56 protein-coding genes and 1 pseudogene (2 of these 57 only partly in view) are annotated in these 54,934 nt (G+C 71.2%); 25 read left to right on the forward strand and 32 right to left on the reverse strand.

The window, feature by feature from the left end; translation table 11 throughout:
* From ACZ7NC_RS30015 to ACZ7NC_RS30030, 4 genes are all read right to left on the reverse strand, one after another.
* A protein-coding gene (locus ACZ7NC_RS30015; protein ID WP_471492626.1) for a DEAD/DEAH box helicase crosses the window boundary here: on the reverse strand, positions 1-1,798 show its 5' portion. 1,025 nt of this gene lie to the left of the window's left edge; only the first 1,798 of its 2,823 coding nucleotides appear in the window; its start codon is at positions 1,796-1,798; its stop codon lies beyond the left edge, outside the window.
* A gap of 110 nt (positions 1,799-1,908) precedes the next feature.
* Positions 1,909-2,487 (reverse strand): sugar kinase, encoded by a 579-nt coding sequence (locus tag ACZ7NC_RS30020; RefSeq protein ID WP_471492627.1) that lies wholly within the window; start codon positions 2,485-2,487, stop codon positions 1,909-1,911.
* Positions 2,484-3,632, reverse strand: coding sequence for an ROK family glucokinase (locus tag ACZ7NC_RS30025; RefSeq protein WP_471492687.1), 1,149 nt, complete (start codon positions 3,630-3,632; stop codon positions 2,484-2,486). The genes ACZ7NC_RS30020 and ACZ7NC_RS30025 overlap by 4 nt, the downstream gene beginning before the upstream one ends.
* A gap of 213 nt (positions 3,633-3,845) precedes the next feature.
* Positions 3,846-4,583, reverse strand: coding sequence for a GntR family transcriptional regulator (locus tag ACZ7NC_RS30030; protein WP_471492688.1), 738 nt, complete (start codon positions 4,581-4,583; stop codon positions 3,846-3,848).
* 129 nt (positions 4,584-4,712) lie between these two features.
* Between ACZ7NC_RS30030 and ACZ7NC_RS30035 the strand changes: the two genes are divergently transcribed.
* Positions 4,713-5,735: a Gfo/Idh/MocA family protein gene (locus tag ACZ7NC_RS30035; RefSeq protein ID WP_471492628.1), complete on the forward strand. Its 1,023-nt coding sequence runs from the start codon at positions 4,713-4,715 to the stop codon at positions 5,733-5,735.
* Positions 5,736-5,769: 34 nt separating this feature from the next.
* Here the strand turns inward: ACZ7NC_RS30035 and ACZ7NC_RS30040 are convergent.
* From ACZ7NC_RS30040 to ACZ7NC_RS30060, 5 genes and pseudogenes are all read right to left on the reverse strand, one after another.
* Positions 5,770-6,072 (reverse strand): annotated as a pseudogene (locus ACZ7NC_RS30040) (cytochrome P450); the annotation flags it as partial.
* On the reverse strand, positions 6,051-6,314 hold the full coding sequence (locus ACZ7NC_RS30045) for a cytochrome P450 (RefSeq protein WP_471492629.1): 264 nt from the start codon (positions 6,312-6,314) through the stop codon (positions 6,051-6,053). The gene ACZ7NC_RS30045 and the pseudogene ACZ7NC_RS30040, both read right to left, overlap by 22 nt.
* Positions 6,315-6,340: 26 nt before the next feature.
* Positions 6,341-7,519, reverse strand: a complete 1,179-nt coding sequence (locus ACZ7NC_RS30050) for a cytochrome P450 family protein (RefSeq protein ID WP_471492630.1) — start codon at positions 7,517-7,519, stop codon at positions 6,341-6,343.
* Between the two features lie 44 nt (positions 7,520-7,563).
* On the reverse strand, positions 7,564-8,244 hold the full coding sequence (locus ACZ7NC_RS30055; protein ID WP_471492631.1) for a response regulator transcription factor: 681 nt from the start codon (positions 8,242-8,244) through the stop codon (positions 7,564-7,566).
* Positions 8,245-8,326: 82 nt separating this feature from the next.
* The gene (locus ACZ7NC_RS30060; RefSeq protein ID WP_471492632.1) at positions 8,327-9,571 is read right to left on the reverse strand and encodes a sensor histidine kinase; all 1,245 of its coding nucleotides are present in this window, start codon (positions 9,569-9,571) and stop codon (positions 8,327-8,329) included.
* 179 nt (positions 9,572-9,750) lie between these two features.
* Between ACZ7NC_RS30060 and ACZ7NC_RS30065 the strand changes: the two genes are divergently transcribed.
* Positions 9,751-9,951, forward strand: a complete 201-nt coding sequence (locus tag ACZ7NC_RS30065) for a hypothetical protein (RefSeq protein WP_471492633.1) — start codon at positions 9,751-9,753, stop codon at positions 9,949-9,951.
* Positions 9,952-10,011: 60 nt separating this feature from the next.
* Here ACZ7NC_RS30065 and ACZ7NC_RS30070 read toward each other — a convergent pair whose 3' ends face one another.
* The 3 genes from ACZ7NC_RS30070 to ACZ7NC_RS30080 all read right to left on the reverse strand — a co-directional run bounded on the left by ACZ7NC_RS30070 (position 10,012) and on the right by ACZ7NC_RS30080 (position 12,074).
* Positions 10,012-10,398: a guanyl-specific ribonuclease gene (locus ACZ7NC_RS30070; RefSeq protein WP_471492634.1), complete on the reverse strand. Its 387-nt coding sequence runs from the start codon at positions 10,396-10,398 to the stop codon at positions 10,012-10,014.
* Positions 10,399-10,551: 153 nt separating this feature from the next.
* Entirely contained in the window at positions 10,552-11,178 is a 627-nt protein-coding gene (locus tag ACZ7NC_RS30075; RefSeq protein WP_471492635.1) for a dihydrofolate reductase family protein, read from the reverse strand.
* An 89-nt stretch (positions 11,179-11,267) separates the two neighbouring features.
* On the reverse strand, positions 11,268-12,074 hold the full coding sequence (locus tag ACZ7NC_RS30080; protein ID WP_471492636.1) for an AIM24 family protein: 807 nt from the start codon (positions 12,072-12,074) through the stop codon (positions 11,268-11,270).
* Positions 12,075-12,196: 122 nt separating this feature from the next.
* Between ACZ7NC_RS30080 and ACZ7NC_RS30085 the strand changes: the two genes are divergently transcribed.
* Positions 12,197-12,964 (forward strand): 3-oxoacyl-ACP reductase family protein, encoded by a 768-nt coding sequence (locus ACZ7NC_RS30085; RefSeq protein ID WP_471492637.1) that lies wholly within the window; start codon positions 12,197-12,199, stop codon positions 12,962-12,964.
* A 57-nt stretch (positions 12,965-13,021) separates the two neighbouring features.
* Here the strand turns inward: ACZ7NC_RS30085 and alc are convergent, their stop codons facing one another.
* Both alc and allB read right to left on the reverse strand, forming a co-directional pair.
* Positions 13,022-14,161 (reverse strand): allantoicase, encoded by a 1,140-nt coding sequence (alc, locus tag ACZ7NC_RS30090; protein WP_471492689.1) that lies wholly within the window; start codon positions 14,159-14,161, stop codon positions 13,022-13,024.
* Between the two features lie 29 nt (positions 14,162-14,190).
* Complete coding sequence (gene allB, locus ACZ7NC_RS30095) at positions 14,191-15,528, reverse strand: allantoinase AllB (RefSeq protein ID WP_471492638.1); 1,338 nt, start codon at positions 15,526-15,528, stop codon at positions 14,191-14,193.
* Between the two features lie 250 nt (positions 15,529-15,778).
* Here allB and ACZ7NC_RS30100 point away from each other — a divergent pair, with 250 nt between their 5' ends.
* The gene (locus tag ACZ7NC_RS30100; protein WP_471492639.1) at positions 15,779-16,576 is read left to right on the forward strand and encodes an IclR family transcriptional regulator; all 798 of its coding nucleotides are present in this window, start codon (positions 15,779-15,781) and stop codon (positions 16,574-16,576) included.
* Between the two features lie 32 nt (positions 16,577-16,608).
* Here ACZ7NC_RS30100 and ACZ7NC_RS30105 read toward each other — a convergent pair whose 3' ends face one another.
* Positions 16,609-16,896 (reverse strand): DUF5955 family protein, encoded by a 288-nt coding sequence (locus ACZ7NC_RS30105; RefSeq protein WP_471492640.1) that lies wholly within the window; start codon positions 16,894-16,896, stop codon positions 16,609-16,611.
* Positions 16,897-17,110: 214 nt separating this feature from the next.
* Here ACZ7NC_RS30105 and ACZ7NC_RS30110 point away from each other — a divergent pair, with 214 nt between their 5' ends.
* Complete coding sequence (locus ACZ7NC_RS30110; RefSeq protein WP_471492641.1) at positions 17,111-17,713, forward strand: nucleotidyltransferase family protein; 603 nt, start codon at positions 17,111-17,113, stop codon at positions 17,711-17,713.
* 209 nt (positions 17,714-17,922) lie between these two features.
* Positions 17,923-19,545, forward strand: coding sequence for a malate synthase A (gene aceB, locus ACZ7NC_RS30115; protein ID WP_471492642.1), 1,623 nt, complete (start codon positions 17,923-17,925; stop codon positions 19,543-19,545).
* Position 19,546: 1 nt separating this feature from the next.
* Here the strand turns inward: aceB and ACZ7NC_RS30120 are convergent, their stop codons facing one another.
* The 3 genes from ACZ7NC_RS30120 to ACZ7NC_RS30130 form a co-directional block, all read right to left on the reverse strand.
* The gene (locus ACZ7NC_RS30120) at positions 19,547-19,828 is read right to left on the reverse strand and encodes an Rdx family protein (RefSeq protein WP_471492643.1); all 282 of its coding nucleotides are present in this window, start codon (positions 19,826-19,828) and stop codon (positions 19,547-19,549) included.
* Entirely contained in the window at positions 19,825-20,739 is a 915-nt protein-coding gene (locus tag ACZ7NC_RS30125) for a HipA family kinase (protein WP_471492644.1), read from the reverse strand. Before ACZ7NC_RS30125 ends, ACZ7NC_RS30120 begins: the two co-directional genes overlap by 4 nt.
* Before the next feature lie 120 nt (positions 20,740-20,859).
* Entirely contained in the window at positions 20,860-21,219 is a 360-nt protein-coding gene (locus tag ACZ7NC_RS30130; RefSeq protein ID WP_471492645.1) for a low affinity iron permease family protein, read from the reverse strand.
* Positions 21,220-21,371: 152 nt separating this feature from the next.
* Between ACZ7NC_RS30130 and ACZ7NC_RS30135 the strand changes: the two genes are divergently transcribed.
* Positions 21,372-22,049 (forward strand): DUF429 domain-containing protein, encoded by a 678-nt coding sequence (locus tag ACZ7NC_RS30135; RefSeq protein WP_471492646.1) that lies wholly within the window; start codon positions 21,372-21,374, stop codon positions 22,047-22,049.
* 967 nt (positions 22,050-23,016) lie between these two features.
* Here ACZ7NC_RS30135 and ACZ7NC_RS30140 read toward each other — a convergent pair.
* A complete protein-coding gene (locus tag ACZ7NC_RS30140) occupies positions 23,017-24,519 on the reverse strand; it encodes an IucA/IucC family protein (RefSeq protein ID WP_471492647.1) in 1,503 nt (500 codons plus the stop codon).
* A gap of 94 nt (positions 24,520-24,613) precedes the next feature.
* On the opposite strand from ACZ7NC_RS30140, the gene ACZ7NC_RS30145 reads away from it, so the two are divergent.
* Genes ACZ7NC_RS30145 through ACZ7NC_RS30155 form a run of 3 tightly spaced genes read left to right on the forward strand, consistent with a single transcriptional unit; the run spans position 24,614 to position 28,243 of the window.
* Positions 24,614-26,128 carry an IucA/IucC family protein gene (locus ACZ7NC_RS30145; protein WP_471492648.1) on the forward strand — a complete coding sequence of 505 codons (1,515 nt, stop codon included), beginning with the start codon at positions 24,614-24,616 and terminating at the stop codon, positions 26,126-26,128.
* Between the two features lie 43 nt (positions 26,129-26,171).
* Positions 26,172-27,440: a VWA domain-containing protein gene (locus ACZ7NC_RS30150; RefSeq protein WP_471492649.1), complete on the forward strand. Its 1,269-nt coding sequence runs from the start codon at positions 26,172-26,174 to the stop codon at positions 27,438-27,440.
* The gene (locus ACZ7NC_RS30155; RefSeq protein WP_471492650.1) at positions 27,440-28,243 is read left to right on the forward strand and encodes a hypothetical protein; all 804 of its coding nucleotides are present in this window, start codon (positions 27,440-27,442) and stop codon (positions 28,241-28,243) included. Before ACZ7NC_RS30150 ends, ACZ7NC_RS30155 begins: the two co-directional genes overlap by 1 nt.
* A 61-nt stretch (positions 28,244-28,304) precedes the next feature.
* Here ACZ7NC_RS30155 and ACZ7NC_RS30160 read toward each other — a convergent pair whose 3' ends face one another.
* Positions 28,305-28,931, reverse strand: coding sequence for a winged helix-turn-helix transcriptional regulator (locus tag ACZ7NC_RS30160; RefSeq protein WP_471492651.1), 627 nt, complete (start codon positions 28,929-28,931; stop codon positions 28,305-28,307).
* A gap of 86 nt (positions 28,932-29,017) precedes the next feature.
* Between ACZ7NC_RS30160 and ACZ7NC_RS30165 the strand changes: the two genes are divergently transcribed.
* The 5 genes from ACZ7NC_RS30165 (at position 29,018) to ACZ7NC_RS30185 (ending at position 32,556) form a co-directional block, all read left to right on the forward strand.
* Positions 29,018-30,229 (forward strand): pyridoxal phosphate-dependent aminotransferase, encoded by a 1,212-nt coding sequence (locus tag ACZ7NC_RS30165; RefSeq protein WP_471492652.1) that lies wholly within the window; start codon positions 29,018-29,020, stop codon positions 30,227-30,229.
* Between the two features lie 25 nt (positions 30,230-30,254).
* Positions 30,255-30,788 (forward strand): hypothetical protein, encoded by a 534-nt coding sequence (locus tag ACZ7NC_RS30170; RefSeq protein WP_471492653.1) that lies wholly within the window; start codon positions 30,255-30,257, stop codon positions 30,786-30,788.
* Positions 30,789-30,791: 3 nt separating this feature from the next.
* Complete coding sequence (locus tag ACZ7NC_RS30175; protein ID WP_471492654.1) at positions 30,792-31,391, forward strand: histidine phosphatase family protein; 600 nt, start codon at positions 30,792-30,794, stop codon at positions 31,389-31,391.
* A 61-nt stretch (positions 31,392-31,452) separates the two neighbouring features.
* Complete coding sequence (locus tag ACZ7NC_RS30180) at positions 31,453-32,082, forward strand: hypothetical protein (protein ID WP_471492655.1); 630 nt, start codon at positions 31,453-31,455, stop codon at positions 32,080-32,082.
* A gap of 51 nt (positions 32,083-32,133) precedes the next feature.
* Positions 32,134-32,556 (forward strand): acyl-CoA thioesterase, encoded by a 423-nt coding sequence (locus ACZ7NC_RS30185; protein ID WP_471492656.1) that lies wholly within the window; start codon positions 32,134-32,136, stop codon positions 32,554-32,556.
* 90 nt (positions 32,557-32,646) lie between these two features.
* Here ACZ7NC_RS30185 and ACZ7NC_RS30190 read toward each other — a convergent pair whose 3' ends face one another.
* A complete protein-coding gene (locus tag ACZ7NC_RS30190) occupies positions 32,647-33,501 on the reverse strand; it encodes an NAD(P)H-binding protein (protein ID WP_471492657.1) in 855 nt (284 codons plus the stop codon).
* A 108-nt stretch (positions 33,502-33,609) separates the two neighbouring features.
* On the opposite strand from ACZ7NC_RS30190, the gene ACZ7NC_RS30195 reads away from it, so the two are divergent.
* Together ACZ7NC_RS30195 and ACZ7NC_RS30200 are read left to right on the forward strand one after the other, a co-directional pair.
* Complete coding sequence (locus tag ACZ7NC_RS30195) at positions 33,610-34,395, forward strand: AraC family transcriptional regulator (protein ID WP_471492658.1); 786 nt, start codon at positions 33,610-33,612, stop codon at positions 34,393-34,395.
* A gap of 96 nt (positions 34,396-34,491) precedes the next feature.
* On the forward strand, positions 34,492-35,097 hold the full coding sequence (locus ACZ7NC_RS30200) for a 3'-5' exonuclease (RefSeq protein ID WP_471492659.1): 606 nt from the start codon (positions 34,492-34,494) through the stop codon (positions 35,095-35,097).
* A gap of 14 nt (positions 35,098-35,111) precedes the next feature.
* On the opposite strand, the gene ACZ7NC_RS30205 is transcribed toward ACZ7NC_RS30200, so the two are convergent.
* The 7 genes from ACZ7NC_RS30205 to ACZ7NC_RS30235 all read right to left on the reverse strand — a co-directional run bounded on the left by ACZ7NC_RS30205 (position 35,112) and on the right by ACZ7NC_RS30235 (position 40,855).
* Positions 35,112-36,479: a nucleobase:cation symporter-2 family protein gene (locus tag ACZ7NC_RS30205; protein ID WP_471492660.1), complete on the reverse strand. Its 1,368-nt coding sequence runs from the start codon at positions 36,477-36,479 to the stop codon at positions 35,112-35,114.
* Between the two features lie 245 nt (positions 36,480-36,724).
* On the reverse strand, positions 36,725-38,101 hold the full coding sequence (locus ACZ7NC_RS30210; RefSeq protein WP_471492661.1) for an 8-oxoguanine deaminase: 1,377 nt from the start codon (positions 38,099-38,101) through the stop codon (positions 36,725-36,727).
* A gap of 136 nt (positions 38,102-38,237) precedes the next feature.
* Complete coding sequence (pucL, locus tag ACZ7NC_RS30215) at positions 38,238-39,161, reverse strand: factor-independent urate hydroxylase (RefSeq protein ID WP_471492662.1); 924 nt, start codon at positions 39,159-39,161, stop codon at positions 38,238-38,240.
* Positions 39,162-39,166: 5 nt separating this feature from the next.
* On the reverse strand, positions 39,167-39,559 hold the full coding sequence (gene uraH, locus ACZ7NC_RS30220; protein ID WP_471492663.1) for a hydroxyisourate hydrolase: 393 nt from the start codon (positions 39,557-39,559) through the stop codon (positions 39,167-39,169).
* 15 nt (positions 39,560-39,574) lie between these two features.
* Entirely contained in the window at positions 39,575-40,084 is a 510-nt protein-coding gene (gene uraD, locus ACZ7NC_RS30225; protein WP_471492664.1) for a 2-oxo-4-hydroxy-4-carboxy-5-ureidoimidazoline decarboxylase, read from the reverse strand.
* Between the two features lie 154 nt (positions 40,085-40,238).
* Positions 40,239-40,607 carry a helix-turn-helix domain-containing protein gene (locus ACZ7NC_RS30230; protein WP_471492665.1) on the reverse strand — a complete coding sequence of 123 codons (369 nt, stop codon included), beginning with the start codon at positions 40,605-40,607 and terminating at the stop codon, positions 40,239-40,241.
* A complete protein-coding gene (locus ACZ7NC_RS30235; RefSeq protein WP_471492666.1) occupies positions 40,604-40,855 on the reverse strand; it encodes a YkoF family thiamine-binding protein in 252 nt (83 codons plus the stop codon). The genes ACZ7NC_RS30230 and ACZ7NC_RS30235 overlap by 4 nt, the downstream gene beginning before the upstream one ends.
* 137 nt (positions 40,856-40,992) lie before the next feature.
* Here ACZ7NC_RS30235 and ACZ7NC_RS30240 point away from each other — a divergent pair, with 137 nt between their 5' ends.
* From ACZ7NC_RS30240 to ACZ7NC_RS30250, 3 genes are all read left to right on the forward strand, one after another.
* Complete coding sequence (locus ACZ7NC_RS30240) at positions 40,993-41,832, forward strand: TIM barrel protein (protein WP_471492667.1); 840 nt, start codon at positions 40,993-40,995, stop codon at positions 41,830-41,832.
* 30 nt (positions 41,833-41,862) lie between these two features.
* The gene (locus ACZ7NC_RS30245; protein ID WP_471492668.1) at positions 41,863-42,777 is read left to right on the forward strand and encodes a 2-hydroxy-3-oxopropionate reductase; all 915 of its coding nucleotides are present in this window, start codon (positions 41,863-41,865) and stop codon (positions 42,775-42,777) included.
* Positions 42,778-42,975: 198 nt separating this feature from the next.
* Complete coding sequence (locus ACZ7NC_RS30250) at positions 42,976-44,433, forward strand: catalase (protein WP_471492669.1); 1,458 nt, start codon at positions 42,976-42,978, stop codon at positions 44,431-44,433.
* Positions 44,434-44,734: 301 nt separating this feature from the next.
* On the opposite strand, the gene ACZ7NC_RS30255 is transcribed toward ACZ7NC_RS30250, so the two are convergent.
* Entirely contained in the window at positions 44,735-45,997 is a 1,263-nt protein-coding gene (locus ACZ7NC_RS30255) for a Shedu anti-phage system protein SduA domain-containing protein (protein ID WP_471492670.1), read from the reverse strand.
* A 74-nt stretch (positions 45,998-46,071) separates the two neighbouring features.
* Here ACZ7NC_RS30255 and ACZ7NC_RS30260 point away from each other — a divergent pair, with 74 nt between their 5' ends.
* Positions 46,072-46,308, forward strand: a complete 237-nt coding sequence (locus tag ACZ7NC_RS30260; RefSeq protein ID WP_471492671.1) for a hypothetical protein — start codon at positions 46,072-46,074, stop codon at positions 46,306-46,308.
* A 227-nt stretch (positions 46,309-46,535) separates the two neighbouring features.
* Here ACZ7NC_RS30260 and gcl read toward each other — a convergent pair whose 3' ends face one another.
* On the reverse strand, positions 46,536-48,320 hold the full coding sequence (gcl, locus tag ACZ7NC_RS30265) for a glyoxylate carboligase (protein ID WP_471492672.1): 1,785 nt from the start codon (positions 48,318-48,320) through the stop codon (positions 46,536-46,538).
* A 158-nt stretch (positions 48,321-48,478) separates the two neighbouring features.
* Here gcl and ACZ7NC_RS30270 point away from each other — a divergent pair, with 158 nt between their 5' ends.
* Together ACZ7NC_RS30270 and ACZ7NC_RS30275 are read left to right on the forward strand one after the other, a co-directional pair.
* Positions 48,479-49,174 carry a hypothetical protein gene (locus tag ACZ7NC_RS30270; protein ID WP_471492673.1) on the forward strand — a complete coding sequence of 232 codons (696 nt, stop codon included), beginning with the start codon at positions 48,479-48,481 and terminating at the stop codon, positions 49,172-49,174.
* Positions 49,175-49,214: 40 nt separating this feature from the next.
* On the forward strand, positions 49,215-49,718 hold the full coding sequence (locus tag ACZ7NC_RS30275; RefSeq protein WP_471492674.1) for a GNAT family N-acetyltransferase: 504 nt from the start codon (positions 49,215-49,217) through the stop codon (positions 49,716-49,718).
* 264 nt (positions 49,719-49,982) lie between these two features.
* Here ACZ7NC_RS30275 and ACZ7NC_RS30280 read toward each other — a convergent pair whose 3' ends face one another.
* The gene (locus ACZ7NC_RS30280) at positions 49,983-51,569 is read right to left on the reverse strand and encodes an AMP-binding protein (RefSeq protein WP_471492675.1); all 1,587 of its coding nucleotides are present in this window, start codon (positions 51,567-51,569) and stop codon (positions 49,983-49,985) included.
* On the reverse strand, positions 51,566-53,242 hold the full coding sequence (locus tag ACZ7NC_RS30285; protein WP_471492676.1) for an AMP-binding protein: 1,677 nt from the start codon (positions 53,240-53,242) through the stop codon (positions 51,566-51,568). The genes ACZ7NC_RS30280 and ACZ7NC_RS30285 overlap by 4 nt, the downstream gene beginning before the upstream one ends.
* Before the next feature lie 218 nt (positions 53,243-53,460).
* Here ACZ7NC_RS30285 and ACZ7NC_RS30290 point away from each other — a divergent pair, with 218 nt between their 5' ends.
* On the forward strand, positions 53,461-54,291 hold the full coding sequence (locus ACZ7NC_RS30290; RefSeq protein WP_471492677.1) for a response regulator transcription factor: 831 nt from the start codon (positions 53,461-53,463) through the stop codon (positions 54,289-54,291).
* A 210-nt stretch (positions 54,292-54,501) separates the two neighbouring features.
* Positions 54,502-54,934 carry the start of an AAA family ATPase gene (locus ACZ7NC_RS30295; protein WP_471492678.1) on the forward strand. The gene runs 2,396 nt beyond the window's last position, so only the first 433 of its 2,829 coding nucleotides appear in the window; the start codon lies at positions 54,502-54,504; its stop codon lies beyond the right edge, outside the window.

The following is a 54,934-nucleotide window of genomic DNA, read 5'->3' on the forward strand; positions in this document are numbered from 1 at the left end:
GGTTCTTGACGTGCTGTGCCTCGTCGGCGACGACCATGCCCCAGGTGTGCTGGGCGAGGGTCGGTGCCGTCGAGCGCATGGTGCCGTACGTGGTCAGGACGAAACCGCCGTCCAGGTCGTCCAGGGTGCGCTCCGGGCCGTGGAAGCGGCGGACGGGGACGCCGGGTGCGAAACGGGTGATCTCCCGCTGCCAGTTGCCGAGCAGCGACGCCGGGCAGACCACCAGGGTCGGGGCCGTCCGGGCGCGCTTCAGGTGCAGTGCGATGACCGTGATCGTCTTGCCCAGTCCCATGTCGTCGGCCAGGCAGCCGCCGAGGCCCAGGGACGTCATGAGTTCCAGCCAGCCCAGGCCCCGGAGTTGGTAGTCCCGCAGGGTCGCCCGCAGTCCCGGCGGCGGCTCCGCCGGTCGTACGCCCGCCGTCAGGCGGTCCCGCAGCGCGGCCAGGGCGCCGACCGGTACCGCCTCGACCGGCTCGCCGTCGACCTCCGCGCTGCCGGTGAGCGCGACGGACAGGGCGTCGACCGGGTCGAGCAGGCCCAGTTCGCGCTTGCGGGCCTTGCGGACGAGGGCCGGGTCGACCAGCACCCAGCTGTCGCGCAGCCGGACGACCGGGCGGTGCGCCTCGGCGAGCGCGTCCATCTCGGCCTCGGTGAGCGGGTCGCCGCCGATCGCCAACTGCCAGCGGAACTGGAGCAGTTCCTCACTCTCGAAGAAGCCCGTGCCGTCGGTCGCCGAGCCCGGCGCGGGGCGTACGACCGCCGCCGCGCTGAGGTCCTGCGCCAGGTCCCGGGGCCAGTGCACCGCCACCCCGGCCGCCGCGAGCCGGGTCGCGGCCACCCCGAGCAGGTCGCCCAACTCCTCGTCGGACAGCGCCAGTACATCGGGGACGTCCTGCTCGGCGAGCCGGTCGAGCGGCGCCCACACCCGGGCCGCGCGCCGCACCGCCAGCGCCGCGTCCACCCGCGCGCGTGGCCCGAACGCCGCGTCCGCCTCGCCCGACCACAGGGCGGCCGCGTCGGCCACCAGGGTGGGGTCGGCGAGGCTGTGCACCTGGACGATCGCCGCGCCCGCGCTGCGGACGCCCTCGTCGCGGTCGTCGAAGAGGTCGTACGCCGCCAGGTCCAGCCGGAGCGAGATCCGCACGCCCGCGTCCATGCCGGCGGCGACCTCGGCCGCCCAGTCGTGGGCGCCGGGCAGGTGCTGGGCCTCGCGCGCCGCGAAGGGCTTTCCCGAGGCGTGCGGGGCGGCGGGCGTGCGGGGCAGGGTGTCGGCGACCGCGTCCAGGAAGGCACGCATCAGCGCCTCCGGCTCGGGCAGCCGGAGCGGGCCCGAGCCGGGCAGCGGGACGGCGTGGCCCTCGTAGGGCAGGGCCGCGGCGACCGCGCGCAGGTGCGCGATGTCGTCCGGGTCGAGGGGGCCGGCCCGCCAGGCGTCGTGGCCGGTGGGGGTCAGACCGGGCAGCAGCCGGCCGCGCGCGGTGAGCCGCAGGGCGTGCAGCGCGGCCGCGCCCCAGCAGGCGGTGGCGGGATGGGCGGCCGGGTCCCGCCGGGCCCGCACGAGCAGGGGCAGCGCCGCACCGAGCGGCAGGGACAGGGCGGGGGCGGTCCTGCGGCGGACGCCGGCTCCATGGGGTCGTACGACAGTGAGCTCGGTGTCCTCGGCGGGCAGCGGTCCGCCCTCCGGGTCCCAGAAGGCCACCCGCCCCTCACGCGGGAGGGGCGCGGGCAGGAAGACAGCCGCGAGCCGGACGGGGACGGCCTCCCCCGCACGCTCGACCACCGCGGCCCTGTCGCTCATACGTCCTGTCACCTCCCGCCCTCGAGTCGGATCAACCGTCTTCGACTCTACGGGCGGGGTCTGACAATCGGCCCCGGCGGCCGGTGCGGGGCCGGCCCCTCACGGGCTGATCAAGGGACCGTGCGCGAGACGACGTACACGAACGGATGGTCCGGATCGGACATGTTCACGACGACGTCCTTGGTGGGCGCCGGGTTCTTCTGCTTGTGGACGAAGCCGTACCACGGGCCCGGGCCGGTGAAGTCCCAGCCGGTGACCTTCCGGTCGCGGGCGTTGATGGTGATGTCGTCCTGCTCCAGGTCGTCCCGGTCGGCGCCCATGGCCTTGAGATAGGCGTCCAGGTTGTCGCTGTTCGTCTCGAACTGGACGTAGAGACGGCTGGTCTTCCAGTTGTTGGTCTCGTAGTACGCGACCTTGTACGACGGCACCGGGATCGGGATCTGGTAGATGCGCCGCTGGACCCTCGACGGCCAGCCCTCGCTCAGGCCGGTCGCCGAGTACTTCTCCTCCTTGTCCTTGCCGCTGTCGCGGCTCTGGTTGGCGGAGATGACGAGATAGCCTGCGGGGACGCCGATGAGCAGCACGATGATGAGCAGGGTGAGCGTCCTGCGCCGGATCATGTGGCGACGGTCCTCGGCCGGCTGCGGCTCGTGCGGAGAGTCGGCCTGATGGGGTACGGACATGGTCACGCGGACCCCTGCGATGCTCGACGGGCCTCGGCGAACCGCGCGTAGCGTTCGTACCGCTCCACCCGGCGCCGGTTGGCGCGGCGGAAGCGGCGGGCGACCAGACGGGCCAGGTCGGCGGCGCCGACCATGCCGGCCTCGGGGCCGAGCTGCGCGCGCGTGATGCGGGCCTCGGGGCGGTAGCCGCGGCCGGTGAGATGGCGCTTGAAGGCGTCCCGCGCGGGGCCGATCAGCAGGTCGTCGGCGGCCGACACACCGCCGCCGATCACAAAGCAGGACGGGTCAAGGGCGGCCGCGAGGTTGGCGATGCCGACGCCGAGCCACTGGCCGATGTCCTGGAGCAGTTCGATGCACATCGCGTCGCCGTCGCGCGCCAGCTCGGTGATCATCGGGCCGGTGATGTCGCCGATCTGTCCCTTGACGTGCTCGATGATCCCGTACGCCACCGGGGAGTCGGCGACGGCCAGCTCCTTGGCCTCCCGCACCAGCGCGTTGCCGGAGCTGTACTGCTCCCAGCAGCCGCGGTTGCCGCACGGGCAGCGGTGACCGCCGGGCACGACCTGCATATGGCCGAACTCGCCGGCGACGCCGTACTTGCCGCGCTTGACCTGACCGTCCTCCAGGATCGCGCCGCCGATGCCGGTGCCCAGCGTGATCATGACGAGGTGGTCCTCGCCGCGGCCGGCGCCGAAGCGCCACTCGGCCCAGGCGGCCGTGTTGGCGTCGTTGTCGACCAGGACGGGCACGGCGAGGCGGCCCGCGATGCGGTCGCGCAGGGGCTCGTTGCGCCAGGACAGGTGGGGTGCGAACAGGACGCGGTTGCGGTCGGCGTCGACCCAGCCGGCCGCGCCGATGCCGACGGCGTGGACGTCGTGGCGGTCGGACAGGTCCAGGACCAGCTCGACGATCGTGTCCTCGACGACCCTGGGGCTCTTGGACTTGTCCGGGGTCTCCGTGCGGAGCTTCTCCAGGATGTTGCCGTCGGCGTCCACGACGCCCGCCATCACCTTGGTGCCGCCGATGTCGATGCCCACGGTGGGGACACGGGGCGCCGACAGGTGTGAGCGGCGCTCTCTGGGGCCCACCGTCCGGAGAACGGGGGCTCGGCGGGAGCCGATCGGGGCGGTGAAGTCGCGGTAGGTGCTCATCAGGGACGATTCTGCCTCACCGCCGAGACGGGTGCCGTACAGGGAAACAATGGGGTGGTTCATGACGTACGCCGTCTGCGGGCGGTTTGCGGCTGGTCGCGCGGTTCCCCGCGCGCCTTGCGGGGCGTTGCGGTGAAGGGACGTTGCATTGTCCTGACATTGCAACGTACCGAGCGGTCTATTTCGCCTGGCCAGGGGTGTGCGGGCGGGCGTTCATGACCGTACGAGCAGCTGGAACTCGAACGAGTACCGCGACGGGCGATAGGTGTGCGTGCCGTACTCCACCGCCCGGCCCGTGTCGTCGAACGTCACGCGCTGCATCGTGAGCAGGGGGGCACCCTCCTCCTCGGCGAGGCGTTCGGCCTCGGCGGCGGTGGCGGCGCGGGCGCCGATGGTCTGGCGGGCGCTGTGCAGGGTGATGCCGGCGGAGCGCATCAGCCGGTAGAGGCCGGTGGCCTCCAGCTGCGCGGTGTCGAGGCCGAGCAGCCCTGGCGGCAGGAAGTTGCACAGGTACGCCATCGGCTCGCCGTGCGCGAGGCGCAGCCGCTCGATCCGGTGCACGTCGCTGTCCTCGGCGACCCCGAGCGCGGCCGCGACCTCGGCGGACGCCGGGACGAGGGTGTTGACGATCACTCTGGTCGCCGGGCGCTGGCCGGCCGACTCCAGGTCGTCGTAGAGGCTGCTGAGTTCCAGCGGGCGTTTGACCTGGCTGTGCACGACCTGTGTCCCGACGCCCCGGCGGCGCACCAGCAGGCCCTTGTCGACCAGGGACTGGATCGCCTGGCGGACCGTCGGCCGGGACAGGCCCAGGCGGGCGGCGAGTTCGATCTCGTTGCCCAGCAGGCTGCCGGGCGTGAGCGCTCCGTGCTCGATCGCGGCCTCGAGCTGTTGGGACAGCTGGAAGTACAAGGGCACCGGACTGCTCCGGTCCACGCTGAGCTCGAGTTCCACGGTCGGGTCCACTTCTGGTTTCGGCACGGGCCGACTGTAGCTCTACGCGTTGTTGACGGGAAGTCGTGTAGTTTGATTGTCCGGACATTTACATTGACATCGTAGGCACTGAACCCGCACTTTGTTTCCATGCGCATCGGTGTCATCGGTACGGGCCGCATCGGCACGATCCACGCGAACACGCTCAGCCGCCACCGCGAGGTCGGCTCGCTGATCCTCACGGACGCGGACGCCACACGCGCCCAGGAGCTGGCACACCGGCTGGGCGAGACGGCGGCGCCCGGGGTGGACGAGATCTTCAGGTGGGGTGTGGACGCGGTGGTGATCACCACCGCGACCTCGGCCCACGCCGAACTGATCGGCCGGGCGGCACGGTCCGGGCTCCCGGTCTTCTGCGAGAAGCCCATAGCCCTCGATCTGCCGGGCACCTTGCACGCGATCGGGGAGGTGGAGACCGCCGGGACGATTCTCCAGATGGGGTTCCAGCGGCGTTTCGACGCGGGCTACGTGGGCGCGCGTGAGGCGGTGCGGTCCGGTCGGCTCGGGCGGCTGCACACCGTGCGGGCGCTGAGCAGCGACCAGGCACCTCCGCCGGTCGCCTGGCTGCCACTGTCCGGCGGGCTGTTCCGGGACACCCTGATCCACGACTTCGACGCGCTGCGCTGGGTGACCGGGCGCGAGGTCGTCGACGTGTACGCGGCCGGGTCGGACGCCGGGCCCGCGATGTTCCGTGAGGCGGGCGACGTGGACACCGCGGCGGTGGTGCTCACGCTGGACGACGGCACGCTCGCCACCGCCACGGCGACCCGGCTGAACGGCGCCGGATACGACGTGCGCATGGAGCTGGCCGGGGAGCTGGACCAGATCGTGGTCGGCCTGGACGACCGCACGCCGATCGCGTCCACCGAGCCGACCGGGCCGCCCGCGGCGGACAAGCCGTGGGGCGGGTTCCTGGAGCGCTTCGCGCCCGCGTACGAGGCGGAGCTGAACGCGTTCGTGGAGGTCGTGCGCGGCGAGCGGGCCAACCCCTGCGACGGGCGGGAGGCCCTGCAGGCGCTGCGGATCTCGGAGGCCTGCGAGCTGTCGAGACGTGAACGAAGACCAGTCGCACTGGGCGAGCTTCCCGGCGGGCCCCGGGCCGCGGCGCTCTGAACGGGGCACACCCGGGACGTCGGCACTCCTGCGGCTACCAGCGCACCGGCAGGCTCCGCATCCCCCGTATCAGCATCCCCGGCAACCACTCCCCCGGCGGCCCGTCCAGCGCCAGACCCGGCGCGCGCTCCAGCAGGGACCGCAGCGCCGTACGGGCCTCCAAGCGCGCCAAGGGAGCACCCAGGCAGTAGTGGATACCGTGACCGAACGCGAGATGACCCCGGCTGTCCCGGCGGATGTCGAAGGCGCCGGGAGCGGCATAGCGGCCGGCGTCCCGGTTGACCGCCGAAGGGCGCATACGCGGCACTCCTGCGGCTACCAGCGCACCGGCAGGCTCCGCATCCCCCGTATCAGCATCCCCGGCAACCACTCCCCCGGCGGCCCGTCCAACGCCAGACCCGGCGCACGCTCCAACAAGGAACGCAGCGCCGTACGGGCCTCCAGACGAGCCAAGGGAGCACCCAGGCAGTAGTGGATACCGTGACCGAACGCGAGATGACCCCGGCTGTCCCGGCGGATGTCGAAGGCGCCGGGAGCGGCATAGCGGCCGGCGTCCCGGTTGACCGCCGAAGGGCGCATACGCGGGACCGTCGGCACTCCTGCGGCTACCAGCGCACCGGCAGGCTCCGCATGCCCCGTATCAGCATCCCCGGCAACCACTCCCCCGGCGGCCCGTCCAGCGCCAGACCCGGCGCGCGCTCCAGCAGGGAACGCAGCGCCGTACGAGCCTCCAAGCGCGCCAAGGGAGCACCCAGGCAGTAATGGATACCGTGACCGAACGCGAGATGACCCCGGCTGTCCCGGCGGATGTCGAAGGCGTCGGGAGCGGCATAGCGGCCGGCGTCCCGGTTGGCCGCCGTGAGGCCGACCATCACCGCCTCGCCCTGCTCGATGTGGGTGCCTGCGATCCGCAAGGGCTCGGCGGCATACCGGAACGTCGCCGTCTCCACCGGCCCCTCGTGGCGCAGCATCTCCTCGACGGCGCCGTCCAGGAGGGTCATGTTCGCGCGCAGGGCGGCGAGTTGATCCGGGTGGGTGAGCAGGGCGTGGACGCCGCTGGTGATGAGGTTGACCGTCGTCTCGTGGCCGGCGATCAGCAGGATGAAGGCCATGCCCCGCAGTTCGTCCGGGGAGAGCCGGTCGCCGTCCTCGGCCGTGGTGCGGATCAGGTCGCTCAGCAGGTCGCCGGTGGGCCCGGCGCACCTCTTGTCCTCGATCAGGTCGGTGAAGTACGCGCCGAGGCGGGTGAAGGCGTCGACCTCATTGCCCGGACCGGTCGGCGCGATCGCCTCCGTCGACGTCCTGCGAAACTCCGAGCGGTCCATCTCGGGTACTCCGAGCAGCTCGCAGATGACGGTGAGCGGCAGGGGGTAGGCGAGCGACTCCACGAGGTCGGCGCGGCCCCGCGGCAGCATGGCGTCGAGCAGCTCGTCGGTGATCTGCTGGATCCTCGGCCGCAGCTCTTCCACGCGGCGCATGGTGAAAGCGCGCGAGATGAGTCCGCGCAGTCGGGTGTGCTGGGGCGGATCGGTGGCCAGCAGGTTTTTCCCGATCATCGCCTCCTCCAGCGACTTCAGGCCGATCTTGGCGCCGTCCTTGGAGAGCCGCTGATCGGCGAGCGCCGCGCGTGCCTCCTCATGCCCGACGACGAGCCAGACCTCGGACTGCCAGTCGGGCAGCAGAACCCGGTGGACCGGACCCTGCTCGCGCAGGCGCGCGTACACAGGATGCGGGTTCACCCGGAACCCGTCTCCGAACTCCCCCAAATCGATCACTTCGGCCATGACACTCCCCCTCCCGCCACACCGACAACGCACGGGCGTCCCGACTAGTGCCCGCCGTCGTCGAGTTCCTCCAGGAGCCCCGCGTCGTACGCCAACAGGGCGATCTGTACACGGTTGTTGAGGTCGAGCTTGGCCAGGACGCGGGAGACGTGGGTCTTGACGGTGGCGACGCTCATGAAGAGCGTCGCGGCGATCTCGGCGTTGGACAGACCTCGGCCCACCCCGACGGCCACCTCGCGTTCCCGGTCGTTGAGGTCGGCGAGCCGCTCACGCGCGCGCGTGCGGCGGGTGTCGGCGGCGGCACCGGCCGCGTGGTCCATCAACTGGCGTGTGACGGTGGGCGACAGGACCGGGTCACCGGCCGCGACCCGGCGCACGGCGGCGACGATCTCGGCGGGCGGGGTGTCCTTGAGCACGAACCCGGCGGCGCCCGCGCGCAGCGCGCGCAGCACCTGGTCGTCGGCGTGAAAGGTGGTCAGCAGCACGACCTGCGGGGCGTCCTTCCTGCCGCGCAGCCGCTCCGTGGCGGTGAGGCCGTCCACGGACGGCATCCGGATGTCCATCAGGACCACGTCCGGCCGGGTGCGGTCGACCACTGCCTCGACCTCGGCGCCGTCGGCCGCCTCGCCGACGATCTCGATGTCGTCGGCGCCGCCCAGCATGAAGGACAGGCCCGCCCTGACCAACGGGTCGTCGTCGACGAGGAGGAGTCTGATCGCAGTCATGGGGCTTACGTAATCACGGTTGTACGGCGTTCAGGTGCCGGATCGTGTGGAGTGCCCGGCAGGCGGAGCGCGGCGGCCGGCGTCATCCCCACGGCAGCCGGCCCCGCACCTCGAACCCGCCGTCGCCCGTTGCCCCGTGTTCCAGCAGACCGCCCGTCAGCGTCGCCCGCTCGGTCAGGCCGATCAGGCCCTGCCCGGAGCCGGGTACGTGCGGGACGGGGCCCTCGGGGGCGGGGTTGCGGACCGCCACGGACAGGCCCTCGCCCGGCGCTCCGGTCACGGTGACGGTCACTTCCGTGCCGGGGGCGTGCTTGCGGGCGTTGGTCAGGCCCTCCTGGGCGATGCGGTAGGCGGTGCGGCCTACGGAGGCGGGCACGGAGGCGGGGTCGGTGACGCGTTGGTCGAGGGTGACCTTCATGCCGGCCTCGCGGGACTCGGCGACCAGTGCCTCCAGCGCCGCGAGGGTCGGCTGCGGGCGGCCGGTGTCGTCGGGCTCGTCGGCCCGCAGCACGCCGATGATCTCCCGCAGGTCCTGGAGGGCCTCGTGGGCGCTCTCCCGGATCACGCCGGCCGCCCGCTGAACCTCCTCGCGGGGCGCGTCGGGCCGGAACTCCAGGGCGCCCGCGTGCACGCTGAGCAGAGTCAGCCGGTGGGCGAGGACGTCGTGCATCTCGCGGGCGATGGCCTCCCGGGCCAGCCGCTGCGCCTGCTCGGCCCGCAGCCGTGCCTCGTTCTCGGCACGCCGGGCGCTGTCGCGCAGGCTGAGCATGAGCTGCCGCTTGGACCGTGCGAGCATGCCCCAGCCGACCACGGCGACGGTCAGCAGCGAGGCCAGGACGACCGACCAGCCGTACGACATGTCGGGCTCGGGGCGCCACAGGTAGTACACCGGGTTCAGCACCGCGTACGTCCCGGCCACCCAGGCGACGTACCGGAAGGGCCGGTGCACGGCGAGGGTGAACAGGGCGACCAGGCTCGCGCCGCCCGCGGTGCTCGACACGAGGGCCACCGGGACCATCACGACGGCGAACCCGACCGGCCAGCGGCGGCGCAGCCACACCGCGGCGCAGGCGAGCGCGCCCAGCACCTGGTCGAAGGCGGCGTAGGCCTCGGGAAGGTTCTCCTGCTCCATCGTGTCCGCGGCCAGCAGACCGATGATCACGGCCAGCAGGAAGCAGGAGAAGTCGACCGCCCAGTCGCGCGCGGTGCGCCGGGGTCGCCCGGAGCGGTCCGGGTCGAGGTCGAACTCCTTGATCAGGGCCGAGGGCAGCAGCCAGCGTCGCCCGGCGAACGCCTGCGGCGCGTACACCTGCTTGTCACCACTCACGGTCGACAAATCTACGCAGCGCGGGCTCCCGGCGCGCCTCTTCGGGCGGGCTCAGCGACCAAAGTCGCGCCGACGGCGACTTCGGTCGCGGCGGGCCGCCCGGAACGTGGACTTCCGTCGGCCATGGCTCGCCCCGCGGCCTGTTGGCGTGGGGGGTACCGCGGGGCGAGAGTCATGGCATGAAGCAGTTGCTGGAGATCCTCGGATTCATCGCCCTGGTGCAGGGCGTCGCCGGTCTGGTGCACGAGTTCACCGATTGGGACTGGGGTCTCGTACAGCGGATCGGTTTCCTCGACGGCTTCGAGATCTACGCGAGCGTCGCCCTGCTCGCGCTGGCGGTCGCGCTGTTCGCCGCCGCCGAGAGCCGGAAGTCCGGCTGAACGCGGACCGGACTCCCGGCTGGTCGCACCGTTCCTCGGCGTCGACCGTGGTCGGCGGGTTCAGCAGCCGTAGTTGATCAGGTCGAACGACTCGTAGTGGTCGGCCGTGTAGTAGTCCTCCTGGCTCCTCTCACCGGTGACGATCCGGCGAGCTCCGCGCGTGGAGGAACCAGGCGTCTTGACCGTGTACTCGTGGTAGTACCCGGACGACTGGCTCGGCAGGACGCCCTCACGGTTCTGGAAGACGGTGCCGTCCTGCTCATAGGGGTAGGGACCGCCCTGCTCGATGAGTTCGAGCGTGTCGTACGCCTGGGAGGGCAGGCCGCTGTAGCAGATGCTGCCCACCGCGGCCGCGGCCGGAGTGGCGGTGACGGTGCCGCCGACGAGAAGGGCGGACAGGACTGCGGCTGCCGCGCCGATGCGGGTGATTCGTGGGGGGAATCTCATGGCTTCATGATGACGCGCGTAGACAGTGGCATGTCAATGTCAAGACGAGAGAATTTCCCTTCAAGTCCGATGAGTTTTCGGGAAGTTAACGTTGCGTCCCGGCGTTCTCACCCGATCTCCATCAGGTCGGCCGAGAACGCCGCGGACGGACTCTCACGCGCCCTCGGGGAGCCCGAACGTGCCGTACTCCGGACGGCCCGCGAGGTCATAGGAGTTGATGGCGACGCCGCGACTCGTGCTGCGACCGCCGGTGAGCGTGAACCGGGTGGGCGGGGCCCCCTCCGTGAAGAGGCGGTGACCCGCGCCGAGCACGACCGGGAAGGTCAGCAGGTGCAGGGTGTCGACGAGGCCGAGGGCCAGCAGTGACCTGACCAGGGCGCCACTGCCGTGCACCTGGAGCTCGCCGTCGGTGCGCTCCTTGAGGGCGGTGACCTCCTTGGCGAGATCGCCGCCGAGCACGGTGGTGCCGGCCCACCGGGGGTCGGTCAGGGTGGCGGAGGGGACGTACTTCGGCAGTGCGTTGAGCCTGGAGGCGACCGGGTCGGCGGGATCGGTCACCTTGGGCCAGAACGAGGCGAAGATGTCGTACGTACGGCGTCCGAGGAGGAAGGCGGCCGGGCGTGCGAAGACCTCGTTGATGAACTGGCCGAAGTCGTCGTCGGCGTACGGAAAGACCCAGCCGCCCTGCTCGAAGCCGCCGCGGGTGTCCTCCTCCTTGCCGCCGGGCGCCTGGTAGACACCGTCGAGCGTGACGAAGAGGGTGGAAACGAGCTTGCCCATGAGGAGTGCCTCTTTTCCGGGGTGGGGTCTGCTGTCATCACCTCAGACCCCACCGGCACCCGCAACTCATCGGTGGGCCGGGTGCCGCCTCATCCCGCGTTCGTCGAGAACAGACCGCCCGTCGGGCCCTGCTTGTCGCCGCCCTGGGCCTTCTTCAGCGCGTTGGCGAGGCTCTCGATCGTGAGGGACTGCAGGATGACGCGGCCGCTGCCCTCCAGGGTGGCCAGGGACAGGCCCTCGCCGCCGAAGACGGCGTTCATCATGCCCTGGCGGTTGAGGCCGCCCACGCGCTGGACGCCGTACCGGATGCCCTCCTCGAAGGCGACGACGCAGCCGGTGTCGACCTCGATACGGCCGCCGAAGTCGGCCGGGTCGAGGTCGATGAAGTTGCCCGCGCCGGCGATGATCAGCGTGCCGCGCCCGGTGAACTTCTCCAGGACGAAGCCCTCGCCGCCCTTCATGCCGGTCCGGCCGCCCTGGAAGGCGATGCCGAAGTCGACGGTGGACTCGGCGGCGACGAAGGCGTCCTTCTCGGCGAACCACGCGCGCGTGCCGTCGAGCTCCAGCGCCCGCATCTCACCGGGCAGCACGCCCGCGAAGCCGACGGTGCCCTCGCCGCCCTGGGCGGTGAAGTATTGGAACGCCATCGACTCGCCCGCGAGGACGCGCTGGCCGACCTGCATGGCGGTGCCCATGGCCTGGCGCAGCATGCCGCCCATGCCGCCGCCCGGTGGCTGCTGACCGCCGCCGGAGGGGCCGGTCAGCCGCGTCTCCATGGCGACGTTCGTGGTCTTGAACAGGAACTTTCCCGCCTCGCAGTACACCGTCCGACCGGGCTGGAGGCTGACGACCGCCATCTGCATGGCGTTGCCGACGATCTCTTGCTGAAGGGTCACATGAGGTGAACGACAGATCCGGAGCAAAGAGTTCCGCTTGCTCCGCCACCTAGGTGTCCGTTCACCAGCTAGGTGTCCGTTCGCCGCCAGCGCTTCCTCCCGCGCGGCGCTGGGATGGATCCATGACAACCACTTACGAACCCACGACAGGCACTCACGGAACCCTGCACGGCAAGGTCGCCCTGGTCACCGGCGGCAGCCGCGGCATCGGCGCGGCCACGGCGGTGCGGCTCGCGCGGGAGGGCGCGGACGTCGCCGTGACGTACGTGAACGGCAAGGAGGCGGCCGAGGAGGTCGTACGGGCCGTCGAGGCGCTGGGGCGGCGGGCCGTGGCCCTGCGGGCGGACTCCGGTGACGCGGACGAGGCCGAGGGCGCGGTGGAGCGTACGGCGGACGCGCTCGGCGGTTTGGACGTGCTGGTCAACAACGCCGGAATCGGCGTGCTGGGGCCGCTGGAGGGCCTCGCGCTCGCCGACGTGGACCGGGTCCTCGCCGTGAACGTCCGGGGCGTCTTCCTGGCCTCCCGGGCGGCGGCCGTGCGCATGGGCACCGGCGGCAGGATCATCACGATCGGCAGCTGCATGGCCCAGCGCGTGCCGGGCCCCGGCGGGACGCTCTACGCGACCAGCAAGTCGGCCCTGATCGGCCTGACGAAGGCCCTGGCCCGCGAGCTGGGCCCGCGCGGGATCACGGCGAACATCGTGCACCCCGGTCCCATCGACACGGACATGAACCCGGCGAACGGCCCGTATGCGTCCGGCCAGGCGGAGATGACCGCGCTGGGCCGCTTCGGCAGGGCGGACGAGGTGGCGTCGATGGTGGCGTATCTGGCCGGGGCGCAGTACGTCACCGGGACCGAGTTCGCGGTGGACGGCGGGCACGCGGCGTGAGGTGACGCGGACGCGGGGCGCACTGGTGCTGCTGTCCGGCCGGTGCGCCCCGCGGGTTCAGCCGCCCAGCTCCTGGTGCCGCGCCGCCAGGACCGCCGCGCCCTGCTCCGTGAGCGAGCCGTGCAGGCGGAGTCGGGAGATGCCGCCGTCCGGGAAGATGTCCACGCGCGCGTGCGTGCCGACGGCGGGGGCCGGCAGGACGAAGCGGTGGTTGGTGTCGGGCTGCAGGCGGGTGCGCGGGAGGATCTCCGTCCAGTCCCCTCTCTCGCCGTCCTTCACCGACACCGAGGCCCAGCCCGCGCTGTTGCCCTTCAGATACGCGGTGTCGATCTCGATCGCCCGGATCTGGGACTGCGCCACCAGCCGGTAGCGGATCCAGTCGTTGCCCTGGTCGCGGCGCCGGCGGGTCTCCCAGCCGTCGTCCATCTTGCGGGAGCGGCCCGGCTGGATGGTGTTGGTGGCGGGCGAGTAGAAGAGGTTGGAGGCGTCCTCGGCCCGGCCGCCGTTCTCCAGGGCGACCACGTCGAAGGTGCCGAGGACCTCAAGCCATGTCGGGTCGGGTATGACCTCGCCGTACACGCGCAGGCGCGCTATGCCGCCGTCGGGGTGCTGGTTGACCCGGAGGTGGGTGAAGCGCTGCTCGGCCAGGACCGCGAAACCGTTCGCCGCGTGGCCGCCGACCGGCGTGCGCGGGACCAGCGTCGTCCACTTCACGTCGTCGCCGAGCAGTTCCTGCGGGGACGGCGAACCCGGCACCGACGTGCCCTCGACGGACACCGCCTGCGGATAGTTGCCGCGGAAGTGGGCGGTGTCGACGACGATGCCGCGGATCACGCCGGGCGCGCCGAGGCGCACCAGCGCCCAGTCGTGGTCCTCGGCCGTCGGCCACGGGTGCTCGGCGGAGGCACCGCGCCGCCGCCGGGTCTCCCAGCCGTCCATGATCTTGCCCTTGTGCCCGAAGTGCTCGGGGTCGAACTCGGCCCGCTCGGGCACCAGCAGGTTCTCGCGCTGGGCGAAGAACTCGTCGTTGGCGGCGATGACTCCGGCGCCCAGCCCGCGGTCGGCGAGGTTGGCGTACTGGGTGAACGGGAAGTCGGCGGTGCGGTAGTCCGCGTACGGGTCGCCGCCGCCGTAGGGGTTCGCGTCGCCGGTGAATCCTGCCGAACCGGATTGATGCTGCGCCGTCACGGTGATCAGGTCTGCCTTTCGAGATCGATGGGTGGAATTCAGCTGGTCCGGGTGAGGAGTCGCCCCTTCGGGTCGGTGAACTCTCCGTCCGCGACGATGCGTTCGCCGCGCAGCCAGGTGGACTTCACGACGCCGTACAGGGTCTTGCCCGCGTACGCCGTCACACGGTTGCGGTGCTGGAGCGCGGCCGGGTCCACGGTGAAGGTCGCGTCGGGCGCGAGGACGGCGAAGTCGGCGTCGCGGCCCGCCTCGATGGCGCCCTTCTGATCCAGTCCCACGAGTTGCGCCGTGCGCGCGGACATCCAGCGGACCACGTCCTCCAGGCCGTGTCCGCGCCCCCGCGCCTCCGTCCATACGGCCGCCAGACTCAGCTGCAGTCCGGAGATACCGCCCCAGGCGGTCGCGAAGTCGTCGGTCTTCAGGTCGGCCGTGGAGGGCGAGTGGTCGGTGACCACGCAGTCGATCGTGCCGTCGGCCAGCGCCTGCCAGAGCAGGTCCTGGTTGGCGGACTCGCGGATCGGCGGGCAGCACTTGAACTCGCTGGCACCGTCCGGGACTTCCTCGGCGGTGAGGGTCAGATAGTGCGGGCAGGTCTCGACGGTGATCCGTACGCCTTCCCGCTTCGCCTCGGCGATCAGCGGCAGGGCGTCACTCGACGACAGGTGCAGTACGTGCACGCGCGCGTGGAGGCGTTTCGCCTGGGCGATCAGCTGGGCGATGGCCGTGTCCTCCGCGTCGCGCGGGCGTGAGGCGAGGAAGTCGGCGTACTTGGGGCCGCCCTGCTGCGGGGCGGCTTCGAGGTGGTGCGGGTCCTCGGCGTGCACGATCAGCAGGCCGCCGAAGGAGCTGATCTCGGCCATGGACCGGGCGAGCCGGTCCTGGTCCAGGTGCGGGAACTCGTCCACGCCGGACGGCGACAGGAAGGCCTTGAAGCCGAAGACGCCGGCCTCGTGCAGCGGGCGCAGGTCCTTGAGGTTGTCGGGCAGGGCGCCGCCCCAGAAGCCGACGTCGATGTGCGCCTTGTCGGCGGCGACCCGCTGCTTGGTGCGGAGGTTGTCGACCGTCGTCGTCGGCGGGAGGGAGTTGAGCGGCATGTCGACGAGGGTGGTGATGCCGCCGGCCGCCGCGGCGCGCGTGGCGGTCCAGAAGCCCTCCCACTCGGTGCGGCCCGGGTCGTTGACGTGCACATGCGTGTCGACCAGGCCGGGCAGCAGGACGTCGTCGCCGAGGTCCTCCAGCCGGGCGCCGGACGGGACTTCGGCGTCGTACCCGAGTACGGCCGTGATCTTGCCGGCGGACACGGTGACCGAGGCGGCCCGCGCCCCTTCCGGGGTGATGACGCGCGTCGAGCGCAGCACCAGTTCAGCGTCGGACACCCGGACCCCTCTCTGCCGCCTCTTGCTTCCGCTCTCACGGAATTCAACGTTCTGTTGAAGGAGTCTCGTCTCCCGTTCCGGCACCGTCAAGGGCACACTTCTCCACAGTGCACCCGTCCGACACTCTCTGGACGTTTCCACAAAGCGGAATTACAATTCCAGCAAGCAGAACGTAGCTACGTACAAGCAGGGAGTCAACCGACCGACGGGTAGGCTTCTGGCCTCCCACCGGTCCCGAAAGGAACGTGCCGTGCCGACGTCCAGCGCCAGCGCCACCGAGTCCGTCAAGCCCAACGGCGGCGGGGTCCAGTCCCTCGAGCGCGCCTTCGATCTGCTGGAGCGGATGGCGGACGCGGGTGGCGAGGTCGGCCTGAGCGAGCTGTCCGCGAGCAGCGGGCTGCCGCTGCCCACCATCCACCGCCTCATGCGGACGCTCGTGGCCTGCGGATACGTCCGCCAGCAGCCCAACCGCCGCTATGCCCTCGGCCCGCGTCTGATCCGGCTCGGCGAGTCCGCGTCCCGGCTGCTCGGCACCTGGGCCCGCCCCTACCTCGCCCGGCTGGTCGAGGAGACCGGCGAGACGGCGAACATGGCCCTGCTCGACGGCGACGAGATCGTCTACGTCGCCCAGGTGCCGTCCAAGCACTCGATGCGCATGTTCACCGAGGTCGGCCGACGGGTGCTGCCGCACTCCACCGGCGTCGGCAAGGCGCTGCTCGCCTCGTTCCCGCCGGAGGAGGTGCGGGCCCTGCTGTCCCGTACCGGGATGCCCGCCGCCACGGAGAAGACGATCACCACGGCGGACGGCTTCCTCGCGGCGCTGGAGGACGTGCGGCGCAACGGCTACGCGGTCGACGACAGCGAGCAGGAGGTCGGGGTGCGCTGCCTGGCCGTTTCCGTCCCCGACTCCCCCACCGCGGCGGCGATTTCGATCTCCGGTCCGGCCGGCCGGGTCACCGAGGCGACGACCGACAAGATCGTGCCGGTGCTCCAGCAGGTGGCCGTGGAGCTGTCGGAGGCGCTGGCGAGCTCGACCCCGACGGCGTAGATCGGCGTCGGCGTCCGAGCGCGGGCCGCGAGTCAGCGGCGCGGCGGCTCCCCGAACATCTCCACCGCGTCGCGCACCTGCGTGAGTCCCGGGGACAGCGCGCTCACCGACCCGATCGCCCCCGCGATCACCAGCAGCGACCTCCGCAGCCGGGGAGTCTCCGGCGCTCCTGAGATCACCATCGCGGCCAGCGCCGCGAGTTCGTCCTCGGCGATCCCCCGGTCCGGGAACTCGGCCGGATGCGCGGCGAGTTCGCGGCGCAGACGGGACACGGCCGTCCGCAGTTCCGCCACCCTTGGGTCCTCGCTGCTGCCCGTCACCGGCCTCTGCCTCAAGCTCCGCAACAAAGCTCTCCCCCTCGCACGCCGTTGTGCGCCAGTAGTCGCGCATCCCCAGCCGAGCACCCCCTGGCGTAGCTCGGGCGCCGGGGACGCGGGTCAGTAAACGCCACCCGTTGCCGAAGCGCCACCACGCGGACGGAAATTCAGTCGTTGGAAGTCGGGCGCTCGCGCGGGTGTCAGGTATGCAGGACGCATGACTGAGATGGAAGCCTCCCCGGTGGCCGGTCTGCTCCTCGCGGCCGGCGGTGGCCGACGACTCGGCGGACGGCCGAAAGCACTGCTGCGGCACCGTGGCCGACCGCTCGTGGAGCATGCCGTCGGCGTGCTGCGCGCGGCCGGCTGTGCCCGCGTCCACGTGGTGCTGGGCGCGCGGGCCGCCGCCGTACGGGAGCAGGCGGAGCTCGGGGACTGTGTGCTGGTGGAGAACCCGGAGTGGGCCGAGGGGATGGGTTCCTCGCTGCGTGCCGGGCTCGATTCGCTCGCCGGTACGGGGGCGCGGGCGGCGCTGGTCTCGCTCGTCGACCAGCCGGGCATCGGGCCGGAGGCGGTCGCGCGGGTGCTCGGCGCGTACGAGGACGAGTCGTCGCTGGTCTCGGCGGCCTACGACGGGGTACGCGGGCATCCCGTGCTCTTCGGCGCCGCCCACTGGGCCGGCATCGCGGCGACCGCGACCGGTGACCGTGGGGCACGCGCCTATCTGAAGGAGCACCGGGAGGCGATCCGGCTCATCGAGTGCGGGGACGTTGCGCAGCCGTACGACATCGACACCGAGGCCGATCTCGCCCACCTTGAGTAAGGGTGGTGGCACCCGGAGCCACCTTGCCTCGACTCAGAGAATCTCGACATCAACAAACCATTGAACTTCCACCATGAGGAAACTAGTATCCACTGATCAGAAGCGCCCGTCCGCTCCACGGGCGTTGTCCGACGTATCCGGGAAGACTGGCACCCGGTGCCAAAGCTCGACAGCTCGTCTTCGTAGCTCGCTGAAGGAAGTGACAGCTCATGTCCGCACCAGCGCCGTCCCCGCTGGCCATCGTCGACGCCGAGCCCCTGCCCCGGCAGGAGGAGGTCCTTAACGAGCCGGCCCTCGCCTTCGTGGCCGAGCTGCACCGGCGGTTCACGCCCCGGCGTGACGAGCTGCTCGCCCGCCGCGCGGAGCGCCGCGCCGAGATCGCCCGGACGTCCACGCTCGACTTCCTCCCGGAGACCGCCGCGATCCGTGCGGACGACTCCTGGCGGGTGGCCCCGTGCCCGCCCGCGCTCCAGGACCGCCGGGTGGAGATCACCGGCCCCACCGACCGCAAGATGACCATCAACGCCCTCAACTCGGGCGCCAGGGTCTGGCTCGCCGACTTCGAGGACGCCTCCGCGCCCACCTGGGAGAACGTCGTCCTCGGCCAGCTCAACCTGATGGACGCGTACAACCGCGGCATCGACTTCACCGACCCGAAGTCCGGCAAGTCGTACGCCCTCAAGGCCGACGAAGAGCTCGCGACCGTCGTCATGCGCCCGCGCGGCTGGCACCTGAACGAGCGTCACCTCCAGGTCGACGGTGAGCAGGTCCCCGGCGCCTTCGTCGACTTCGGCCTGTACTTCTTCCACAACGCCCAGCGCCTGATCGACCTCGGCAAGGGCCCGTACTTCTACCTCCCGAAGACGGAATCGCACCTGGAGGCACGCCTCTGGAACGACGTGTTCGTCTTCGCGCAGGACTACGTCGGCATCCCGCAGGGCACCGTCCGCGCCACCGTCCTGATCGAGACGATCACGGCGGCGTACGAGATGGAGGAGATCCTCCACGAACTGCGCGACCACGCCTCCGGGTTGAACGCCGGCCGCTGGGACTACCTGTTCTCCATCGTGAAGAACTTCCGTGACGGCGGCGCCAAGTTCGTCCTCCCGGACCGCAACGCCGTGACGATGACGGCGCCGTTCATGCGCGCGTACACGGAACTGCTGGTCCGCACCTGCCACAAGCGCGGCGCGCACGCGATCGGCGGCATGGCGGCCTTCATCCCCTCCCGCCGGGACGCCGAGGTCAACAAGGTGGCCTTCGAGAAGGTCCGCGCCGACAAGGACCGCGAGGCCGGCGACGGCTTCGACGGCTCCTGGGTCGCCCACCCCGACCTGGTCCCGATCGCCATGGAGTCCTTCGACAAGGTCCTCGGCGAGAAGCCGAACCAGAAGGACCGGCTGCGTGAGGACGTCCACGTCGAGGCGGCCGACCTGATCGCGATCGACTCGCTGGACGCCAGGCCGACGTACCCGGGCCTGGTCAACGCCGTCCAGGTCGGCATCCGTTACATCGAGGCCTGGCTGCGCGGCCTCGGCGCGGTCGCCATCTTCAACCTCATGGAGGACGCGGCCACCGCCGAGATCTCCCGCTCCCAGATCTGGCAGTGGATCAACGCGGGCGTCGAGTTCGAGAACGGCGAGCAGGCCACGCCCGAGCTGGCCCGCAAGGTCGCCGCCGAGGAACTGGCGAACATCCGCGCCGAGATCGGCCAGGAGGCCTTCGCGGCCGGCCACTGGCAGCAGGCCCACGACCTGCTCCTGGAGGTCTCCCTCGACGAGAACTACGCGGACTTCCTGACGCTGCCCGCGTACGAGCAGCTCAAGGGCTGACCTACTCCTGCGAGGCCTTGTCCGAGTGGCCCAGGGACTTCCCCGGGGCCACTCGGTCGCGTACGGCCTGCTTGACCGCCGTCGGCTCGGGGAAGCCCTGGTCGCGGCGGTCCCAGACCACCTCGTCGTCCACGCGGACGACGAACACGCCGCCCCTGCCGGGCTTCAGCGCCAGCTCGGACAGCTCCGCCTCGAAGGTCGTCAGCAGTTCCTGCGCGAGCCAGGCCGCGCGCGGCAGCCACTTGCACTGGGTGCAGTACTCGATCTCGACACGGCCACTCATCCGAGGTGCACCGACCAATCCTGTTCCGCGGCCGGTTTGCCGTGCAGGTCGGGCACCTGCTTCAGCCACTTCGGCCGGCCTTGCTGTGACCTCGCCGTCCGCAGGGCCTCCTCGGCGGCGAGTTCCTCCCGGGTGGGGAAGTCGGTGGGGAGCCAGGCGGCGGACGCCCGCACGCGCGCGTGCAGGTGGGCGACGTAGGCCTCGCGGGCCGCGTCGGGCGTCTCGAAGCCGGGCTCGTCGGCCAGCCAGGCGTCCGGCACCTCCGCCACGATCGCGCGCAGCAGTTCCTCGGTCACCCTGGGCGCCAGCTCGACGTCGGCGGCGCGCACGTCGGGGGTGTAGTGGCCGAGGGCGTGATGGCGGAAGTCGTAGGCCTTCTCGGGGTCCGAGCCGTCCCAGCGGTGGTGGAAGATCAGGGCCGCTCCGTGGTCGATCAGCCACAGGCGCGGGGGTACCGTGCCGAGCGTCGGCCAGATCATCAGGTTCGAGCTGTGGACCGTACGGTCCACGTTCGCGGTCAGGGCGTCCACCCAGACGATCCGGCCGGCCTCCAGCGGGTCGACGCGGAAAGTCTTCGCGACGTCGGGGGTGAAGTCCCGCGCGCCCGGCAGGAAGTCCATGCCGAGGTTGACCCCCGCGCTGGCGGCGTGCAGCTCGCGCACCTCCTGGTGGGGCTCGCTGTCCGCGATGGCGGGGTCGAAGTGGACCAGGACCAGCTCGGGGAAGCGCAGCCCGAGAGCGCGGGCCAGCTCACCGACGATCACCTCGGCGACCAGCGCCTTGCGGCCCTGCGCGGAGCCGGTGAACTTGACGACGTAAGAGCCCAGGTCGTCGGCCTCGACGACGCCGGGGACGGAGCCGCCGGAGTGCAGGGGCGCGACGTAACGGGTCGCGGTGACCTCTCTCAGCATCTTCCAAGGCCCCGCATATCGTCCGCCTGCCCTCCGTCATTGCGAGCCGGCTCGGCCCGGTGCACCCAGGAAACCTTAACCAGGCGGGACAGCACACGGCAGAGGCGGCCGGTCAGACCTTCAGACCTCCTCATCCATCCTGATCGACCTTCGCAGGTCCTCGGTGGCCTCGCCGGTCTTGCCCTCCCGCTCCTCCAGGAGGGCCGCGGCGATGGCGTCCAGCTTCCGCTGGATCGCGTGCTCGGCCCGCTGCTCGGAGTTCTTCAGCAAGGCCAGCAGCAGCAACGTCACCGCGGTCATCATGTCCCCGGCCAGAAACAGCCACTCGTCACTGAGCCCGGCCACATGCGTGGCGATGAAGAAGGCCACGAGTGCCAGGCAGATGACGTAGAAGGGCAGGGAGCTGGTCAAGTGGGCCGCGGCTTCGGACAGACGCCTGAAGCGTCCCTCCGTCCGCCCGGCAGGATGTCCGAGGCTCATGGGCGCTGCCTTCCACAGAGCTGGGAGAAGCCCACTCCGAGTTCCCAACATCAGCGACTCCATGAGTGCGGGCGGCTGCCTGCGGAGACGCGGGGTCGGCATCACCGGGTGGTGCCGGGGGAAGATGCCCTCGTGGAGGTGAGGCGAGCGAGATGGACGTCCTGGGTGTCGACGCCTGCGGCAAGCAGGGCTGGGTGGGGATCAGGCTCACCGACGGCGGGTACGCGGGCAGCCTGGTGGACGTCCGGCTGGATGCGTTGATCGAGCGGGCCGGCGGGGTCTCGGCGATCGCGGTGGACATGCCGCTGGGGCTGGTCGAGCGGGGCTGGCGTGCTGCGGATCTCGGGGCGAGGGTGCTGCTCCGGGAGCGGCGCAGCTCGGTCTTCCTCGTGGCGCCGCGGCCTGCGTGGCTGGAGTCGGAGTACGTGGCGGCGGGTGACCGGTGCCATGAGCTGACCGGCCGGCGGCTGAGCCGACAGGCGTGGGCGCTGGCTCCGAAGCTGCTGGAGGCTCGGACGTGCTGGCTCGCCGACGAGCGGGTCCACGAGGTGCACCCCGAGGTGTCCTTCCGTGCCCTGGCCGACGGGGTCCCGCCGGCGTACGCCAAGAAGACCTGGCGCGGCCAGAACACGCGCCGCTCCCTGCTGGCCGCGGCCGGGATCGCTCTGCCCGACGAACTCGGCGAGGCGGATCGCGTACCCGCGGACGACGTGCTCGACGCCGCCGCCGCGGCCTGGTCGGCACACCGGATCGCCCGCGGAACCGCTGAACGGGTCCCGGAGGTACCGGAGTTGGACGCGGAAGGCCGCACCGTGGAGATCCGGTACTGACGACCGGTCATCCACCCGGTACAGCACCGGCCGTCGCGACTCCCCGCCCATCACCGGCCAGCCCCAGCAGGCCGTTGCTACGGCGGCCACCGGGGGCCGGAGCCGAGTGGGCGGCGCACGCGCGCCGACGGGGCAACCACGGACGCGCCGGCCTGGCGGCTACGAACCCCCAGCGTCCCGGCCACGGACGCGCCGGCGTGGCTGCCACGGGACAGGTGGGCGTGCCGGTCACGGGACGCGCCGGCGTGCCAGCCACGGACGCACCCGCTTGGCGGCGACACTCGCGGGGGTCGGCCCGGCATCCAGCCGCCGAGGAGACGGCGGACGCGTGCCGACGGGGCAACCACGGACGCGCCGGCCTGGCGGCCACGAACGCGTGGGCGTGCCGGTCACGGGACGCGTCGGCGTGCCAGCCACGGACGCACCCGCTTGGCGGCGACACTCGCGGGGGTCGGCCCGGCATCCAGCCGCCGAGGAGACGGCGGACGCGTGCCGACGGGGCGACCAAGGACGCGGCGACTGGCGGCCACGAACCCCCAGCGCCCCGGCCACAGACGCGCCGGCGTGGCGGCCAAGGGACGCGTGGGCGTGCCGGCCACGGACGCGCCGCGTGCCGGCCACGGACGCACCAGCTCGGCGGCGACGCTCGCGGCGGTCGGCCCGGCGTCCAGCAGACCCGCCCGACACAGCACACAGCACACAGCAGCACGCGGCGGGGCCGCTCCTCGGGTGGCAGGCCACCGCTCTCGCAGGCCACCCGGCACAGCAGCATGCGGCGGCTCTGCCGCTCGGGGGCAGGCTGCCGCCCTCGCAGGCCCGCCCCGGCACAGCGGCACGCGGCAGGACCACTCCTCGGAGGTCAGGCCACCGCTCTCGCAGACCCGCCCGGCGCAGCAGCATGCGGCGCGACCGCTGCTCGGGGGTCGGCCCGGCGTCCAGCAGGGCTGCTGGACGCCGATCTCGGCGTTCAGCGCGCCAGCGGGTTCGGCAGGGGCAGATAGCGGGCGTCGGCGCCGTCCGCGCCCGTCCAGCGCAGTAGCAGGTTGGTCTTGCCGGGGAGGGTGGGGGACGACAGGAGGGCGGGGATCTCGGGGAGATCGTGGCGGGCCAGCTCGCGGCGGGCGGCCGGCCAGGGGTTCAGGGTCGGGTGGTGGGCGGCGAGGGCACCGGCGATCTCGACGAGGTGGTTGACGACCAGGCAGTACACCAGCCGCTCCCAGCCGGCCGCCCGCGGCACGTCCGGCACCAGTTTCACGCCCTCGGCGTCCCGGAACAGGGCCTGCACCGGCATGCCGTCGGTGTCGACGGCGACCAGCGTGTTCTGCAGGTGCGCCTCGAGTACGACGCCGTGGTCGGCGAAGGCCGCGAGGGCCGGGGGGACGACCTGGGCGAGATACGCCTCCCACCATGCTGCCGGGTGCCGCGCCTCAGACAGCGGGCTTCCCTCGAAGCCCTCGACGAGGCCGGCGGCGAGCAGTGGCGTCGCACCCGGCAGCACACGGCCCCGCAGACCGTCGCGGACCAGGACCGCCAGTTCCTCGAAGGCGAAGTCGGCGGTGCGGTAGCCGCGGTCGCCGAGCCAGGCGGCGGGGCCGTCGAGCGCGGTGAAAGCGGCCGCCGTCGCCGTGTCCGTGCGGCGGAGTCTCAGCAGGTCGTGGCGCCACAGCCGACGGATGTCGTTGGTGATGCGCACGTCCAGGCTGAACTTGAGGAAGAGGTCCCGCTCGGGGGCGTACAGCGTGCGGATCGCGGCCGTCGGCCAGGCGTCGAAGCCGGTCGTGCCGAGCCGCACGAGCCTGCCGTCGGCGAAGGCGTCCGCGAGTTCCCGGCCGACCAGGTCCAGCTGCCAGGGGTGCGCGGGCAGCAGCCGGTAGCCGGGCGGGGCCTCGCCGAGGGCGTCGAGGGCGGAGGTGTCGCCCTCCTCGACGACCGTGTCCTGGCGCAGGCCGAGCAGCGTCAGCGGGAAGCGGGCGTATGCCTCCGGGGCGTACGGCAGCCAGGTCGCGACCGGGCCGCCGCCGCGCGCCTTGGGGGCGGGGTGGTAGGGGTGGCCGGTGAGGAGGGACTGTTCGGAGCGCAGGTAGAGGTCGTCCGGCGGCGTCGCACACGCGCGTGCCGTGAGCAGCGCGGCCAGCGCGTCCCGGCTGTCGATGATCTCGGCGGGCAGCTCGTGGTTGGACAGGCCGGTGTGGCGGCGCAGTTCGTCGGCGACGAGTTTGACGAGCTCGGCGTGCCCGACGCGCTGCCACGCGCCGCCCACGTACATCTCGGGTTCGGCGGGCCGACGCTCGCCGAGGACGCGCAGCAGGCGACCCGAGCCGCGCAGCCGGTACACATGCCGTTCGCCGGCCCCGGGCTCCGGTTCGGCCGCTTCCCGCAGCAGGCAGTTGAGCAACGGCGCGGCGGAGTGGGCGTCGGCGCGTTCCGCGACGTCGGCGGCGGGCGGAGGGTTGAGGTGCACGCGATCCACTCGTTCTCTACGGTCCGTTCAGGCGGGGGGACGATCAGTATGTCTGTCGTCGGCACCTGCCCCGACGCCCTACTCGTACCCGAGGAGCCCGCCCGTGCACCGTCCCCCCAGCGCCGAGGCCGAGGTCGCGGCCGAACTGGCCGAGGTACGCCCCGGACTCGCCCCGCGTCACGCGGCCGAGCTCCCCGGGGCCCGCGCGGCCGTGCTGACCCGGCTGTGGCGTGCGCTGGCGTACGAGCCGCTGCCCTGGGTGGCCCGGCGTGAGCGCGGCCGGGAGGGCCTCACCCTGCGTCTTTCGGACGGCCGTCGGCTGCACGGCCCGCATGCCGACCCGTATGCCACCACCGCGTACGTCACCGCCGTACGACTCGGCGAGACCCCGTACGACGATCCGGCCCGGCTGCTGACCGACCTGGCCGTGCCGCACGGCACCTCCCTCGCCGCCGAACTCGGCCACAGCGTGGCCTCGTTGGCGCTGTCCCGCGCCGGTCAGGAAGGTCGCTCGAAGGAGTGGCCGACGCACGACTGGGAGTGGGAGCAGCGGGTGGTGGACGGGCATCCGTTCCATCCCAACTGCCGTTCCCGGCCCGGCTTCTCGGTCGCCGAGCAGCTGGCGTACGGGCCCGAGCACCGGCCGGTGGTGACGCTGGCGCGGGTGCCGGTGCGGGCGCGGGAGTGCCTGGTGACGGGCGAGTGGCCGGAGGGGATGCGGGACGGGGGGCGGCTGCTGATCCCGGTGCATCCGTGGCAGGCCGAGCATGTGCTCAAGCGCCCCCGCGACCCTTACGACAGCGGAGTCGCCGCGCATCCGCTGATGTCCCTGCGCACGCTCGCCCTCCCCGACGGGCCGCACGTCAAGACCGCGCTGAGCACGCGGTTGACCTCCTCGGTGCGGGACATCTCGGTGTACTCCATCGGCCTGTCGGCCACGCTGTCGGACTTCGCGGAGACCCTGGCGGCCCGCATGGACGGGCTGCTGCACGTCACCCGCACACTGGGGGCCGCGACGGCCGACTCGCCCGATCTGGCCGCGGTGGTGCGTCAGTCGCCGCAGGTCTACGCGGGGCCCGGCGAGCGAGTCGTACCGGTCGCCGCGCTCGCCACCACCGAGCTGGCCCGATCCCCCGTGTGGCAGGCCGAGTTCACCCGGCTCGCCCTCACGGTGGGGCTGCGGCTGCTGGAGCTGGGCGTGGCCCTGGAGGCGCACGGTCAGAACCTGCTCGTGGTGGTCTCGCCGAGCGGCTCCCCGGTGCGGCTGGTCTACCGCGACCTCGCCGACATCCGGATCAGCCCCGCGCGCCTGGCCCGGCACGGCATCCCGATCCCCGAGCTGACCGGCCGGATCGTCACGGACGACGTGACGGCCCTGCGCCGCAAGCTGTTCGGCTCACTGGTGGCCGGGGCGCTCGCGGGTACGGCGGGCTCGGGCCCGGCGTTGCGCGGGGCGCTGGAAGCGGTCGTACGGGATCTGCCGGGGACCGTGGATCTGGCCGCACTGCGTGCGCAGGCGCTGCCCACGAAGGCGCTGACCTTGATGCGGCTCTCGCCGGGAACACCCGGGGACCAGTGGGCACAGCTGCCCAATCCGCTGGTCACCGAGGTGTTCTGACCTCGTTTTGAAGCGGGACACCTCTGATCAATAGGATCCGCCGATGATCACAAGAACACGGCTGGCGACCGGGGTCTGCGCCCTGCTCGCCGCGCTCGCGGCCGGGATGGCGTTCCCGGCCGGGGCGATTGCCGACGAGACCAGTGCGACCGCGCCGAAGGTCGATCTCGTGCTGGATGTGAGCGGCTCGATGCGGGCGCGTGACATCGACGGACAGTCGCGGATGGCCGCGGCGAAGCAGGCGTTCAACGAGGTGCTCGACGCGACGCCCGAGGAGGTCCGGCTCGGCATCCGCACGCTCGGCGCCAACTACCCGGGCGACGACCGCAGGACGGGCTGCAAGGACACCGCGCAGCTCTACCCGGTCGGCCCGCTGGACCGCACCGAGGCGAAGGCGGCGGTGGCGACGCTGGCGCCCACCGGCTGGACCCCGATCGGCCCCGCGCTGCTGAAGGCGGCCGACGACCTGGACGGCGGCGAGGGCTCCAAGCGCATCGTGCTGATCAGCGACGGCGAGGACACCTGCGCCCCGCTCGACCCGTGCGAGGTGGCCCGGGAGATCGCCGCCAAGGGCATCGGCCTGACCATCGACACGCTCGGCCTGGTCCCGAACACCAAGATGCGGCAGCAGCTCAGCTGCATCGCCGAGGCGACCGGCGGCACCTTCACCTCGGTCGAGCACACCGAGGAACTCGCCGACAAAGTCAACCAGTTGGTGGACCGGGCGGCCGACCCGGTGGTGACGCCGGTCGCGACGACGGGCGCCGACCAGTGCGCGAAGGCGCCCACCCTGAAGTCGGGCCTGTACACGGACCGCGCGGAGTTCGGGCAGCAGCGCTGGTACCGCGTGGACGTCGAACCCGGAAAGGAGCTGCGGGCGTCCGTGAGCGTGTCGGCCGACCGTGCGGTGAACCCCTCCTACGGGGTGCTGGTGCGGGCGGTGACCGAGCGCGGCCGGGAGATCGTGCGCGGCGAGGCGGCGGGCAACGGCCGTACGGATGCCGTGTCCACCGGCGTGCGCTATCCGAAGGCCGAGATCGACGACGACGAGGACACCGCGACCGCCGAGACCGTGTGCCTCCAGGTCACCCATTCCTTCTCGGCGGGCTCCGGGGTGCAGACCACACCCGGTCTGCCGCTGGAGCTGACGGTCGACGTCGTGGACGGGCCGTCGACGTCGAGCGACGTGGCCTCCTTCGGCCTCGGGCGCGGCTGGTGGCTGCTCGGCGCGCTGATCCTCACCGGCTTCCTCGCCGGTCTCGTCTGGGGCTGGCTGTCGCGCTGGCGGCTCGCGGTCTGGAGGACCAACTGATGCGGATCACACGTGTGTTGAGCGGCGCTCTGCTGGCGCTGGGGCTGGCGGCGGGTCCCGCCGCGGCCGACTCCTCGCCGTCGCCGAGCGCGTCGGAGGACGCCGGCGCGCCGACCCAGGCGGGGACCTCCTACCGTACGGCGACGGAGATCGAGCAGGGCCGGACGGCCACGGCGAGCGCCTCCACGGGCGACTACCTGTACTGGTCCTTCCCCGCGGACGCCGGCCGGCGACCCACCGTCAAGGCGACGGTGAAGCTGCCGGACACGCACGCCGCCGAGACCTGGCAGATCGACGTGTACGACGGCCTGCGGCGCCGCCAGGCCTGCCAGTACGGGGCACAGACGCGCACCGCCGCGGCGAACGCGGCCTCGGTCGAGCTGACCTGTGTCCTGCGTACCGTCCGGGCCTGGTCGGAGCCATGGGCCAATGACCCGCTGCCGGGCACGTACTACATCCGGCTGACGGTCGTGGATGTGCCCACCTCCGACCTCGGTCTTCCGGTCGGCGCCGAGGTCCGGGTCGACTCCGAGGACATCGGCGGTTCGGCGGCGGTGGACGGCTCGCTGGCCCAGCCGCTCGTACCGGGCGTCGCCGTGAAGTCCGAGCAGGAAGAGGAGAGTTCGTCGGCCTCGGCGGTGCTGTCCAGCATCGAGCCCGAGGACGGCTGGGCGTCCGGCTGGTGGTCCGACCGGTGGGTGTGGACGGCGATCGGCGGCGTGCTGGCCGCGCTCGCGGGGATCGGCGGGTATGCGCTGACCCGTGGGTCGGGCCGGCCCTCGCAGGTGCCGCCGGGGGCCTGACGACTTGTCAAGTCGTCGGCTGAGCCCGCCGTACGTGATCGTGCGGCGGGCTTCACTCTGCTCAGACGTCGAGCAGGGCCTTGGCCAGGGTCCCGTCGCCGGTCACCTCGATACGACCGTCCCGTACGGCGTCGGCCACGCTCAACTCCCCCCGCGCCACCGCCTCACACGTCCCCGAGTCCAGCACCAGCCGCGCGTCGGGCTCCACAGGGGCGGCACCGTCCCCGTAGACCGGCCCGTCCTCGGCGCCGACGTGGAGATGGAACTGCCCCTCCGCCAGGCGGACTTCGACGACGCCCTCCCCCTCAAGCGCCCGCAGCAGAGGCAGCGCGAACCAGTGCGCGCGCACGGCGTCGGTGGGGCGGCGCTCGCCGAGCTCGGGCCGGCCCCACTCCCCCAGCGCCTGCAGCACGGGCAGCAACTCGCGGCCACGTGGGGTGAGTTCGTACACATACGCCGCTCCGGGCGGCGGCAGCCGTCGCCTGGTGCTGATGCCGTCCCGCTCCATGTCCTTCAGCCGAGAGGCGAGTACGTCCGTGCTGACGCCCGGCAGATCGGCGTGCAGGTCGGTGTAACGCCGCGGGCCGGCCAGCAGCTCCCGGACGATCAGCAGGGTCCAGCGGTCGCCGACGACGTCGAGCGCGCGGGCGGCGGAACAGTACTGGTCGTAGCTTCGGCGAGGTGACATGCGACGCAGTCTAGACATGTTGTTGGACTTTCCAAGCTCGAACTTGGTAAAACCAAGCAACACACGAAACCGGAGGGCGAGCGCGCATGGAGTTCCGGCAGTCGAACAAGCTCAGCGAGGTCTGTTACGAGATCCGCGGCCCGGTGATCGAGCACGCGGACGCGCTGGAGAAGGCGGGCCACAGCGTGCTGCGCCTGAACACCGGCAACCCCGCGGCGTTCGGCTTCGAGGCGCCGGAGGAGATCCTCCAGGACATGATCCGGATGCTCCCCCAGGCGCACGGCTACACCGACTCGCGCGGCGTCCTCTCCGCCCGCCGGGCCGTGGCCCAGCGCTATCAGACGCTCGGCCTGGAGGTCGGCGTCGACGACGTCTTCCTCGGCAACGGCGTGTCCGAACTGGTCTCCATGGCCGTACAGGCACTGATCGAGGACGGCGACGAGATCCTCATCCCCGCCCCCGACTTCCCCCTCTGGACCGCGGTGACAACCCTCGCCGGCGGCAAGGCGGTGCACTACCTCTGCGACGAGCAGGCCGAGTGGTACCCAGACCTGGACGACATGGCCTCGAAGATCACGGACCGTACGAAGGCCGTGGTCATCATCAACCCGAACAACCCCACCGGCGCGGTCTACCCCAAGGAGATCGTCGAGGGCATCCTCGACCTCGCCCGCCGGCACGGCCTGATGGTCTTCGCCGACGAGATCTACGACCAGATCCTCTACGACGACGCCGTGCACCACTCGGCCGCCGCCCTCGCCCCCGACCTGGTGGTCCTCACCTTCTGCGGCCTGTCGAAGACGTACCGGGTGGCGGGCTTCCGCTCCGGCTGGCTGGTGGTCACCGGCCCGAAGCAGCACGCGAAGGACTATCTGGAGGGCCTGACGATGCTGGCCTCCATGCGTCTGTGCGCCAACGCGCCCGCGCAGTACGCCATCCAGGCCGCGCTCGGCGGCCGCCAGTCGATCCGCGAACTGACCACGCCCGGCGGCCGGCTGCGCGAGCAGCGCGACATGGCCTGGGAGAAGCTCAACGAGATCCCCGGTGTGTCGTGCGTGAAGCCGAAGGGCGCGCTGTACGCCTTCCCGCGCCTCGACCCCAAGGTCCACAAGATCCACGACGACGAGCGGTTCGTCCTGGACCTGCTGCTGCGGGAGAAGATCCAGGTGGTCCAGGGCACCGGCTTCAACTGGCCGACCCCCGACCACTTCCGCATCCTGACCCTGCCGTACGCCGAGGACCTGGAGGCGGCGATCGGGCGCATCGGGCGGTTCCTGAGCGGATACCGGCAGGACTGACCGCCCGCGCGGGTAGAACCCGTGCATGAGCACCCGCCCTCTCCTCCTCCTCGACGTGGACGGCCCCCTCAACCCGTTCCGCGCCCTGTACCTCGGCCATCGCGGCTACGTCACGCGCCGGCTGCACCCGGTGACCTGGTCGGCCCGGCAGGCACCGGGATCCCGGCGGCTGCGTCGCGGTCTGCGGGTGCGGCTGCATCCGGGGCACGGGGCGCGGCTGCTGGCGCTGCCCTACGAGCTGGCGTGGGCCACCACCTGGCAGCACCAGGCCAACGAGATGATCGCGCCGGTGATCGGACTGCCCGCCGACATGCCGGTGATCGAGTGGCCGGAGCTGTTCGAGAGCGATCCGGAAGGGCTGTACTGGAAGACCCGGCACGTGCTGACGTGGGCGGCGGGGCGGCCGTTCGTCTGGGTCGACGATATGATCACCGACCTCGATGTACGCCATGTGGCCGCCCACCACGACGCCGCCGCGCTGCTGTTGCCGGTCGACGCGCGCAGGGGACTGCGTGAGCGTGACTTCACGGAGTTGGAGCGCTGGGCTCTTAGCCTGTGACGCATGGCTGATCTCTTTCTCGTCCGGCACGGTGAGACCGAGTGGTCACGGTCCGGACGGCACACGGGATGGACGGACGTTCCACTGACCGAACGCGGGCGGGAGGAGGCGCGGCGGCTGGTGCCGCTCATCCGGTCGCATCGGATCGGGGCCGCCTTCGTCAGCCCGCTGCAGCGGGCCCGGGAGACCGCCGAGCTGATCGGGCTGCACGACATGCGGGTCGACGCGGATCTGCGCGAGTGGGACTACGGCGGCTACGAGGGGATCACCACCGTGGAGATCCAACGGGAGCGGCCCGGGTGGTTCCTGTTCACGGACGGTGTGGTGCCGGGGCCGCCCGACCATCCCGGGGAGAGCCCGGAGCAGGTCGGGGAGCGCGCCGACCGGATCCTGGCCAAGGTGGACGCGGCATTCGCCAACCACGAGGGATGCGTGGTGCTCGTGGCGCACGGGCACTTCCTGCGGGTGCTCACCGCCCGGCGACTCGGACTGCCGGCGGCGGACGGGGCGCTGTTCCAGCTGGCGACGGGTGCGGTGTGCCGGCTGGGCACGGAGCACGGGCGGCCGGTGATCGCCGGCTGGAATGTCAGACCCGGGTCGTAGCCTTCCCAGCAGATGGTGCCGGTGCGAGCCCGGTGCCCGAGCGCCCGGGGAGGAGCACGCCGTGACCAGACCACCGACCGCGGCCCAGCGGCGTGTCATCGACGCCGCCGATCCCGTCACCGGGCGGCTGCGGGGTACGGAGGCACAGCTCGAAGCGCTGGTGAAGCGCGGGCTCGCCTTCCGGCACCCACGTCCGCCGCACGATCACTTTCTGACGCCGACGGGCCACCGGATACGGGAGGCCGAGCCGACGGCGCCCGTACAGGCCGAGGCTCCCGCGGCTGGTGGTGTCTTCGCCGCGCGGATCGGCGGTGCGGAAGACGCCCCGCAGTCGGGCCCGGCGCGGCTGCGTGAGGTGCGCGGGGCATGGGAGGGGCTGCTGGAGCTGCGCCGGATGACCAATCCGGACGGTGCGACGGACCGGCCGTGCGGGTGGGAGCGTACGCATCTGGTGCAGGCCGCGGCGCTGGCGCTGGAGGCCGCCGGGCACCCTCCGGCCGAGCCGGACTCCGAGGCGGGGTACCGGGTGCGGGCGACCCCGCAGCCGGAGGCGGTCGCCGTGCGCGAGTCCGACGGCGCGCGGCTGCGGGCCTGCGCGGCCACACTGGAAGAGGCGGGCTGGCAGGTCGGTGAGTACACCGAACCTCGTACCAGAGCGCGCTATCTGCTGGCGTCCCCACGCCGGGCGTGACGTGCGTGCCAAGATCGGTGCACAGTCCACCGAAGGTCAGAAGGGGAAGCAGTGAGCGAGCCGTTTTCCGTCCGGGTCACCGTCCGCGGCTATGAGACGGACACGCAGGGGCACGTCAACCAGAGCGTGTACATCAACTACGCCGAGCACGCCCGCTGGTCGCTGCTCCAGACGGCGGGCATCACCCAGACCGGCCTCATAGGCAAGGGGGTGGGACCCGTCGCACTGGAGACGACCATCCGCTACAAACGCGAACTCGTCGCCGGTGACGAGGTCGACGTGACGTGCGCCTTCGAGTGGTCCGGCGGCAGGACCTTCCGCATCGAGCAGCTCGTGCGCAAGGCGGACGGCACGGTGGCCGCCGAACTCACGGCGGTCGGCGGTCTGCTGGACCTCGCGGAGCGCAAGCTGGTGGCCCGTCCCGACGAGATCTTCAAGGAGCTGGCGTCGGACCCGAGTCTGTTCGGGCTCTGAGTCACCTCAGCCGGCGTTCCAAGTGGCGACGGGGATCCCGGCCGACGGGCAGCGGAGGGTTCCGGTGCCCGCCCCCCGCGCCGGCTCCGGTCATTCCCCGGTGAACGCCGCCTTGTGGTCCAGCACCCACTCCCGGTAGCTCCGCGCCGGTCGCCCCAGTGCCCGCGGTACGTCCTCGGTGACGACGGCGTTGCCGCCCTCCTCTATGAAGCGGGCGCTCGCCATGAGGCTGTCCACATAGGCGGCGCCGAGGCCCGTGCCCAGGAGTTGTTCGCGGCGCTGTTCCGCGGTCGGTTGGAGAAGTTCCACCGGCCGGCCGAGGATCTCCCCGAGCACTGCGGCCTGGCCACTGGCACTGATGACCTCGGGTCCGGTCAGGGTGTAGGTGCGCCCCGCGTGACGTGGGTCGAGCAGTGCGCTCACGGCGACCTCGGACACGTCCCGCGGGTCGACCACGCCCTGTCCGCCGTCGCTCATCAGGTGGGGCGCGGGGGTGCCCTCCCGGACGGCCTCGGCCCAGGCGAGCGTGTTGGAGGCGAAGGCGGAGGGGCGCAGCACGGTCCACTCCAGGCCGCTCGCCCGGACGGCCTCCTCGCCGGGCAGGTGCCAGCCGCCGAACCCGGCCAGCCGGGGGTCACCGGTGCCGATCGAGGAGAGCTTCACGATCCGCCTCACCCCGGCCGCCCGCGCCGCCTCGACCAGGCCCCGGTCGTACTCGGCGTCTTCGGGGCCGAACACTCCGACCAGGAAGGCGGCTTCCGCGCCCGCCATCGCCCGCTGGACCGAGACCGGGTCACGGTGGTGCCCGGGTACGGTCTCGACGCCCGAGGGCACCCGGGCCGTCGCCGGGTCCCGGGTCAGGGCACGCACCTTCTCGCCTCGCGCCGCGAGCTGTCGTGCCACTTCACTGCCGATGGTGCCGGTGGCACCCGTCACAAGGATCATGTCCACCACGATGGGCGGCGGGCGGCGCCGGACTCTTGGAAATTCCGGCACGGTTCACGGGCCCGGACGGCCGTGCTCCGGGCCTACGGTGGTGAGGTGACGAACACCATGTTCCGACAGATCCTGCCCACACCCGAGGCACTGCGTCCCTGGGTCGCGGGCATCGGGTCGGTGTCGGTGGACGCCGACCCGGCGGAGCCGTACGTCCAACTCCCCGACAGCGCCACGAAGGTGGTCTTCCGGATCGACGCGGACGGCCGGCGCAGCACCCTGGTCGTCGGCCCGCGTACCCGCGCCTCGTACCACCGGGGCAAGCGGTTCACCTCCTGCCTGGAGATGCGGCTGGCGCCCGGTACCGCCCGCCCCCTGCTCGGCGTCCCGGCGGTCGATCTCGTGGGCGACGCGGTACCCCTGGAGACACTGCCTGCCCCGGCCGCGCGCCAACTGGCCCGCGAGTTGCGGAACATGGCGCCGGATCAGGTGGTGCCGCATCTGGCACAGGTACTCCCGACCCGTCTGTCCGCCGCCGCGGACCGCTCACGCACGGCCCTGCTCAAGGCCGGCGCCGACGCGTTGTCGATGCGCACCGGCCGCGTACCGGGGCAGGTGCGGGACGTGGCACGCGAACTCGCCGTCAGCGAGCGCCAGTTGCGCAACCTCTTCGCCGAGGGCGTCGGTCTCTCGCCGAAGCACTACGCCCGTATCGACCGGGTTCACGCGGTGCTGGCCCGGGCCGGCGACATCCCCTGGGCGCAGCTCGCGGTCACCTCCGGCTACTACGACCAGTCCCATATGACGTCCGACTTCCGCACCCTGATGGGCGTCCCGCCCCGCTCGTACTTCAGCGGCCGCCTCCCCGACGCCCAGCCCTGCCAGGTGGCCGCCCGCCGCTGACGCACGACCGCTGCCACCTCGACGCGGATCCGGCCGTGCCCGTACGGCCGGAGAATTGGGGTGCGACAGGCCCTCCCGCCTGGGATGCTCCGGTCCATGGCCGCACGACGCACCAGACCCAGCCTCTACATCTCCGTCGACATCGAAGCCGACGGCCCCATCCCCGGCCCGTACTCCATGCTGAGCTTCGGCGCGGCGGTCGCCGGAGTGCAGGACGCCGACGGTTTCACGCCGGCCGACCCGCAGGAGCGCACCTTCTATCGGGAGTTGCGTCCCATCAGCGAGGAGTTCGTGCCGGAGGCGCTGGCCGTGAGCGGGCTGGACCGGGCGCGGCTCGTGCGGGAGGGCAGCGAACCGGCGACCGCTCTCGCCGAGTTCGGCGACTGGGTGCGTGAGGTGAGCGCCGGCGCCCAGCCGGTGATGTGCGGCTACCCGGCGTCGTACGACTGGACGTTCCTGTACTGGTATCTGATCCGCTTCACCGGTACCAGCCCCTTCGGGCACTCGGGCTGCCTCGACATGAAGACGCTGTACGCGACGAAGGCACGGCTGCCGTTGCGGGCGGTGGCGAAGGGCACGATGCCGCGCGAGCTGCTCTCCACCAGGCGGCACACACATCACGCGCTGGACGACGCGATCGAGCAGGCCGAGCTGTTCGCCAACCTCATGGCGTGGCCCGGCCGGCTCACAGTGACCTCCTGACGGTCGCCCCTGGTTCAGTGGGCGGCCGCCATGTCCTCCCCGGCCTCCATCGGATGCGTCACGTCCTGGGCGTCGCGCCGCCTGCCCAGGTGGTTGAAGACCAGGTTCAGCGTCACCGCCGCCACACAGCCCGTGGAGATGCCGGAGTCGAGGACGATCCGTGCCGTCTCCGGGAAGGCGTGGTAGAACCCCGGCGCCGTGATCGGGATGATGCCGACGGCCAGCGAGACGGCGACGATCAGGATGTTGTTGTCCTTCTCCAGGCCGGCCCGGACGAGGGTCTGGATGCCGCTCGCGGCGACGGAACCGAACAGCACCACGCCCGCACCGCCCAGGACCGGACGCGGTACGACCGCGATGAGCGACGCGGCCATCGGGCACAGGCCCATCAGCACCAGGAAGCCACCGCCCGCGGCGACGACGTACCGGCTGCGGATCTTCGTCATCGCGACCAGGCCGATGTTCTGGGCGAAGGCGCTGCACATGAAGCCGTTGAAGAGCGGGCTGATCGCCGAGCCGAGGGTGTCGGCGCGCAGGCCGGCCGCGATGGTCCTCTCGTCGGCCGGGCGCTCGACGATCTCGCCGAGCGCCAGCATGTCGGCCGTCGACTCGGTCATCGACACCACCATCACCACGCACAGCGAGATGATCGCGGCGAGCTGGAACTGCGGGGCGCCGAAGTGGAACGGGGTCGGGAAACCGACGACGTCCGCGTCCGCGACCGGTCCGAAGTCCGTGACGCCGAAGGGGATCGCGATCAGTGTGCCGATCACCAGACCGAGCAGTACGGCGATCTGCTTGACGAATCCTCGGGTGAAGCGGCGCAGGAGGAGCACGATCACCAGCGTCGCGCCCGCCAGGCCCAGATAGGTCGTCGAGCCGTAGTCGTCCGCGGCCGGATTCGGTCCCTGCGCCCAGCCGAAGGCGACCGGCAGCAGGGACACACCTATGAGCGTGATCACCGTGCCGGTGACGACCGGCGGGAAGAACCGGACCGCCTTGCTGAAGAAGGGCGCGGCGAGGAAGCCCAGGAGGCCGGCGACGATCACCGCTCCGAAGATGATGGGCAGGGCGTCGGACTTGTCGTCGGTGGAGGCGACGATCGCCGTCATGGGGGCGACACCGGCGAAGGTGACGCCGTTGACGAAGGGCAGCCGGGCGCCGATCTTCCAGATACCGAGGGTCTGGAGGAAGGTCGCGATGCCCGCGGTGAAGAGACAGGCGCCGGTGAGGAAGGTCAGTTCGGTGGCGGTCAGGCCGATGGCGGCACCGACGATCAGGGGTGGGGCGACGACTCCGGCGTACATGGCGGCTACGTGCTGGAGACCGGTGGTCGCCATCTTGAGGGCGGGGAGTTTCTCGTCAACGGGGTGGGCAGACACGGGCGGCTCCTCCGGTCGGGTAACACGTCGGCTCTGACATGGGTTTCAGGGAGGTGGTGCGCGGTCGTGCGGGACCGGGGGACGGGACCGTTCCGGGGCGCGTGCGTCCAACACGCGCCCCGGAGACGGCCGCCATGAACCCCGCTCGGGTCCACGGCTGCCGACCGGGAGCCGTCCCTCCCGGCCGGAGATCAAGTGCCGTATCGGCCATACGGCGTTGGCGATACGGAGTCGGTCCTACGGCCTTACTGCGCGGCGATCCGCGCCAGCCGCTGCGCTTCCTGACGGGTCGAGCGGGCGATCGCGTCCTCGTCGGCCGTGAGCAGCCGTCCGTCCTCGACGATCTGCCGGCCGTTCACGAAGGACGCCGTGACCGGGGCCGCCGCGCCGAAGACCAGCGCGGTCACCGGGTCGGCGATGGAGGCGTGTGCGAGCGTGTCCAGCTTCCACAGCACGAGGTCGGCCAGCTTGCCCGGCTCCAGCGAGCCGATCTCGGCGGCACGGCCGAGGACCTGGGCACCGCCGTACGTCCCGAGCCGCAGCGCCTGCCGGGCGTTCAGGGCGGCCTCGCGGTGGGCGCCGAGGCGGTTGATGAGCAGGGCGTTGCGCAGTTCGGTGTGCAGTTCGCCGGACTCGTTGGAGGCCGTGCCGTCGACGCCGAGGCCGACCGGGACACCGGCCGCCAGCATGTCGGGGACGCGGGCGATACCGGCGGCGAGGCGGGCGTTGGAGGAGGGGCAGTGGGCGACACCGGTCTTCGTACGGGCGAAGGCGGCGATGTCGGAGTCGTTCATGTGGACGCAGTGCGCCATCCACACGTCCTCGCCGAGCCAGCCGGTGGACTCGAAGTAGTCGGTCGGGCCCATGCCGAACAGTTCGTGGCAGAACTTCTCCTCCTCCACGGTCTCCGAGCCGTGGGTGTGCATGCGCACGCCGAGGCGACGGGCCAGCTCACCGCCCTGCCTGAGCAGCTCGGTGGAGATGGAGAAGGGGGAGCACGGGGCGACGGCGACCTGGGTCATCGCGTCGAAGGAGGCGTCGTGGTGCTTCTTGACGGTCTCCTCGGTCCCGGCCAGCGCGCCTTCGAGGGTCTCGACCGCGAAGTCCGGCGGCAGGCCGCCGTCCTTCTCGCTGCGGTCCATCGAGCCGCGGGCCAGGGTGAAGCGGACGCCCATGTCGCGGGCGGCGCCGATGATGGCGCCGGACAGGTCACCGGAGCCCTGCGGGTAGACGTAGTGGTGGTCCATGGCGGTGGTGACACCACCGCGGGCCATCATCGCGAGCGAGCCCTGCGCGGCGGACCGCACCATCTGCTCGTCGATCCGCGCCCAGGTCGGGTAGAGGGCGACGAGCCAGTTGAAGAGGTTGTGGTCCGTGGCCAGACCCCGGGTGATCCACTGGTAGAAGTGGTGATGGGTGTTGATCAGGCCGGGGGTCACGAGATGCCCGGTGGCGTCGATGCGTCGGACCACGTTCTCCAGGCCCTCGGGGGCACTGCCCGCGCCGAGCGACTCGATGCGGTTGTCCGCGACGACGATGTGGCCGGTCGCGTACTCGGTGTCGTTCGCGTCCACCGTCGCGATCGAACAGTTCTCGATGACGATGCGCTGGGCTGCTGCCATGGTTCGCCCCTTTTTTACGGGAGTTGTGCTGAGTTCGAGAGGGCACGGCAGGACCCTGGGGGATTTGAGTACCGCGGCCGGGGAGCCTTCGAAGGCCCGCTTCTCCGGCCGCGGGTGCCGAAATGGAGTTGCTGGCTTACAGGTTGGTGAGGTCCATGGGGATCTTCGCCTCGCAGCCGTCCCGCAGGATGGTGGCCTCGATCAGGCCGTAGGGGCGGTCGGCGGCGAAGTACACCTCGTTGTCGTTCTTCAGCCCGAACGGCTCCAGGTCCACCAGGAAGTGGTGCTTGTTCGGGAGGGAGAAGCGGACCTCGTCGATCTCGCTGCGGTTGTTGATGATGCGCGAACCCATCTGGTACAGGGTCTGCTGGAGCGAGAGCGAGTAGGTCTCGGCGAAGGCCTGGAGCATGTGCTTCCTGGTCTGCTCGTAGGACTTCTCCCAGTTGGGCATCCGCTGCTCGTCGTCGGTCCAGTTGAACCGCCAGCGGCCGGAGACCTGGGTGGCCAGGATGCGGTCGTACGCTTCCTTCAGCGTCGTGTACTTGTCCTTGACGTAGCCCCAGAACTCGGAGTTGGTCGAGTTCATCACGACGAGGTCCTTGAGGCCGGAGATGACCTCCCACTTCTCACCGTCGTAGGTGATCTGCGTGACCCGCGTCTCCTGGCCCTTGCGGACGAAGGAGTGCTTGACCTCGTCGGCGCCGATGAACTGCGAGTTGGCGTCGGAGGCCGCGATCCGCTCCCAGGCGTACTCCTCGATGCGGATCCGGGCGATCTTGATCGGCTCCTGGCTGGTCACGAAGTGCCGGGCCAGGTGGATGCCGAACTGCTCGGCCGACTCGATGCCGTGCTCCTTGGCGAACGCGTACACCGTGTTCTTGGTGGTGTCGGTCGGCAGGACGTTGGCGTTGGAGCCGGAGTAGTGGACCTCGTCCATGTCGCCGGACAGGGCGACCGAGACGTTGAGGTCCTTGATGTGGTGGGTGGCGCCGTCCCGCGTGATCTTTACGACTCGGTTCTCGGCCTTGCCGTACTGGTTCTGTCCCAGGATCGTGGGCATGTCTGCTAGCTCCCTCGGTAAACGGAGTAGCCGAACGGGTTGAGCAGCAGCGGCACGTGGTAATGCTCCCCGGGCTTGACGGCGAAGGTGATCGCCACCTCGGGGAAGAACACGGCACCGCTGTCCCGATTCGCGGGGGCGTCCTGCTGCGCATCGGCTTGCTTCTTCTCGAAATACGGCTCCACCGCGAAGTCGAGCCGTACGTGTGTGGTCCCCTCCGGCAGCGCCGGGAGGTCCTTGCACCGCCCGTCCGCGTCGGTCGCGGAGCCGCCGAGCGCCTGCCAGTCCGCGTCACGACCACTGCGGGACGAGAGCTGGATGGCGACACCCTCGGCGGGGCGGCCGATGCTGGTGTCCAGGATGTGGGTGGACACGGAGGCGGTGGTGCTGGTGCTCATGGTCAGGCGTCCTCTTCAGTCTTCTTCGACGAGTCGGGCGAGCCGGATACGGTTGATCTTGCCCAGCTCGGTGCGGATGATCTCCCGCTCCTGCTCCGGCGAGTTGCCGATCCGTTCCTTGACCGCGTCGCGCATCTGCTCGCCGGTCCGGCCGGTGGCGCAGATCAGGAAGACATGGCCGAACTTGTCCTGGTAGGCCAGGTTGAGTTCGAGCATCTCCGCCTTGAGCTCCTCGGAGGCGCCGGCCATGCCGCGCTGCTCCCGGGCCGAGGTCGGATCGCCCGGCTTGGGGCGGCCGATCGGCGGGTGCCCGGCCATCGCCTCGGCCAGGTCCTCGGCGGTCAGCTCGGCCATGGCGGCGTCGCTGGCGGCGTAGAGGTCGTCGGCGGAGGCATGGGGGCGGCCGGCGAGCAGCCGCTTCACCCAGGTGGTGGAGGCGCACGCCTCGTGGAGAGCGGCGTGGGCCGCGTGCTCCTCCAGGGCGTTGAACCGGGCCAGGCCCGGGGGCGTGGAATTCGACGTCACGGGAGCCTCCGTGGCCGCGAAGGGCCTTCGTTCTGAACGGGCGTGCCGATAGCTAACGCCCTACGACGAGGAGACGTCAACACTTTGTTGAAAATTCGCGATACCGAAACCGGGCGGGACGCCACAGGCGCCCCTTCTCCCGATTCAGGCCACTTCAGGCACCCTTCTCACGGTTGAGGTAGTTGTAGACCGTGAAGCGACTGACGCCGAGCGCGCTCGCCACGGTCTCCACCCCATGTCGCACGGAGAAGGCGCCGCGCGCCTCCAGTATCCGCACGACCTCCTGCTTGTCCTTGCGGTCCAGGTCGGCCAGCGGCTTGCCCTGCCGGCGCTCCATGGCGGCCAGGATGTGATCCAGGGAGTCGGCCAGCTGGGGCAGGCGTACGGCGACGACGTCGACACCCTCCCAGGAGAGCACGACATCCTCGGGCCCGGCCTCGTCCGGCGGGAGTATCTCGCCGCCCATGGCGTCGACCAGCGGTTTCACGGCCGCGATGAAGGGCTCGTCCCCGGTGCGGGTCACGCCTCGCCCTCCCCGACCACATTGACCTGGAGCGAGATCCGGGTGGCGCCGGCCTCCAGGGTCCTGCGCAGCAGGGCGTCCACGGCGGTGAGCACGGCGTCGGCGCCGCCCTCCGCCGTGTTGCCGAACGGGCCTACGTCCACCGCGTCGAGCTCGGCAGCCTCGACGACCTCACGGGCGACCACCGCGTGCGCGGGCGCCTCGTCAAGGTCGAAGGGTTCGGTCGTGAACTCCACTCTCAATCGCACGCGGTCAACCTAACGCCCGGTGCCCCTTTCCGCCGACCCCTCTTGACAAGCTTCGCCACGCAGCGGCAATCTTCCAGTAAGCAGAAAACAACTTCCGTAATACGGAATATCGACCACGGAAGGGAGCGCCGACCCCCATGGGATTCGTACAGCAGCGCTTCAACGTCAACCTGTCGATCCTCTTCACGGAACTCCCGCTCCTGGAGCGCCCCGCGGCCGCCGCCGCGGCCGGCTTCACCGCGGTCGAGCTGTGGTGGCCCTGGATCGACTCCCCCACCCCCGAGCAGTCCGAGCTCGACGCCCTGAAGCAGGCGATCGAGGACGCGGACGTCCAGCTCACCGGCCTGAACTTCTACGCCGGCCGACTGCCCGGCCCCGACCGCGGCGCCCTGTCGGTACCGGGCGAGGAGTCGGAGCGGTTCCGCGCCAACATCGACGTGGCGGCGGACTTCGCGGCCTCACTGGGCTGCAAGGCGCTCAACGCGCTGTACGGCAACCGCGTCGAGGGCGTGGACCCGGCCGAGCAGGACTCGCTCGCGCTGAAGAACCTGGCCCTCGCGGCCCGGGCGGCCGACCGGATCGGCGCGATCCTGCTGATCGAGACCCTCAACAAGCCGGAGTCGCCGCTGTACCCGCTGGTGTCGGCGCCGGCCGGTGTCGGCATCGTCGACAAGGTCAACGAGACGACCGGCCTCGGCAATGCCAAGTTCCTCATGGACCTCTACCACCTGTCCATGAACGGCGAGGACCTGCCGTCGGTGATCGAGCAGTACGCCTCGAAGACCGGCCACGTGCAGATCGCCGACAACCCGGGCCGAGGCGCGCCGGGCACGGGCACGCTCCCGCTGGAGGAGCTGCTCGACCAGCTGAGGAAGGCCGGTTACGAGGGCTGGGTGGGCCTGGAGTACAAGCCGGGCGACCGCCCGAGCGCCGAGGCCTTCGACTGGCTGCCCCGCGAAGCGCGCGCCGCCCGCTGAACACACCCCGTATTTGAGAGGCACCCCATCATGAGCACCCTTGCTGATTCTTCCCACCCGACCCGCCCGGCGATTGCCTGGATCGGCCTCGGCATCATGGGCTCCCCCATGTCCGAGAACCTGATCAAGGCGGGTTACCAGGTCACCGGCTTCACCCTGGAGCAGGACAAGCTCGACCGCCTGGCCGCCGCCGGTGGCACGGTCGCCGGTTCGATCGCCGAGGCCGTGAAGGACGCCGACGTCGTCATCACGATGGTCCCGGCCTCCCCGCAGGTCGAGGCCATCTCCTACGGCCCCGACGGCATCCTGGAGAACGCCAGGCCCGGCGCCCTGCTGATCGACATGTCCTCGATCACCCCGCAGACCTCGGTCGACCTGGCGAAGGCGGCCAAGGACAAGGGCATCCGCGTCCTGGACGCCCCGGTGTCCGGCGGTGAGGCCGGCGCCATCGAGGCCGTGCTGTCGATCATGGTCGGCGGTGAGCAGGCCGACTTCGACCAGGCCAAGCCGATCTTCGACGCCCTCGGCAAGACCATCGTGCTGTGCGGTCCGCATGGCTCGGGTCAGACCGTGAAGGCGGCCAACCAGCTGATCGTCGCCGTGAACATCCAGGCGTGCGCCGAGGCCGTGGTCTTCCTGGAGAAGTCCGGCGTGAACCTCCAGGCGGCGCTGGACGTCCTCAACGGCGGCCTGGCCGGCTCGACCGTGCTGACGCGGAAGAAGGACAACTTCCTGAACCGCGACTTCAAGCCGGGCTTCCGTATCGACCTGCACCACAAGGACATGGGCATCGTCACGGACGCCGCACGCAATGTCGGCGCCGCGCTGCCGGTCGGCGCCGTGGTCGCGCAGCTGGTCGCGTCCCTGCGGACGCAGGGCGACGGCGGCCTGGACCACTCGGCGCTGCTGCGTGCCGTGGAGCGCCTCTCCGGCGCCCAGGTCTGAGCCGGGCCCTGCCACAGACTTCCGGGTCGCGGCGCCGCTGACACCTGTCCTGTCGCGCCCAGGCGGCGGCGCGGCCCGGAATCACCTTCACCAGAACGTTGATTCAGTTCAACAAACTGTTGACGCCCAGATCACTCCACTTCTAGGCTCCACGAAGCGGAAACAGTTTTCCGCTGACACCCGCACGGAAGGTCCCCGATGTCGAAGCGCGTGCTCACGACCGAGTCCGGCGCCCCGGTCGCCGACAACCAGAACTCAGCCTCCGCCGGCGTCGGCGGCCCGCTCCTCCTCCAGGACCAGCACCTCCTGGAGAAGCTCGCCCGCTTCAACCGCGAGCGCATCCCGGAGCGCGTGGTGCACGCCCGTGGCAGCGGCGCGTACGGCCACTTCGAGGTGACCGACGACGTCACCGGCTTCACCCACGCCGACTTCCTGAGCGAGGTGGGCAAGCGGACCGAGGTGTTCCTGCGCTTCTCGACCGTGGCCGACAGCCTCGGCGGTGCGGACGCGGTCCGCGACCCGCGCGGCTTCGCGGTCAAGTTCTATACGGCGGAGGGCAATTACGACCTCGTCGGCAACAACACCCCGGTGTTCTTCATCAAGGACCCCATCAAGTTCCCCGACTTCATCCACTCGCAGAAGCGCGACCCGTTCACCGGCCGCCAGGAGCCGGACAACGTCTGGGACTTCTGGGCGCACGCCCCCGAGGCCACGCACCAGGTGACCTGGCTGATGGGCGACCGCGGCATCCCGGCGTCGTACCGCCACATGAACGGCTACGGCTCGCACACCTACCAGTGGACGAACGCCGAGGGCGAGGCATTCTTCGTCAAGTACCACTTCAAGACGAACCAGGGCATCCGCTGCCTGAGCGCCGAGCAGGGCGCCGAGCTCGCGGGCAAGGACCCCAACTCGCACCAGACGGACCTGCTCCAGGCCATCGAGCGGGGCGTGCACCCGTCCTGGACGCTCTACGTCCAGCTCATGCCGGCGGCCGAGGCGGCCGACTACCGCTTCAACCCCTTCGACCTCACCAAGGTCTGGCCGCACAAGGACTATCCGCTGCAGCGGGTGGGCCGGCTGGTCCTGGACCGCAACCCGGACAACGTCTTCGCCGAGGTCGAGCAGGCCGCGTTCTCCCCGAACAACTTCGTGCCGGGCATCGGCCCCTCCCCCGACAAGATGCTCCAGGGCCGGCTGTTCGCCTACGCGGACGCCCACCGCTACCGCCTGGGCGTCAACCACACCCAGCTCGCGGTGAACGCCCCGAAGGCCACGACGGCCCAGAACTACGGCCGTGACGGCCTCATGGCGGCCAACTCCCAGGGCCGCGGGGCGAAGAACTACGAGCCGAACTCCTACGACGGCCCGGTCGAGACCGGCCGCCCGCTGTCGGCCCCGCTGGCGGTGACCGGTCACACCGGCACCCACGAGGCCCCGCTCCACACCAAGGACGACGACTTCTTCCAGGCCGGCGAGCTGTACCGCCTCATGTCGGCCGAGGAGAAGTCCCGACTGATCGCCAACATCGCCGGTGGCCTCTCCCAGGTCTCCCGCGACGACGTGATCGAGAAGAACCTGGCCCACTTCCACGCCGCCGACCCGGAGTACGGCAAGCGCGTGGAGGAAGCGGTCCGCGCCCTGCGCGAGGACTGAACCCCCAGGCTGCGTCCGTCTCCTGACGGGAGGTCATGAGCCGGACGCAACCGCCCGCGCACGACACCGAGCGACCCGGATGAGGGGTGGTCGCCGGCGTCGGGCGCGGGCAACGTGAGGACCGCGGCGGCGTGCGAGCCAGTGCGGTGGTGAAGGTCCGGACTCCTTCTTCGACCTGAGGGAAGGAGCCCCGGTTCCGTCGCTGCCGCCGCGGTCCCGAGCCCCCCCAGACCCCGTCCGGCGGCGCGAACGTCCTGTCGCGCCCAGCCTCGCACCGTCGGACGGTCACAACGGAAATACCTCACCGGCCGGGAAGCGCCGGGTACGGACGGTCCCGTACCCGGCGCTTCCCGGCGTCCGCGGGGTCGGAGAGAGCGCGCTGGGCGTTGTCAAGGAGTTCCTTGTAGGTCAGGACCTCGACCCGGCTGAGGTGGGTGTTGTACGTGCGCAGCGCCTCGGTGATGTCCGCCTCGGGGACGTCCGGTTGCCGTGCCGGATGGCCGACGAGCACCAGGGCACTGGCTCGTCTCGTCTCGAGTCCGAACTCCTCACGGATACGCGTGCGGTTCTCGTCGAGCCCCACCAGGTAGTTGACGGCCTGCCCGACGGCCTCGGTGACCTGCGCCCCCGGCACCCAGGCATTGCGGTGCCGCTTGACCAGCGGGCCCTCAAGGCCCATCGACCGCTTCAGCTCCACGATGTGCAGGGAGCCGTCGCCGCGGATCAGCGGGATGTCCACCTCGTCGCCGGGAACCAGCCTGCGCTGGGCCGCCTCCCCCACGAAGCGCCCGCCGAAGATCCAGTGCTGCCCTTCAAGGACCCGTTGCAGATCGCGTTCGAGAGCCCCGGGATCCTCGACGACGGCACGCAGGGCGTCGAGTCCGGCCGCGCGGCGCCTCAGTTCGGCCGCCTGGAGTACGAGTCGGCCCCGGTCGTCGGCCGCGAGCAACGCGACCGCCTCGGGGGAGGCGGCGATCGTCCGGGCCGCCTCGACGGGGTCCTCGACGTCGATCCGGTCGTCGCGCAGGATGCGTTCCAGCCACAGCGCGATCTCCGACCGGCCGCGCGGGATGACGTAACGTCCTGGCCGGTCGTCGGGAGCCTCCAGGAACAGTGCGTCCTCCCCCTGCGCCCGGAAGTGCTCCAGGACGTCGGCGGCGCTCGCGTCGGGCCGGCTGCTCAGCAACTCCTGGCCCTTGCCCACCATCCACTGGTGCGTCGCCCACATCGTGCGCGCGAGGAAGTCCCGGTTCGTCTCGTTGCGCGCGCCGGCCTGGAACAGCCGGTGCCGCTCCTCGAAGTCATGGCGCAGGATGCGGCCCTGCGCGTAGTCCAGGGAGTCCTGGAGGAGTCGTACGACCTGCCACTCCCCCGCGGCCGCCGCGGCACCGCGCGCCCCTTCCAGCAGCTCGGTGAGCTTCCTGCCGCCCCGGCGGTTGCGGCTGCGCCCTCCGTGCATGTGCTGGAAGACGGCGGTGAGCGCCTCCCGCACGGCCGTGTCGGCGGTCTCCTTCTCCACCACGCGGAGCTGCCATTCGAGCGTCATGTCGCTTCGGGTCACCATGGGGGGATTGTGCGGGCCGCCACTGACAATCCCGTCGGCGTGCGGAATTCCGCGGCCCGCAGGAGGCTGAAGGCATGGCACATCCAACGGAGCACCCGCACGTCGTGGTGCACCCTCCGGCGCTGGACGGGTCCCGGCGGGTCACCGAGGGCGACGCGACACTGGGGATCGCCACGCATGTGGACGACGTCAGCGAGATCCTGCGGCTCGCCGACCTGTACGTCACGGACGTGGCGGAGAGCGACTTCATCGACTGGCAGGGCGGTGGCCCCGACGACTGGCCGGGGCTGTCGGAGCACCCGGAGGATTAGACGGTCGCGTACGCATTCGGACGTACGCCGGCTACGGAACCCTCAGATCAACCTCTGAACCGGCGTCGGGAGGCTTCAACCGCCCCCTGCCGAGGGCACATTCTTCTCACACGGGGCCCGTCGGCACGGGGGCGGCGGGCCCCGACGGGGGAACACGGAAAGGGGCGGTCCGACCTCTCGGTCGGACCGCCCTTCGCCGAGCGGACGCGGCGGACTCGCTGGACGCGTCAGACCTTCAGCGTCTTGATCGACGTCGGTGCGTGACCCGGCTCCGTCGCGATCTCCTCGAACTCGACGACGTTGCTGATGTCGTTGGTCGTCGACATGGAGATGTTGGTGACGCGCTCCAGGATGGCCTCGACGACCACCGGGACCTGGAACTGGGCGGCGAGCTTCTTCGCCTGCTCGAAGGCCGCGCCGAGCTCCGCCGGGTCGGTCACCCGGATCGCCTTGCAGCCGAGGCCCTCGACGACCTTGACGTGGTCGACGCCGTAGACGCCCAGCTCGGGCGAGTTGATGTTCTCGAACTCCAGGTTGACCTGGAAGTCGATCTCGAACGCCCGCTGCGCCTGGCGGATCAGGCCCAGGTAGGAGTTGTTCACCAGGACGTGGACGTACGGGATCCTGTGCTGCGCCCCGACCGCCAGCTCCTCGATCATGAACTGGAAGTCGTAGTCGCCGGACAGGGCGACCACCTGTGCCTCCGGGTCGGCCTTCGCCACGCCCAGCGCGGCCGGGATGGTCCAGCCGAGCGGGCCCGCCTGGCCGCAGTTGATCCAGTGCCGCGGCCTGAAGACGTGCAGCATCTGGGCGCCCGCGATCTGCGAGAGGCCGATCGTGGAGACGTACCGGGTCTCCGGGCCGAAGGCCTTGTTCATCTCCTCGTAGACGCGCTGCGGCTTGATCGGGATGTCGTCGAAGTGCGTACGGCGCTGGAGGGTCGCCTTGCGCTCCTGGGCGGTGGCCGCCCATGCCGAGCGGTCGGGCAGCCTGCCGGCCGCCTTCAACTCCCGCGCCACCTCGACGAACAGCTCCAGCGCCGCCTTGGCGTCGGACGCGATGCCGTAGTCCGGGGCGAAGATCTTGCCGATCTGGGTGGGCTCGACGTCGACGTGGACGAACGTGCGCCCGGCGGTGTAGACGTCCAGCTTGCCGGTGTGGCGGTTGGCCCAGCGGTTGCCGATGCCGAGGACGAAGTCGGACTCCAGGAAGGTCGCGTTGCCGTAGCGGTGCGAGGTCTGCAGGCCCACCATGCCGGCGTTCAGTTCGTGGTCGTCGGGGAGGACGCCCCAGCCCATGAGGGTCGGGACGACCGGCGTGCCGGTCAGTTCCGCGAACTCGACCAGGAGTTCGGCGGCGTCCGCGTTGATGACACCGCCGCCCGCGACGATCAGCGGCCGCTCGGAGGCGTTCAGCATCCCGATCGCCTTCTCGATCTGGGCACGGGACGCGGCGGGCTTGTAGACCGGGAGCGGCTCGTACGTCTCCGGGTCGAACTCGATCTCCGTGAGCTGGACGTCGATCGGCAGGTCGATGAGGACCGGGCCGGGCCGGCCGGAGCGCATCAGGTGGAACGCCTGCTGGAAGACACCGGGGACCTGCGCGGCCTCCAGGACGGTCACCGCCATCTTGGCGACCGGCTTGGCGATCGAGGCGATGTCGACGGCCTGGAAGTCCTCTTTGTGGATCACGGCGGTCGGGGCCTGGCCGGTGATGCACAGGATCGGGATGGAGTCGCCGATCGCGGAGTACAGGCCGGTGATCATGTCGGTGCCGGCGGGGCCGGACGTGCCGATGCAGACGCCGATGTTCCCGGGGTGCGTGCGGGTGTAGCCCTCCGCCATGTGCGAGGCACCCTCCACATGGCGGGCGAGGGTGTGGTTGATGCCCCCCGAGGCCTTGAGCGCCGCGTAGAAGGGGTTGATCGCCGCGCCCGGCACGCCGAACGCGTTGCTGACACCCTCGCGCTTGAGGATCTCGACTGCCGCTCGGGCAGCGGTCATACGAGCCATTGAGTACTCCTGCTTCGGCTGTCGGATTCGCACTCCCGTCGCGCCCCGCGGTGAGCGTCTTCCGTATTGCGGAAAGTTACTTCTACTATCTGGAAGTAATGTAGGAGGGTGTGCGAAGGCCGTCAAGAGAGGGACAAGCCGGGGCCTCTTGGAGGACGATGAGGACCATGTCCGAGAGCGTGGCCGTGCGCTGCCCGGCCTGCCGACGCGAGCACGTCTATACGGCCCCCGCCTATCCCTGCGAGTGCGGTGCGCCCGTGGCGCCGCCCCTCGACCCCGCGGGGACCGCGACGCCCGTCACCCGTCGCGCCTGGGACGACGAATGGATCGGCGTGCGCTGTACGGCGTGCGACCGCGAGGGCGAGTGGCCCCGCCCGGAGCTGGGCTGCCCCTGCGGCACGGTCCTGCTCGTGCCGGTGGCACGGACGGCCACGGACCCCGAGCCGGCGCCGCCGCGGGCGCCGACCGCGCGCCGCGCCTTCCAGCCCGTCACGATCCGTACCGCCCACGACGCGGTGTCGGCGGCCGCCGTGTATCTGCGCTGGCTCGGCTACCGGGACATCCGCCGCGCCGACCAGAGCCCCACGTCCGGCGTCGGCATCTCCGCCCACGGGCTGCTCGCGCAGGTCGACCCGACCGTGCAGCCGGCCTCCCTGCGGGACGTGGAGTGCCTGTGGCTGACGGCCATGGCGGAGTCCGTCCCCTGCGTCTACTTCGCCCTGTCCGGCTACGCCCCCGACGCCCGGGCCCGCGCCGACACCCTGGGCGTCCCCCTGTTCGTCCTCGACCTCACGGGCACGCCCCAGCCGGTCAACGCCCTCGCCGACGACCTGGACGCCACGGGCGCCGCGTAATGCGCTTGCCCGCACGCCGTCTCCTCCCGAGACTCGGGGGATGCGTATCCGACCGGCCGGCACCGACGACCTTCCGGCACTGCGGGCCATCGAACGCGCCGCGGGCGCGCCCTTCCGGGACATCGGCATGGCATGGGTCGCCGAGGACGAGCCGCCCGCGCTGGACGTCCTGGAGGGCTATCGCCTGGCGGGCCGCAACTGGGTCGCGGTGGACGACGACGACCGCCCGGTCGCCTATGCGATCTGCGAACCGGTCGACGGCGCCCTCCATGTCGAGCAGATCTCGGTCCACCCGGACTTCGCCCGCCGCCGCACAGGGCGCGACCTCCTCGCCCACGCCGCCGAGCGCGCACGCACCGAAGGCCTGACCGGTCTCACCCTGACCACCTTCACCGAGGTCCCGTGGAACGCGCCGTACTACGAGCGCCTCGGCTTCCGCGTACTGGAGGAGGCCGAGCTCACCCCGGGCCTACGGAAGATCCGCGCCCACGAGAGGGAACTCGGCCTCGACAGATGTCCCCGCGTCTGCATGCGCCGTGACTAGGGCCTGTCGTTTGGATCCTCTCGGCGTCGCGGGCCCTGGCACGCGCATCTGCGGCGTTGTCGTCGGTCGCCAACTCCCCCACTCTCGACTTCGCTCGAGCGGGGGGACCCCCATCGCGTTGACTCCCTCCTCCGCCTTGCAGCTGCACGCTCCCCGACGCTCGAACCGGCTTCGCTCGGCTCGCGCGGGGGCACCCCCATCGCCCCGCTGGGGTCGGCTGAGAAGAACCGCACCTCACGGCCGAGCTGATCCAAACGACAGGCCCTAGCCGCCCGCGGCGTAGCGCTCCCGCAGCTCGATCTTGCGTACCTTCCCGGAGACCGTCATCGGGAAGGAGTCGAGGATCCGCAGCCCGCTCGGGATCTTGTAGTGCGCCAGCCGCCCCTCGCAGAAGGCCCGCAGTTCCTCCAGCGTCGGCGGGTCACCCTGAGCGCGCGGGATGACGCACGCCAGCACCTCCTCGCCGTACCGCTCGTGCGGCACCCCGACGACCTGGACGTCCGCGATCTTGGGATGGGCGTAGAGGAACTCCTCGATCTCGCGCGGGTAGATGTTCTCGCCACCCCGGATGATCATGTCCTTGATCCGGCCGACGATCTCGACATAGCCGTCCTCGCGCATCGTCGCGAGGTCACCGGTGTGCATCCAGCGACCGGCGTCGACGGCCTCGGCGGTCTTCTCCGGCTCGTTCCAGTAGCCGAGCATCACGCTGTAGCCGCGGGTGCACAGCTCGCCCGCCGTGCCGCGCGGCCGGGTCACGCCGGTCGCCGGGTCGACGATCTTCACCTCGATGTGCGGCAGGACGCGGCCGACGGTGCCGGTGCGGTGCTCCAGGTCGTCGTCCATCCGGGTCTGGAGCGAGACCGGGGACGTCTCGGTCATGCCGTAGCAGATGGAGACCTCCGCCATGTGCATCTCGGCGACCACCCGCTTCATCACCTCGACCGGGCAGGGCGAGCCCGCCATGATGCCGGTGCGCAGGGAGGAGAGGTCGTACGACGCGAAGTCGGGGAGGTTCAGCTCCGCGATGAACATGGTCGGTACGCCGTACAGGGAGGTGCACCGCTCCTGCTGGACCGCCTCCAGCGTGGCCTTCGGGTCGAAGGAGGGGGCCGGGATCACCATGCAGGCGCCATGGGAGGTGGCGGCCAGATTGCCCATCACCATGCCGAAGCAGTGGTAGAACGGGACCGGGATGCAGATCCGGTCCTGCTCGCCGTACACGATCAACTCCCCCACGAAGTAACCGTTGTTGAGGATGTTGTGGTGGGAGAGGGTGGCCCCCTTCGGGAAGCCCGTGGTGCCCGAGGTGTACTGGATGTTGATCGGGTCGTCGCAGGACAGGTCCTCGAACGGGGCCGGTGTCGCCCGCGCGATCAGCGCCTCCCAACTCGGGTCCCCGATGAACACCGTCTCCCGCAACTGCGGGCACCTTCCCCGCACTTGCTCGACCATCGCCCGGTAGTCGCTCGTCTTGTGACGGACGGAGGCGACCAGCAGCGAGACTCCGGCCTGGTTGAGGACGTACTCGACCTCATGGGTGCGGTAGGCCGGGTTGATGTTCACCATGATCGCGCCGATGCGGGCGGTGGCGTACTGGACCAGCACCCACTCGGGGCAGTTCACCGCCCAGATGCCCACCCGGTCGCCCTTGGCGACGCCGCTCGCGAGCAGGGCGTACGCCAACTCGTCGACGTCGGAGGCGAATTGGGCGTACGTCCAGCGCCGCCCCGACGGCACGTCGACCAGCGCCTCACGGTCCGGCCAGGCCGCGACGGCCCGGTCCAGGTTGGCGCCGATGGTGTCGCCGAGCAGCGGCGTGTCGCCGATCCCGTGGGTGTAGGAACTCACCGGAAGTCCTCCTCGCGGTACTCGGCGTCCGAGCCCGCCGCCGTGGCCTCGCGCAGCTCGATGCGGCGGATCTTGCCGGAGACGGTCTTGGGCAGCGGAGCGAACTCCAGGCGGCGGATGCGCTTGTACGGCGCCAGAACATCCCGGGAGTGCTCGAAGAGCGCCTTGGCCGTGCCGGGGCCCGGCTCCCAGCCCTCCGCGAGCACGACGTACGCCTTCGGCACAGCGAGCCGCAGCTCGTCAGGGGCGGGCACGACGGCCGCCTCGGCCACCGCCTCGTGCTCCAGCAGGGCGCTCTCCAGCTCGAACGGGGAGATCTTGTAGTCGGACGCCTTGAAGACGTCGTCCGCGCGGCCGACGTAGGTGATGTAGCCGTCGGCGTCCCGGGAGCCGATGTCGCCGGTGCGGTAGTAGCCGCCGGCCATCGCCTCCGCCGTACGGTCGGCGTCTCCGTGGTAGCCGGTCATCACGCCGACCGGCCGCTCGGAGAGATCCAGCGCGATCTCGCCCTCGTCGGCACCGGGGGCGCCGGAGACCGGGTCGAGGAGTTCGACGCGGAAGCCGGGGCTGGGACGGCCCATGGAGCCGGTCTTCAGGGGCTGGCCGGGGCTGTTGGAGACCTGGACGGAGGTCTCGGTCTGTCCGAAGCCGTCGCGGATGGTCACGCCCCAGGCGCGCCGGACCTGTTCGATGACCTCGGGGTTCAGCGGCTCACCCGCCGCCACGACCTCGCGGGGCCGGTTGCGCAGCGCGCTCAGATCGGCCTGGATGAGCATGCGCCAGACGGTCGGCGGAGCGCAGAAGGTGGTGACGCCCGCGCGGTCCATCTCGGCCATCAGCCGGGCCGGGTCGAAGCGCGTGTAGTTGTGGATGAAGACGGTCGCCTCGGCGTTCCACGGCGCGAAGAGGTTGGACCAGGCGTGCTTGGCCCAGCCGGGCGAGGAGATGTTCAGATGCACGTCGCCGGGCTTCAGGCCGATCCAGTACATGGTGGCCAGATGCCCGATCGGGTACGAGCTGTGGGTGTGCTCGACCAGCTTGGGGCGGGCGGTCGTGCCGGAGGTGAAGTACAGCATCAGGGGGTCGTCGGCCAGGGTCGGGCCGTCCGGGAGGAACTCGGCGGGCGCGATGGCGTACGCGTCCTCGAACGGCTCCCAGCCCTCCTCGGGCAGTCCCCCGACGCAGATACGGGTGTAGGCGCCGGGGACGTCGTCGAACTTGGCGGTGTCCTCGGCCCGCACGACGACATGCCGGACGCGTCCGCGCTCGACCCGGTCGCGCAGGTCGGCGGGGCCGAGCAGCGGGGTGGCCGGGATGACGACGGCGCGCAGCTTCATCGCGGCCAGCGCGGTCTCCCACAGCTCGACCTGGTTGCCGAGCATGACGAGGATCCGGTCCTCGGCGGCGACGCCCCGGTCGCGCAGCCAGTTGGCCACCCGGTCCGAGCGCTCGGACATCTCGGCGAAGGAGATCCGGACCTCGCCGCCGTCCTCCTCGACGATGTGCAGCGCCGTGCGGTCGTTCCCGTCCGCGACGACGTCGAACCAGTCGAGCGCCCAGTTGAAGCGCTCGGGCCGGGGCCAGGCGAAGCCCTCGTACGCGGTGGCGTAGTCCTCGCGATGTTCCAGCAGGAAGTCCCGCGCACTGCGGAACAGCTCCGTCCCCGTCGTCATCTGTCCTCCTAGGGGGTGCTTTGAAAGTCCCGTGCGGTGCCCGCGGTCGCCGAGGGTGCGTGCCGGGCGACGTGGGTGCTGTGCGGGACTTTCAAAGCACCCCCTCGTACCGGACCTTGCCGGGCGGCTCTCTGTCATCGTGTAATCCGTGACGTGGGTCTCACTACCCCCGAACGGGGGTGTGCGCTCGGGAAACGGCGCAGTGAAAGGGCGAGTACGTGGCAGTGGACGCGGCCGGGTCGGTGGAGATAGGGGGCGCGCTGGTGCGCCTGCGCCGCGCGACGGGGCTCCCCGTCGCCTTCGGCGGCCTGGTGGAGCCCGGTCGCCGGCGGGTACGCATCAGCGAACTGACCGGCACGGCCACCGACTCCCTGCGCAGACTCGCGGTGACCGCCGGCAACGGCCTCGGCGGCAAGGCCGTCGCCCTCGCCCGCCCCTGCGCGGTCACGGACTACTCCGCCTCACGGCAGATCACCCATGAGTACGACGCCGCCGTAGCGATGGAGGGCCTGTGCTCGGTGCTGGCGGTCCCGGTCGTCGTACGGCGCCGGGTGCGCGGTGTCCTGTACGGCGCCCTGCGCACGGCCCAGCCGCTGGGCGACCGCACGCTGACGGCGGCCGTGGACGCGGCGCGGGACGTGGAGCAGGCGCTGGTGGTGCGGGACGAGGTGCGGGCGCTGCTTGAGGCGTCCCGGCCGGCGGGAGCGCGGCCCGACCGGGGTGCCGGGTGGGAGCAGGTCCGCGAGGCCCACGCGGCCCTGCGCGCCCTGGCCCCGCGCATCGGCGACCCCGCGCTGCGCGCGGAGCTGCTCGACGCCTGCGGACTGCTGACGGAGGGGGCCACTCCGCAGCGCGTACAGCTGGCCCCGCGCGAACTGGACGTGCTGGCGTGCGTGGCCGCCGGCTCGACGAACGCGGTCGCGGCCGAGCGGCTGGGGCTGCGCGCGGAGACGGTCAAGGGCTATCTGCGGTCGGCCATGCGGAAGCTGGGCGCCCATACGCGGGGGGAGGCGGTGGCGGCGGCGCGCAGGGCGGGGTTGCTGCCGTAGTCCCGGGCCGGTTCGGCGGCGTAGGAGCGCCGCCGCGGGCCCGTGGGTCACGGCGGTGGTCCAGCCCACCCCGACAACCCCTCATTCATTCATCCGCGCTTTGAATTTCCCCATGCCTCGGCGCTGTTATTTGCCTCACGACGCGGCACGTCCGAATTTCAAAGAACTGTTGCCTAATATTGGCCCGGACACGACACACGGAGGGGAGCGGTGACCGTGCGACGGGACTTCAAGGAGCCTGCCAGATGCCGCCCCGACCAGGTCATCGGCAGGGAGGAGCTGTTCACCGCCGCGCGTGAGCAGCTCGGGCGGGGCGGCAGCGTGCTGCTTCACGGACCTGCCGGAATTGGGAAGTCGACGGTCCTGCGGGCATTGGCCGGGGAATACGGCGGGGCGTCGCGCACCGTGTTGCGCTGCTCGCCCACCGAGTCCGAATCCCATCTTCCGTTCCTGGCCCTGGCCGACCTCCTCGGTCTGGTCCTGGACGAGGTCTCCGACCGGCTCCCCGCCGCCCAGCTCACCGCCCTGGAGTCGGCGCTGACCGGCCGCGGCGAGTCCACCCTCCAACGCGACGGCCTCGCCCTGCGCCTGGCCGTGCTGTCCACGCTGCGCGCCCTCGCCGACACCGGCCCCGTCCTCGTCG

This window comes from Streptomyces sp. NPDC111802 (assembly GCF_055634335.1).

Excerpts from the sequence above, each read along its gene's own strand:
- ACZ7NC_RS30055 (WP_471492631.1), bottom strand. The coding sequence starts at position 8,244 with ATGACTGCGATCAGACTCCTCCTCGTCGACGACGACCCGTTGGTCAGG.
- ACZ7NC_RS30135 (WP_471492646.1), top strand. The coding sequence starts at position 21,372 with ATGGACGTCCTGGGTGTCGACGCCTGCGGCAAGCAGGGCTGGGTGGGG.
- ACZ7NC_RS30125 (WP_471492644.1), bottom strand. The coding sequence starts at position 20,739 with ATGCTGAGAGAGGTCACCGCGACCCGTTACGTCGCGCCCCTGCACTCC.
- ACZ7NC_RS30130 (WP_471492645.1), bottom strand. The coding sequence starts at position 21,219 with ATGAGCCTCGGACATCCTGCCGGGCGGACGGAGGGACGCTTCAGGCGT.
- ACZ7NC_RS30085 (WP_471492637.1), top strand. The coding sequence starts at position 12,197 with ATGACAACCACTTACGAACCCACGACAGGCACTCACGGAACCCTGCAC.
- uraH (WP_471492663.1), bottom strand. The coding sequence starts at position 39,559 with ATGAGCACCAGCACCACCGCCTCCGTGTCCACCCACATCCTGGACACC.
- ACZ7NC_RS30110 (WP_471492641.1), top strand. The coding sequence starts at position 17,111 with ATGACTGAGATGGAAGCCTCCCCGGTGGCCGGTCTGCTCCTCGCGGCC.
- ACZ7NC_RS30260 (WP_471492671.1), top strand. The coding sequence starts at position 46,072 with ATGGCACATCCAACGGAGCACCCGCACGTCGTGGTGCACCCTCCGGCG.
- ACZ7NC_RS30200 (WP_471492659.1), top strand. The coding sequence starts at position 34,492 with ATGGCCGCACGACGCACCAGACCCAGCCTCTACATCTCCGTCGACATC.
- ACZ7NC_RS30120 (WP_471492643.1), bottom strand. The coding sequence starts at position 19,828 with ATGAGTGGCCGTGTCGAGATCGAGTACTGCACCCAGTGCAAGTGGCTG.
- ACZ7NC_RS30165 (WP_471492652.1), top strand. The coding sequence starts at position 29,018 with ATGGAGTTCCGGCAGTCGAACAAGCTCAGCGAGGTCTGTTACGAGATC.
- ACZ7NC_RS30045 (WP_471492629.1), bottom strand. The coding sequence starts at position 6,314 with ATGCGCCCTTCGGCGGTCAACCGGGACGCCGGCCGCTATGCCGCTCCC.
- ACZ7NC_RS30245 (WP_471492668.1), top strand. The coding sequence starts at position 41,863 with ATGAGCACCCTTGCTGATTCTTCCCACCCGACCCGCCCGGCGATTGCC.
- ACZ7NC_RS30240 (WP_471492667.1), top strand. The coding sequence starts at position 40,993 with ATGGGATTCGTACAGCAGCGCTTCAACGTCAACCTGTCGATCCTCTTC.
- ACZ7NC_RS30160 (WP_471492651.1), bottom strand. The coding sequence starts at position 28,931 with ATGTCACCTCGCCGAAGCTACGACCAGTACTGTTCCGCCGCCCGCGCG.
- aceB (WP_471492642.1), top strand. The coding sequence starts at position 17,923 with ATGTCCGCACCAGCGCCGTCCCCGCTGGCCATCGTCGACGCCGAGCCC.
- ACZ7NC_RS30210 (WP_471492661.1), bottom strand. The coding sequence starts at position 38,101 with ATGGCAGCAGCCCAGCGCATCGTCATCGAGAACTGTTCGATCGCGACG.
- ACZ7NC_RS30255 (WP_471492670.1), bottom strand. The coding sequence starts at position 45,997 with ATGGTGACCCGAAGCGACATGACGCTCGAATGGCAGCTCCGCGTGGTG.
- ACZ7NC_RS30155 (WP_471492650.1), top strand. The coding sequence starts at position 27,440 with ATGCGGATCACACGTGTGTTGAGCGGCGCTCTGCTGGCGCTGGGGCTG.
- ACZ7NC_RS30035 (WP_471492628.1), top strand. The coding sequence starts at position 4,713 with ATGCGCATCGGTGTCATCGGTACGGGCCGCATCGGCACGATCCACGCG.
- ACZ7NC_RS30285 (WP_471492676.1), bottom strand. The coding sequence starts at position 53,242 with ATGACGACGGGGACGGAGCTGTTCCGCAGTGCGCGGGACTTCCTGCTG.
- ACZ7NC_RS30065 (WP_471492633.1), top strand. The coding sequence starts at position 9,751 with ATGAAGCAGTTGCTGGAGATCCTCGGATTCATCGCCCTGGTGCAGGGC.
- ACZ7NC_RS30250 (WP_471492669.1), top strand. The coding sequence starts at position 42,976 with ATGTCGAAGCGCGTGCTCACGACCGAGTCCGGCGCCCCGGTCGCCGAC.
- ACZ7NC_RS30270 (WP_471492673.1), top strand. The coding sequence starts at position 48,479 with ATGAGGACCATGTCCGAGAGCGTGGCCGTGCGCTGCCCGGCCTGCCGA.
- ACZ7NC_RS30150 (WP_471492649.1), top strand. The coding sequence starts at position 26,172 with ATGATCACAAGAACACGGCTGGCGACCGGGGTCTGCGCCCTGCTCGCC.
- gcl (WP_471492672.1), bottom strand. The coding sequence starts at position 48,320 with ATGGCTCGTATGACCGCTGCCCGAGCGGCAGTCGAGATCCTCAAGCGC.
- ACZ7NC_RS30190 (WP_471492657.1), bottom strand. The coding sequence starts at position 33,501 with ATGATCCTTGTGACGGGTGCCACCGGCACCATCGGCAGTGAAGTGGCA.
- ACZ7NC_RS30195 (WP_471492658.1), top strand. The coding sequence starts at position 33,610 with ATGTTCCGACAGATCCTGCCCACACCCGAGGCACTGCGTCCCTGGGTC.
- ACZ7NC_RS30070 (WP_471492634.1), bottom strand. The coding sequence starts at position 10,398 with ATGAGATTCCCCCCACGAATCACCCGCATCGGCGCGGCAGCCGCAGTC.
- ACZ7NC_RS30170 (WP_471492653.1), top strand. The coding sequence starts at position 30,255 with ATGAGCACCCGCCCTCTCCTCCTCCTCGACGTGGACGGCCCCCTCAAC.
- pucL (WP_471492662.1), bottom strand. The coding sequence starts at position 39,161 with ATGCCCACGATCCTGGGACAGAACCAGTACGGCAAGGCCGAGAACCGA.
- ACZ7NC_RS30075 (WP_471492635.1), bottom strand. The coding sequence starts at position 11,178 with ATGGGCAAGCTCGTTTCCACCCTCTTCGTCACGCTCGACGGTGTCTAC.
- ACZ7NC_RS30050 (WP_471492630.1), bottom strand. The coding sequence starts at position 7,519 with ATGGCCGAAGTGATCGATTTGGGGGAGTTCGGAGACGGGTTCCGGGTG.
- ACZ7NC_RS30025 (WP_471492687.1), bottom strand. The coding sequence starts at position 3,632 with ATGAGCACCTACCGCGACTTCACCGCCCCGATCGGCTCCCGCCGAGCC.
- ACZ7NC_RS30275 (WP_471492674.1), top strand. The coding sequence starts at position 49,215 with ATGCGTATCCGACCGGCCGGCACCGACGACCTTCCGGCACTGCGGGCC.
- ACZ7NC_RS30175 (WP_471492654.1), top strand. The coding sequence starts at position 30,792 with ATGGCTGATCTCTTTCTCGTCCGGCACGGTGAGACCGAGTGGTCACGG.